The sequence below is a fragment of the Asticcacaulis solisilvae genome (assembly GCF_052327315.1).
Lineage (GTDB): Bacteria > Pseudomonadota > Alphaproteobacteria > Caulobacterales > Caulobacteraceae > Asticcacaulis > Asticcacaulis solisilvae_B.
Map to the genome: position 1 here is coordinate 2,840,757 of NZ_CP166196.1, position 56,056 is coordinate 2,896,812.

Annotated in this window: 55 protein-coding genes and 1 tRNA gene (2 of these 56 only partly in view); 30 read left to right on the forward strand and 26 right to left on the reverse strand. The window is 64.2% G+C overall.

What is annotated here, in order from left to right; genetic code table 11:
* Positions 1–272, reverse strand: partial view of a 16S rRNA (uracil(1498)-N(3))-methyltransferase gene (locus AB8717_RS13465; protein WP_443747842.1) — the start only. 469 nt of this gene lie to the left of the window's left edge; 272 of the gene's 741 nt are visible here — the first part of the coding sequence; the start codon lies at positions 270–272; its stop codon lies off the left edge, out of view.
* Positions 273–360: 88 nt separating this feature from the next.
* Here AB8717_RS13465 and AB8717_RS13470 point away from each other — a divergent pair, with 88 nt between their 5' ends.
* Positions 361–1,002 carry a TMEM175 family protein gene (locus AB8717_RS13470; protein ID WP_443747843.1) on the forward strand — a complete coding sequence of 214 codons (642 nt, stop codon included), beginning with the start codon at positions 361–363 and terminating at the stop codon, positions 1,000–1,002.
* 110 nt (positions 1,003–1,112) lie between these two features.
* Positions 1,113–3,827, forward strand: a complete 2,715-nt coding sequence (locus AB8717_RS13475) for a beta-mannosidase (protein WP_443747844.1) — start codon at positions 1,113–1,115, stop codon at positions 3,825–3,827.
* Here AB8717_RS13475 and AB8717_RS13480 read toward each other — a convergent pair.
* Complete coding sequence (locus AB8717_RS13480; RefSeq protein ID WP_443747845.1) at positions 3,820–5,184, reverse strand: M28 family metallopeptidase; 1,365 nt, start codon at positions 5,182–5,184, stop codon at positions 3,820–3,822. The two genes, AB8717_RS13475 and AB8717_RS13480, sit on opposite strands and share 8 nt — an antisense overlap.
* 64 nt (positions 5,185–5,248) lie before the next feature.
* Entirely contained in the window at positions 5,249–6,763 is a 1,515-nt protein-coding gene (locus tag AB8717_RS13485) for a carboxylesterase/lipase family protein (RefSeq protein WP_443747846.1), read from the reverse strand.
* Between the two features lie 126 nt (positions 6,764–6,889).
* Here AB8717_RS13485 and AB8717_RS13490 point away from each other — a divergent pair, with 126 nt between their 5' ends.
* Entirely contained in the window at positions 6,890–7,531 is a 642-nt protein-coding gene (locus AB8717_RS13490; protein WP_443747847.1) for a hypothetical protein, read from the forward strand.
* A gap of 3 nt (positions 7,532–7,534) precedes the next feature.
* Here AB8717_RS13490 and AB8717_RS13495 read toward each other — a convergent pair whose 3' ends face one another.
* Complete coding sequence (locus AB8717_RS13495) at positions 7,535–9,463, reverse strand: M61 family metallopeptidase (RefSeq protein WP_443747848.1); 1,929 nt, start codon at positions 9,461–9,463, stop codon at positions 7,535–7,537.
* A 121-nt stretch (positions 9,464–9,584) separates the two neighbouring features.
* Entirely contained in the window at positions 9,585–9,920 is a 336-nt protein-coding gene (locus AB8717_RS13500; RefSeq protein WP_443747849.1) for a hypothetical protein, read from the reverse strand.
* 234 nt (positions 9,921–10,154) lie between these two features.
* Between AB8717_RS13500 and AB8717_RS13505 the strand changes: the two genes are divergently transcribed.
* The 9 genes from AB8717_RS13505 to AB8717_RS13545 all read left to right on the forward strand — a co-directional run bounded on the left by AB8717_RS13505 (position 10,155) and on the right by AB8717_RS13545 (position 19,927).
* Entirely contained in the window at positions 10,155–12,116 is a 1,962-nt protein-coding gene (locus AB8717_RS13505; protein WP_443747850.1) for a sialate O-acetylesterase, read from the forward strand.
* Between the two features lie 49 nt (positions 12,117–12,165).
* Positions 12,166–12,780, forward strand: a complete 615-nt coding sequence (locus AB8717_RS13510) for an HAD family hydrolase (protein ID WP_443747851.1) — start codon at positions 12,166–12,168, stop codon at positions 12,778–12,780.
* 99 nt (positions 12,781–12,879) lie between these two features.
* The gene (locus tag AB8717_RS13515) at positions 12,880–13,884 is read left to right on the forward strand and encodes a 3-oxoacyl-[acyl-carrier-protein] synthase III C-terminal domain-containing protein (RefSeq protein ID WP_443747852.1); all 1,005 of its coding nucleotides are present in this window, start codon (positions 12,880–12,882) and stop codon (positions 13,882–13,884) included.
* The gene (locus tag AB8717_RS13520; protein ID WP_443747853.1) at positions 13,881–14,852 is read left to right on the forward strand and encodes an NAD-dependent epimerase/dehydratase family protein; all 972 of its coding nucleotides are present in this window, start codon (positions 13,881–13,883) and stop codon (positions 14,850–14,852) included. Before AB8717_RS13515 ends, AB8717_RS13520 begins: the two co-directional genes overlap by 4 nt.
* Positions 14,845–15,672, forward strand: a complete 828-nt coding sequence (locus tag AB8717_RS13525; RefSeq protein ID WP_443747854.1) for an MBL fold metallo-hydrolase — start codon at positions 14,845–14,847, stop codon at positions 15,670–15,672. The genes AB8717_RS13520 and AB8717_RS13525 overlap by 8 nt, the downstream gene beginning before the upstream one ends.
* Positions 15,669–16,865: a cell division protein FtsA gene (locus AB8717_RS13530; RefSeq protein WP_443747855.1), complete on the forward strand. Its 1,197-nt coding sequence runs from the start codon at positions 15,669–15,671 to the stop codon at positions 16,863–16,865. Before AB8717_RS13525 ends, AB8717_RS13530 begins: the two co-directional genes overlap by 4 nt.
* Entirely contained in the window at positions 16,862–17,971 is a 1,110-nt protein-coding gene (locus tag AB8717_RS13535) for an ATP-grasp domain-containing protein (protein ID WP_443747856.1), read from the forward strand. Before AB8717_RS13530 ends, AB8717_RS13535 begins: the two co-directional genes overlap by 4 nt.
* Positions 17,961–18,923, forward strand: a complete 963-nt coding sequence (locus AB8717_RS13540) for a GNAT family N-acetyltransferase (RefSeq protein WP_443747857.1) — start codon at positions 17,961–17,963, stop codon at positions 18,921–18,923. Before AB8717_RS13535 ends, AB8717_RS13540 begins: the two co-directional genes overlap by 11 nt.
* Entirely contained in the window at positions 18,920–19,927 is a 1,008-nt protein-coding gene (locus tag AB8717_RS13545; RefSeq protein ID WP_443747858.1) for a Rieske 2Fe-2S domain-containing protein, read from the forward strand. Before AB8717_RS13540 ends, AB8717_RS13545 begins: the two co-directional genes overlap by 4 nt.
* A gap of 1 nt (position 19,928) precedes the next feature.
* Here the strand turns inward: AB8717_RS13545 and AB8717_RS13550 are convergent, their stop codons facing one another.
* Positions 19,929–21,869 (reverse strand): M61 family metallopeptidase, encoded by a 1,941-nt coding sequence (locus tag AB8717_RS13550; protein ID WP_443747859.1) that lies wholly within the window; start codon positions 21,867–21,869, stop codon positions 19,929–19,931.
* Positions 21,870–22,038: 169 nt separating this feature from the next.
* On the opposite strand from AB8717_RS13550, the gene AB8717_RS13555 reads away from it, so the two are divergent.
* Positions 22,039–22,818 (forward strand): hypothetical protein, encoded by a 780-nt coding sequence (locus tag AB8717_RS13555; RefSeq protein ID WP_443747860.1) that lies wholly within the window; start codon positions 22,039–22,041, stop codon positions 22,816–22,818.
* A gap of 3 nt (positions 22,819–22,821) precedes the next feature.
* On the opposite strand, the gene AB8717_RS13560 is transcribed toward AB8717_RS13555, so the two are convergent.
* The 5 genes from AB8717_RS13560 to AB8717_RS13580 form a co-directional block, all read right to left on the reverse strand.
* Complete coding sequence (locus tag AB8717_RS13560; RefSeq protein ID WP_443747861.1) at positions 22,822–23,706, reverse strand: pirin family protein; 885 nt, start codon at positions 23,704–23,706, stop codon at positions 22,822–22,824.
* A 12-nt stretch (positions 23,707–23,718) separates the two neighbouring features.
* A complete protein-coding gene (locus AB8717_RS13565; protein ID WP_443747862.1) occupies positions 23,719–24,453 on the reverse strand; it encodes a hypothetical protein in 735 nt (244 codons plus the stop codon).
* Positions 24,454–24,528: 75 nt separating this feature from the next.
* A complete protein-coding gene (locus AB8717_RS13570; RefSeq protein WP_443747863.1) occupies positions 24,529–25,320 on the reverse strand; it encodes a hypothetical protein in 792 nt (263 codons plus the stop codon).
* Between the two features lie 11 nt (positions 25,321–25,331).
* Positions 25,332–26,840, reverse strand: a complete 1,509-nt coding sequence (locus AB8717_RS13575; RefSeq protein ID WP_443747864.1) for a tryptophan halogenase family protein — start codon at positions 26,838–26,840, stop codon at positions 25,332–25,334.
* 193 nt (positions 26,841–27,033) lie between these two features.
* The gene (locus tag AB8717_RS13580; protein ID WP_443747865.1) at positions 27,034–28,419 is read right to left on the reverse strand and encodes a cation:proton antiporter; all 1,386 of its coding nucleotides are present in this window, start codon (positions 28,417–28,419) and stop codon (positions 27,034–27,036) included.
* Between the two features lie 231 nt (positions 28,420–28,650).
* On the opposite strand from AB8717_RS13580, the gene AB8717_RS13585 reads away from it, so the two are divergent.
* A complete protein-coding gene (locus tag AB8717_RS13585; RefSeq protein ID WP_443747866.1) occupies positions 28,651–28,893 on the forward strand; it encodes a type II toxin-antitoxin system Phd/YefM family antitoxin in 243 nt (80 codons plus the stop codon).
* Positions 28,894–28,896: 3 nt separating this feature from the next.
* Complete coding sequence (locus AB8717_RS13590) at positions 28,897–29,403, forward strand: VapC toxin family PIN domain ribonuclease (protein ID WP_443747867.1); 507 nt, start codon at positions 28,897–28,899, stop codon at positions 29,401–29,403.
* Here the strand turns inward: AB8717_RS13590 and AB8717_RS13595 are convergent.
* From AB8717_RS13595 to AB8717_RS13625, 7 genes are all read right to left on the reverse strand, one after another.
* Positions 29,400–29,897 carry a DNA-deoxyinosine glycosylase gene (locus AB8717_RS13595; RefSeq protein ID WP_443747868.1) on the reverse strand — a complete coding sequence of 166 codons (498 nt, stop codon included), beginning with the start codon at positions 29,895–29,897 and terminating at the stop codon, positions 29,400–29,402. The genes AB8717_RS13590 and AB8717_RS13595 overlap by 4 nt on opposite strands.
* A gap of 7 nt (positions 29,898–29,904) precedes the next feature.
* Positions 29,905–30,354: a hypothetical protein gene (locus AB8717_RS13600; RefSeq protein ID WP_443747869.1), complete on the reverse strand. Its 450-nt coding sequence runs from the start codon at positions 30,352–30,354 to the stop codon at positions 29,905–29,907.
* 175 nt (positions 30,355–30,529) lie between these two features.
* Positions 30,530–30,883, reverse strand: coding sequence for a hypothetical protein (locus AB8717_RS13605; protein WP_443747870.1), 354 nt, complete (start codon positions 30,881–30,883; stop codon positions 30,530–30,532).
* A 51-nt stretch (positions 30,884–30,934) separates the two neighbouring features.
* Entirely contained in the window at positions 30,935–31,600 is a 666-nt protein-coding gene (locus AB8717_RS13610; protein WP_443747871.1) for a response regulator transcription factor, read from the reverse strand.
* Between the two features lie 118 nt (positions 31,601–31,718).
* Positions 31,719–32,006 (reverse strand): hypothetical protein, encoded by a 288-nt coding sequence (locus AB8717_RS13615; protein ID WP_443747872.1) that lies wholly within the window; start codon positions 32,004–32,006, stop codon positions 31,719–31,721.
* A 26-nt stretch (positions 32,007–32,032) separates the two neighbouring features.
* On the reverse strand, positions 32,033–32,485 hold the full coding sequence (locus AB8717_RS13620) for a hypothetical protein (protein ID WP_443747873.1): 453 nt from the start codon (positions 32,483–32,485) through the stop codon (positions 32,033–32,035).
* Positions 32,486–32,868: 383 nt separating this feature from the next.
* A tRNA-Ser gene (locus tag AB8717_RS13625) sits at positions 32,869–32,960 on the reverse strand.
* Between the two features lie 119 nt (positions 32,961–33,079).
* Here AB8717_RS13625 and AB8717_RS13630 point away from each other — a divergent pair.
* Positions 33,080–33,496: a hypothetical protein gene (locus tag AB8717_RS13630; RefSeq protein WP_443747874.1), complete on the forward strand. Its 417-nt coding sequence runs from the start codon at positions 33,080–33,082 to the stop codon at positions 33,494–33,496.
* Between the two features lie 11 nt (positions 33,497–33,507).
* Positions 33,508–33,969, forward strand: coding sequence for a hypothetical protein (locus tag AB8717_RS13635; protein ID WP_443747875.1), 462 nt, complete (start codon positions 33,508–33,510; stop codon positions 33,967–33,969).
* On the opposite strand, the gene AB8717_RS13640 is transcribed toward AB8717_RS13635, so the two are convergent.
* Entirely contained in the window at positions 33,962–36,094 is a 2,133-nt protein-coding gene (locus AB8717_RS13640; protein WP_443747876.1) for a hypothetical protein, read from the reverse strand. The genes AB8717_RS13635 and AB8717_RS13640 overlap by 8 nt on opposite strands.
* Positions 36,095–36,271: 177 nt before the next feature.
* Between AB8717_RS13640 and AB8717_RS13645 the strand changes: the two genes are divergently transcribed.
* Entirely contained in the window at positions 36,272–36,796 is a 525-nt protein-coding gene (locus AB8717_RS13645; RefSeq protein ID WP_443747877.1) for an NUDIX hydrolase, read from the forward strand.
* Between the two features lie 97 nt (positions 36,797–36,893).
* Positions 36,894–37,133: a hypothetical protein gene (locus AB8717_RS13650; RefSeq protein WP_443747878.1), complete on the forward strand. Its 240-nt coding sequence runs from the start codon at positions 36,894–36,896 to the stop codon at positions 37,131–37,133.
* A gap of 53 nt (positions 37,134–37,186) precedes the next feature.
* Here AB8717_RS13650 and AB8717_RS13655 read toward each other — a convergent pair whose 3' ends face one another.
* The gene (locus AB8717_RS13655) at positions 37,187–37,501 is read right to left on the reverse strand and encodes a hypothetical protein (protein WP_443747879.1); all 315 of its coding nucleotides are present in this window, start codon (positions 37,499–37,501) and stop codon (positions 37,187–37,189) included.
* 209 nt (positions 37,502–37,710) lie between these two features.
* Here AB8717_RS13655 and AB8717_RS13660 point away from each other — a divergent pair, with 209 nt between their 5' ends.
* The 5 genes from AB8717_RS13660 to AB8717_RS13680 all read left to right on the forward strand — a co-directional run bounded on the left by AB8717_RS13660 (position 37,711) and on the right by AB8717_RS13680 (position 43,322).
* A complete protein-coding gene (locus AB8717_RS13660) occupies positions 37,711–39,219 on the forward strand; it encodes an undecaprenyl-phosphate glucose phosphotransferase (protein ID WP_443747880.1) in 1,509 nt (502 codons plus the stop codon).
* Positions 39,219–40,682, forward strand: coding sequence for an oligosaccharide flippase family protein (locus AB8717_RS13665; protein ID WP_443747881.1), 1,464 nt, complete (start codon positions 39,219–39,221; stop codon positions 40,680–40,682). The genes AB8717_RS13660 and AB8717_RS13665 overlap by 1 nt, the downstream gene beginning before the upstream one ends.
* Complete coding sequence (locus tag AB8717_RS13670; protein WP_443747882.1) at positions 40,682–41,602, forward strand: glycosyltransferase family 2 protein; 921 nt, start codon at positions 40,682–40,684, stop codon at positions 41,600–41,602. The genes AB8717_RS13665 and AB8717_RS13670 overlap by 1 nt, the downstream gene beginning before the upstream one ends.
* On the forward strand, positions 41,602–42,381 hold the full coding sequence (locus AB8717_RS13675) for a polysaccharide deacetylase family protein (protein WP_443747883.1): 780 nt from the start codon (positions 41,602–41,604) through the stop codon (positions 42,379–42,381). The genes AB8717_RS13670 and AB8717_RS13675 overlap by 1 nt, the downstream gene beginning before the upstream one ends.
* Before the next feature lie 68 nt (positions 42,382–42,449).
* Complete coding sequence (locus tag AB8717_RS13680) at positions 42,450–43,322, forward strand: TIGR01459 family HAD-type hydrolase (protein ID WP_443747884.1); 873 nt, start codon at positions 42,450–42,452, stop codon at positions 43,320–43,322.
* Here AB8717_RS13680 and AB8717_RS13685 read toward each other — a convergent pair whose 3' ends face one another.
* The 3 genes from AB8717_RS13685 to AB8717_RS13695 form a co-directional block, all read right to left on the reverse strand.
* A complete protein-coding gene (locus AB8717_RS13685) occupies positions 43,323–43,778 on the reverse strand; it encodes a GNAT family N-acetyltransferase (protein ID WP_443747885.1) in 456 nt (151 codons plus the stop codon).
* Positions 43,779–43,929: 151 nt separating this feature from the next.
* A complete protein-coding gene (locus tag AB8717_RS13690; RefSeq protein ID WP_443747886.1) occupies positions 43,930–44,907 on the reverse strand; it encodes a protein phosphatase CheZ in 978 nt (325 codons plus the stop codon).
* Positions 44,908–44,931: 24 nt separating this feature from the next.
* Entirely contained in the window at positions 44,932–45,318 is a 387-nt protein-coding gene (locus AB8717_RS13695) for a response regulator (RefSeq protein WP_443747887.1), read from the reverse strand.
* 305 nt (positions 45,319–45,623) lie between these two features.
* Here AB8717_RS13695 and AB8717_RS13700 point away from each other — a divergent pair, with 305 nt between their 5' ends.
* Positions 45,624–46,049, forward strand: coding sequence for a MaoC family dehydratase (locus AB8717_RS13700; protein ID WP_443747888.1), 426 nt, complete (start codon positions 45,624–45,626; stop codon positions 46,047–46,049).
* Between the two features lie 10 nt (positions 46,050–46,059).
* The gene (gene ribF, locus AB8717_RS13705) at positions 46,060–47,067 is read left to right on the forward strand and encodes a riboflavin biosynthesis protein RibF (protein WP_443747889.1); all 1,008 of its coding nucleotides are present in this window, start codon (positions 46,060–46,062) and stop codon (positions 47,065–47,067) included.
* A gap of 125 nt (positions 47,068–47,192) precedes the next feature.
* Here the strand turns inward: ribF and AB8717_RS13710 are convergent, their stop codons facing one another.
* From AB8717_RS13710 to AB8717_RS13720, 3 genes are all read right to left on the reverse strand, one after another.
* Entirely contained in the window at positions 47,193–47,822 is a 630-nt protein-coding gene (locus tag AB8717_RS13710; protein ID WP_443747890.1) for a hypothetical protein, read from the reverse strand.
* 27 nt (positions 47,823–47,849) lie between these two features.
* Positions 47,850–50,177, reverse strand: a complete 2,328-nt coding sequence (locus AB8717_RS13715; protein WP_443747891.1) for a glycosyl hydrolase 115 family protein — start codon at positions 50,175–50,177, stop codon at positions 47,850–47,852.
* Positions 50,178–50,478: 301 nt separating this feature from the next.
* Positions 50,479–51,096 (reverse strand): GyrI-like domain-containing protein, encoded by a 618-nt coding sequence (locus AB8717_RS13720; RefSeq protein ID WP_443747892.1) that lies wholly within the window; start codon positions 51,094–51,096, stop codon positions 50,479–50,481.
* 451 nt (positions 51,097–51,547) lie between these two features.
* Here AB8717_RS13720 and ileS point away from each other — a divergent pair, with 451 nt between their 5' ends.
* The 4 genes from ileS to AB8717_RS13740 all read left to right on the forward strand — a co-directional run.
* A complete protein-coding gene (gene ileS, locus AB8717_RS13725) occupies positions 51,548–54,556 on the forward strand; it encodes an isoleucine--tRNA ligase (protein WP_443747893.1) in 3,009 nt (1,002 codons plus the stop codon).
* Complete coding sequence (gene lspA / locus AB8717_RS13730; protein WP_443747894.1) at positions 54,549–55,079, forward strand: signal peptidase II; 531 nt, start codon at positions 54,549–54,551, stop codon at positions 55,077–55,079. Before ileS ends, lspA begins: the two co-directional genes overlap by 8 nt.
* A 64-nt stretch (positions 55,080–55,143) precedes the next feature.
* Complete coding sequence (locus tag AB8717_RS13735; RefSeq protein WP_443750893.1) at positions 55,144–55,701, forward strand: DUF3035 domain-containing protein; 558 nt, start codon at positions 55,144–55,146, stop codon at positions 55,699–55,701.
* Positions 55,702–55,771: 70 nt separating this feature from the next.
* Positions 55,772–56,056: the 5' portion of a methyltransferase domain-containing protein gene (locus AB8717_RS13740; protein WP_443747895.1), read on the forward strand. The gene runs 480 nt beyond the window's last position; 285 of the gene's 765 nt are visible here — the first part of the coding sequence; it begins with the start codon at positions 55,772–55,774; its stop codon lies off the right edge, out of view.

The following is a 56,056-nucleotide window of genomic DNA, read 5'->3' on the forward strand; positions in this document are numbered from 1 at the left end:
AGCCGCGCGCGCTTGATCAGCGCCACCAGCAGGACCGGCCCCTGCCCTTGCGGCTGCGGACGCGTCCGGCGGTCGGCGATCAGGGTCACGCTCTTCTTGCCCACGGCGTCGATGCGCGCCAGCCATTCGCCGTCGCGGCCATTGAACACGAGGATTTCGTCGCCCGGTCCCTTGCGCATCACGGCCCCCAGGTACCGCGACGGATCGGGCGGCAGGACAATGGAAACGCCTTTGGCAAGGTCGGGGCTGTCGGGAAGAAAGAGACGGATCATAAGCCGCGTTTTAGGCCGCGCCCGCGCCCAACTCAAGCTTGACATAAAGACAGCCTGCGACAGATTACAGTCCCGACTGGAGGGGCTGATGAAAACGCACGACACGCCGGAAAAGACCTACGACCTGGAGCGGCTGATCTTCTTTTCCGACGGCGTCTTCGCCATCGCCATCACCATTCTCGTCATCGAACTGCATCCACCCGAAGGCTGGGACGGATCATGGGGCTCGCTACTGCATACGCTGTTTGGGCGGGTAATCTGCTACGTCATCAGCTTCTCGGCCCTGGCCTGCTTCTGGACCGCGCACCGCTTCATCTTCCGCCACGTGCAGAAGTTCAGCGAGCCCGCCTCGCTGCTCAACTTGGCCTTCCTGCTGGCGATTTCGCTGATGCCCTTCGCCAACGCCATGCTGCTCGAGCATGTCACGCAGCCTGTCGCTGTGCAGGCCTATATCGGCCTGATCTCGATCGCCGGCACGATCATGGCGCTGTTGTGGGCCTATCTCGCCCTGATCGCGCGTCACATCGATTCGCGTATCGGCCTGGGCTTCCGCTGGCTGGTCTTCTTCCGTCTGCTGTTGATGCCACCGCTGCTCAGCTTCTCTTCGGTGTGGGTCGGCCAGCACTTCGGCGTCCTGCCGTCCATTATTTTTACGACGGTGATCGCCGCCGTGGCCGGCCGCTTCGGCTTCAAGCCGATGCCATCGGAGCCGAGCGTCAAGGAGCTCTGACGCCCCGCTACGGACGCTTGCAATCGGTTACGAAGCTATTTATTAAAAACGAAATAATAAATACGAGTCGCCCTGATATGGACGGCCGGTAACAGATGGAGAGGACGACCATGGCCCGTTTCGACAAGCGTACCTTGCTCAAGGCATCCGGCGCAGGCCTGGGCCTGGCCCTGACGCTGGCCCCGACCCTTGAGGCACAAGGCAAGACCGCCCGCAAGCCGGCCGCCGGCAACGGTCCCTTCGAACGTCCGCTTACCGCGCCGTGGCAGTTCCGCCAGGCCGACACGAACGACTGGCTGGCAGCCACCGTGCCGGGAACCGTCCATACCGACCTGCTGGCCAATAAAAAGATCGCCGATCCCTTCTACCGCACCAATGAGCGCGACCAGCAATGGATCGACAAGAAGGATTGGGAATACCGCACCACCGTCACGATCGACGCGGCGACTCTGAAGCGCGACCATGTCGAACTGGTCTTTGCCGGCCTCGATACCTATGCCGACGTTTATCTCAACGACGTCAAGGTTTTGTCCGCCGATAACATGTTCCGCGAATGGACCGCCGATATCAAGGCCCATGCCAAGCCGGGCGCCAACGCGCTCCGCGTCTATTTCCATTCGCCGATCGCGCTGGGCCTCAAGGCGCTCGACGCCTTCGGCTTCATTCCGCCGGCCAGCAACGACCAGAGCGAAAACGGCGGACTTGGCGACAAGAAGGTCAGCGTCTTTACGCGCAAGGCCGGTTACCACTACGGCTGGGACTGGGGCCCGCGGTTTGTCACCTCGGGCCTGTGGCGCCCGGTGACGCTGCGCGCGTGGAACGCAGCACGCATCAGCGACCTCAATATCGTTCAGGACAGCGTGTCGAAGGACGTGGCGCACCTGACTGCCGTCTTCGAAATCCAGGCCGATGCGGCAGGCCAGGCAACGATCCACCTGCAAAGCCCGACCGACGCGTCGATCAAGGGCCAGGCGACGGTCGATCTCAAGCCCGGCCTCAACACGGCCAGCGTCAGCGTCACGGTCAACAAACCGAAACTGTGGTGGTCGAACGGCCTCGGCGACGCCTTCCTCTATACGCTGAAGGGCCAACTGGTCACCGCCGGCACCAGCGACAGCCGCACCGTCAGGACCGGCCTGCGCACGCTGAAGATCGTGCAAAAGCCCGACGCTGACGGCAAGAGCTTCTATGTCGAGCTCAACGGCGTTCCCGTCTTCATGAAGGGCGCCAATTACATCCCCAACGACAACTTCCTGACGCGCGTGACACCGGCCGTCTATGACCGCGTCGTTAAATCGGCCGTCGACACGCATATGAACATGCTGCGCGTATGGGGCGGCGGCGTCTACGAAGACGACTACTTCTACGACCAGTGCGACAGAAACGGCATACTGATCTGGCACGACTTCATGTTTGCCTGCTCGATGTATCCCGACGACCAGGCCTTCCTCGACAATGTGCGGGCCGAAGCCGTCTACAACGTCAAGCGCCTGCGCCACCACGCTTCGATCGCCATCTGGATCGGCAATAACGAGATCGATTCCGCCTGGGAAAACGACGTACCGAACGGCGGCTGGGGCTGGAAGCAGAATTACACCGAGGCCCAGCGAGCCCAGCTGTGGCGCGGTTACGAAGCCATCTTCCACAAGATCCTGCCCGAGACGATCGCGCAATACGACCCGCAACGGACCTACCGCCCGTCATCGCCCCTGGCGGATTGGGACGGCACCAACGTCAAGCATGCCGACCTGAATACGCCGACGCAGTCGGGCGATATCCATTACTGGGACGTGTGGTGGGGCCAGAAGCCCTTCGCCGAATACCGCACGCACATCGGCCGTTTCATGAGCGAGTACGGCTTCCAGTCCTTCCCGGAATTCAGGACGGTCAAGGCTTATGCCGAGCCGCAGGACTACGACATCTTTTCCGAGGTCATGAAGGCGCACCAGCGCTCGTCGATCGGCAACGGCACGATCAAGAACTACATGCAGCGCGACTATAAGGTGCCGGCCGACTTCCGCCAGTTCCTCTATGTCGGCCAGGTCCTGCAGGCCGAGGGCATCAAGGTCGCCATGGAGGCGCACCGCGCGCGCATGCCCTATTGCATGGGCTCGCTGTTCTGGCAGATCAACGACTGCTGGCCGGTCGCCTCGTGGTCCAGCATCGACTATTACGGCCGCTGGAAGGCGCAGCAATATTTCGCGGTCAAGGCCTTCGATGCCGTGCTGGTCTCGCCGGTCATCGATGGCGACAAGCTGACCATCACCGCGATCAGCGACCTGCTCGACGACCGCCGCGCCTTGCTGGTGCTGCGCGTCATGGATTTCAACGGCAATATCCGCTCGCTGAACAGCCAGCATATCGACCTTAAGGCCAATAGCAGCGCCGTGGTCTATGGCGGGACCGTAAAGGATATCCTGAACGGCGCGGCGCCGACGGATGTCCTGTTATCGGTCCAGCTTTACGACCTGACGCGCGGCAAGGTGCCGGCCCTGTCGGCCGTGCGCGGAAAGCCCACCATCGGCGGCACGCTGCTCAACAGCAACATCGTCTATTTCGCGCCCATCAAGGACGTGAAGCTGCCGAACCCCGCCCTCAAGACGACGGTCAAGGCGGTCGGCGGCGACATCGCCATCGGCCTGACCTCGGCGACGCTGGTCAAGAATCTTTGTCTCAGCCACGACGCCGAGGGCCGCTTCAGCGACAACTATTTCGACGTCCTGCCGGGTGAGCCGGTCATCGTCCGCTTTACGCCGGCCAAACCCATGACGGTTAAGGCCTTCGAAGCGGGCCTGTCGACGATGCACATGGCCGAAATCACCTGACGGGCTTGCCGCCGGGCTTCCATTGCGGCGTAAAGTCGCTGTCGGCCAGCCATTTGGCCGGGCCGATCAGCGACTGAATGGCCGCCTTCATGAACGGCAGGTTCAGGTGCGCAAGATCGTCAGTCGGACTGTGATAGGTCGGCGTTGTCGCCCAGCCCGATACGGTGTGCGCAACAATGCCCTGTAACGCCAGCTGATAATTGTCCGAGCGCTCGAAGAAGTGCTCGTCCGGATAGGGATCGCCGGTCACCAGGGCGCCGTGCGCCTTCAGCGCCTCGCCGAGGTCCGAGCGCTCGAACCCCGTCATCATCAGCGTATTCTGCGGCAGCTTCGGATCCTGGGCGCCGATCATCTCGAACTCGATATTGGCGACGATATCGGTCAGCGGCACCGGCGGGTGCTTGCCGAAATAGTTCGAGCCGAACTCGCCGATCTCCTCGGAACCGTAAGCGACGAACAGGATCGAACGGCGCGGCGTGTGACCGGTCGCCAGGGCATGGGCGATTTCCAGCACCGCCGTCGTGCCCGACGCGTCGTCATTCGCCCCGTGCATGATGACGCCGTCGGGACGCACGCCCAAATGATCGAGGTGCGCCGTATATAGGATGACCCCGGCCTTGGGGTCGCTGCCCGGCAAGAAGCCGATGGCATTGGTCGTGGTGCTGCGATCCTCAACGACCGGCGGCAGATTAAGCGCGACATTGACGCCCGGCTGCGCCTTCAGCGCATCAAAGACGGCAGCGGACAGCACGACGATATTGATGCGCGGGCGCTCCGGTGCGTCACCGTCGAGATGCGGCGTCATCGAGGTCTTGTTGCCGAAGACGCCCCAGATCTTTTTGGCCTCCTCGCTTTCGCGCACGATCAGCAGCTTGATGTTTTTGCCCGGCGCCGCGCGCATATAGCCGGTCAGCGCCGCCTGGCTCGACGGCGCCAGCAGCACGACATCGGTCGACGGCAGGGTCTTGGGGTCGTCACCGGTAAAGACGGTCAGTGCACCCGCCGTCGCTTGCCCCGACGAGGTCAGCAGCGTCAACCCGTCCGTTGTCGTGGCCGTGCCGGCCGTCAGGTTGACCGGCCCGTCCAGACGCGGCCGCACGATGACGGCGGACTGCAGATAGCCGGTCATGCCCGGCGCGGTCTTCAGCCCGTAGCCCTGGAACTGCGAGGCGACGTAAGACGCGGCAATGGCTTCGTCGCGCGTCGCGCTGCCGCGGCCGTTCAGGGCATCGGACGCCAGGAAGGCTTCATGCGCCGCCACCCATTCCGGCCGGACGATCCACGGGTCTTCCGCATGGGCCGACGCGGCAAACGACAGAGCCATCACAGCAAGGCCGAGCATAGAACGGATTTTCACTGGAGGCGCCCCCGAAATGGTTACACACCATACTTGTTGCCGGAGCGGACGCCGGTGTCAACGGTCAGGGCTGTGCATCGATCAGATGATAATCCGGCAGGGCCGGCGCCGCCTTGACCTCGGCGTCGCTGCCCAGGCGGATCACCGACGCCTTACCGTCGAAAGCCGGCCATGCGGGCACGCCCGTGCCGTTGGGATTGCCGGTTTTGGCGAAGTTTGTCCAGTAGGTGGCCATGCGGTCGGCCAGTTGGCGATCGTCCGCCGTCCACTGCCGCCGATCTTGCGCCAACTGGTCGAAGGCGTACTGGATTTCGGCGCCGTGCCCTGCTCCGCAGCCATAGCCGCACGGCGTAGCCGGTTCGGCCGGCACATGTACGAATTCGTAGACATAGGCGGGACCGCTTTTCGACGCGCGATGAAGCTTCGCCCACTGCCACATCCGCCAGCCCCAGTAGTCGGTCGTCAGGCGGTTGACCTCAGCCTTCGCCTCGGTGTCGCTCTTCGCCGGATAGGCATCGAGCAGACCTGGCAGCGGCGTGTGCCCCAGCAGGGTTTCGACCAGCGCGGGATAGCGCGCCAGGGTAAAATCGCTGGTGCCGAGGATTTCCGGCGCCAGGTCCTTGCCCTCGTCGGCATTCCAGCCGACCAATAGCGGCACACGGGCCGGCAGCCCCTTGCCATAGGCCGCCGTCATGTCGGCCGGGATCAGATAGTTGTCGACCACCGGACGCGGCGACCAGGCCTGCGCGATGACCGTTTCGGTATCGAGCTTGCGCAGGTCGGCCAGATGCGGCGCGCCCAGCGCCTTGCCCGCCGCCAGTCCGTCGGCTTCGGCCTTCGCCCTGTCGAACCAATGGTATTCGCGGGCGTCGATCGGCATGGCCATGTTGCCGCTTTCGGCGATGGCGCGCTGGAAAAGGCCGCGGGCCAGCGGCGATGTCGTCAATACGGCGACCGATTCCCCACCGGCGGATTCGCCGAAAATGGTGACGCGGGAGGGATCGCCGCCAAAGGCCGCGATATTCTTCTTCACCCATTTCAACGCCGAGACCTGGTCAAGCAGGCCCTGGTTGCCGTCCACCTTGCCTTCGGCGGCCAGCTCGGGATGCGAGAAGAACCCGAAGATGCCGAGGCGGTAATTGATCGTCACGACGATGACGCCCCGGCGCGTCAGGCTTGCGCCATCATAACCGGCTTGCGAGCCCGTGCCGCCGTAATAGCCGCCGCCATGGATCCACACCATGACCGGCAGCCTTTGGCCCTTCGCCGCTTTCGGCGCCCATATGTTGAGATAGAGGCAGTCTTCGCTCTGCGGCTTGGGGATCCAGGTCGCCGTCTGGCGGCAGGCAGGCGAGAACGCTGTCGTGTCCTTCACACCCGCCCAGGCGACGACGGGCTGCGGCGCGCGCCAGCGGTTCTGCCCCACCGGCGGCGCGGCATAGGGCACGCCGAACCAGGTCTTCACCCCGTCCTTTTCGGCGCCGTTGATCAGGCCGCCTTCAACGCGGATCGGTGCGGCGGTAGCCGACGCAGCGGCCAGGGCCAGCGTCGCCAGCAGAGGCATGATGATCTTTTTCATAACGTCCTTCCCCTTCGTTTTCACGGTTGAAGCATTCTTCATGCGCGAAAGGAAGCGCCAAATGCCGCACACTTGACAGGCTGCCCAAACGTGTCAGCCTGATTGGAAATATCGAGGGGGAAGATTATGAAGCGCGCGATTATACACGGCCTGACATCCCTGGCCTTGCTGGCGATGGCTGCGGCGTTCGGCTATTTTTTCTACGTGGAGGTAACCTCCCCGCCGTGGAAGGATCTGGGACTGCCGGCAAGCGTCGTTGCCCTTATCGTCGGCGGCCTCGTCTATCATTTTGCATTCAAAGATTACTATAATCGCGGCGCGACGGACGTTCAGTTCCAGGTGCGCCCGCCGAAACCGGCAGCCCCCTCGACGCCGGCCGTATTTATGGTCGGCGCCACGATATTCATGGTTCTCTTCGGCCTCTACTGGCGCCACACCTTCCATCCGTTGGAAAGGACACTGCTTGTCGACACCTGGTGGCCGGTCGTCCTGCCGGTGGCGACTGGATTGACGGCCACTGCTTGGCTAACAGACACGCTCTTCCTGAAGATCATCAATGGCGCGCACAGCGGCCGGTCACCGGCCGCCCTGCGTTCTGCCCTTGTCGCCAAACGCCTCGCAGTCGCCGCTTTGGCCTTTGCGACCGTCTACGGGCTTGGCATATGGCACCTGGCCGACGCGCAGGACGCCTATAGGTCGCCGCTGGCACAGGCGTGGCTGGCCAGCGCGCCGGCGCTGATGGCCAGCCTGGTCGTTATCCGGCGCTAATCTCTATTTCTTCTCCGCCAGGATATCCGCCCACAGGTCGGGCGTGCCGTCGATGCGCACCAGGTTGGGATAGCGCAGCCCGCCGTGGTAATCGAAGCTGACCGTGCGGAAATGGCCGTCCTTCTTGACCAGCAGTTCGATCGGCGCCTTTGTGCCCTTGGCCGCCTTGATCGCGTCCTTGAGGCTGTCGGCATCGTATTCGTCGCCGTTGACCGCCACGATCGTCGTACCGATGGTCAGGCCGGCCTTGAAGGCCAGGCTGTCCCACAGGACGTTGCGCAGATTGCCGTCCTTGCCGACGGCAAAGCCCAGCGAATAGCTGAAGTCGGTGAATTTCCGCAGGGTTTCGCGGCCTTTGAAATAGTCGTTCGGCGTATCGGTATAGACCAGCTTGTAGCCGGCGCGGGTGATGCCGTCGAAAGGCGGCTTCTGCCCATGGTCCTTCAGGCGCGTTTCCAGGAAGGTTTTCCAGTCGTAGGGATAGATGGCGTTCAGCGTCCTGACGACATCGTCGAACGTATAGGTGACCGTACCCCAATCGCCATTCTTCACGCCGAAGAAGGCCTTGGCGAAATCGTCGAGCGACTTGCTTCCGCCTGTCTTCTGGCGGATCAGCGTATCGGCGTCGAGCCAGATGAAGGCGCCCTGGTCGTAATATTCCTCGGACGCCTGCCAGTTCGGCCACGACTGCGCCGCGCGCTGGGCGATGATCGGATCGTTGGTCGTGTCCTGAAGGTCGCGCCACTGGCGCGCCGCCAGGTTGTCGTAATAGCCGGCCAGCACGGCCAGGCGGCCGAGATACTGGTCCTTGTCGAACAGGCCGGAGCGCGCCGCCAGCACATTGCCCCAGTATTCGGTCTGGCCTTCGTAGACCCACAGCAGCGAGTCGCGCATGGGCATCTGGTAATCCGGCGTCCACAGGTCGTAGGGCCGGCGGAACTTGCCGTTCCACGAATGGGTGAACTCATGCGCCAGCAGGTCGCGGCCGACAAAGGCCGTCTTCCATTCGGTGAAATAGTTGGTCTCGACGCTGTTTTCCGAGCTGCGGTGGTGCTCAAGCCCGATGCCGCCGAGAGAGTCGGTCGCCGCCACCAGGAAGTCGTAGTGGTCGTAGTGGTGCGCGCCATAAAGCTTGTAGGCCTGCTGCACCAGCTTGCGGTGGATGGCCACGACGTCTTCCGGCACCTCCAGGCTCGACGCCTTGTCGGCGACGATATCGAGATGCACCGGCACCGCCGCGCCCGGATCGAGGTCGATGCGCTTGAAATTCCTGCCGGCGAACAAAGGCGAATCGATCAGGGTCTCGAAGCTGACCTGTTTGAAGCTGACCACGTTGTCGGCCGAGGTCGCCGCGACATCCAGGCCCGAACCCTGGCTCCAGCCCGCCGGAAGCCTGACGCTGGCCGTCACCGGAATGCGGCTGACATAATAGCCGGCCGGATAGAGCGTGGCGAACGTCCATTGCAGGTTCAGCATGTCGGGCGTCACCACGACGCGACCAACATCGCCGGTCACCGGCGCCAGGTACTGGAAGTCGGCGGTGATCTCGGTGACGCCGGCGGGAACCGTCAAATGGAAGGCATTGACCTCGACCGTGTCGCGCGTCCAGGCAATGGGGCTGCCATTGCCGGCGAAGGTGAAACCGGCCATCTTGACGACCTCGCCGTCCGGCTCATGGTCGCCCGGCAGCCATTTCGGCGCCAGCAGGACCAGTTCGCCCGGTTTTACCGGGATGGTTTCGTGGATGCGGAAGATGCGGCGCTGGATGTCGGTGGCGTCGACCGCGACCGTCATGACGCCGGGATAGTCGATGTCGCGGGCCGCAGGAACGGCCGGCGGCATGGGGGCCGGCTTCGGGGCGTCCTGGGCCACGGCCTGGACGGCCACCAGCGCAAAAAGGGACGAGGTCAGGACAAGCGCGCGCTTCAGCATGCCGGATGGCTCCGATGAAATAACGTTACATCGTTAACCAACATCACAATTGGCGTTTTGTAAACGGCAAAGCCCGCGAACAGTGTTCGCGGGCCTTCCGATCGGTCTCGCAGCCGGAAACCTAGCGGCCGATTTGGCGGCTGACCCGGTTTTCCTGATGGTTCAGGCGATGCTGTTCGGCGCGCGTCAGGTGGCCGTGATGCCTGGCGGCATCGAAGCGTTCCTCGGCGCGGATGCCGTGCTCTTCCGCGCGGATTTCATGCGCCTGGCGGCGGGTCAGTTCGCCTTCGCGGCGTTGCTCGGCGATGCGGTGATGCTGGTACGCAAGGCGCGCATTGACCTCGACGCGGCGCGGATGTTCGCCTTGCCAGTGCGTCATGGCGGAGGCCGAACCGGCGACAGCGGCCGACGTCAGGGCGGCGGCCAGGGACAGGGTGATCAGGATTTGCTTTTTCATGGCTTGGACCTTTCGAAATCCGCTTCTCATGCGGTGAATGGACCTTAGGACTCAGCACCTGAACGAAACCGGAGGCCTTATATTATTTTGGGTTCATTCGGCCGCCGCCTTCGTGTCCGTAACATTTCAGGCACGACACAATACGATGCTTGGCAAATCGCCGCGGCTGAGGCACCTATTTAATCTGACATAAATAGATAATCCGGCAAACCGGATGCCAAAAGGGAGACCGCCATGACCAAACGCCACCTCTGCGCCGCCATTTCCGTTCTCGCGCTCGCCGCCGCCGGCGCCCATGCTGAGGATTCAGCCCCCAAATTTGCGCGCATCTTCGGCGACCACGCCGTCCTGCAGCGCGGGATGCCGGCCAATGTCTGGGGCACGGCCGCGCCGTCGCAGGCCGTGACGGTCTCGCTCAACGGCCAGTCGGTCACCGCGACCGCCGACGCCAAGGGCAAGTGGCGCGCCGCCCTGCCCGCCCTCAAGCCCGGCGGCCCCTACACCCTGACCGCGACAGCAGGCAATGCGACGACGACGCTCAATGACGTCATGGTCGGCGACGTCTACCTGTGCAGCGGCCAGTCGAACATGCAGTTCCCGGCCCGCCTCTCCACCGGAGCCTGGGGCGAAATCGGCGGCTCCGCCAACAGCAATATCCGTTTCATCAAGATCGAGAACGACAGCGAACCGGCGCCGCTCGACGACCTGAAGACAGCCGCCGCCTGGAAGGTGGCCGGCCCCGACACCACCGGCGATATCTCGGCCGTCTGCTACTACATGTCGAAGACGCTGCAGAAAGAGCAGAACGTCCCCGTAGGATTCATCGACAGCGACTGGGGCGGCACGACCATCCAGGGCTGGATCAGCGCGGGGGCCCTGCGCACCCTTCCCACCTATACCAAGGGCGTCGACATGGTCACGGCCTATGGGGCGTCACCCGAAAAGGCGATGGCGCAACAAGGCGAAGCCGAGGAAGCCTGGTGGGACGCCCACGACGCCACCATGAAGGCGCAGCGCGCCTATATCTCCCCCAAGTTCAATGACACCGCCTGGCCGGGCCTGACCCCAGCCTCGTCGTGGAAAGACACCGGCATTGCCGACTTCAAGGACTTCGACGGCGTCGCCTGGTTCCGCACGACGGTGACGCTCACCGACGCCCAGGCGAAGACCGCCAATGAGTTGACGCTCGGGGCGATCGACACCTACGACACCACCTGGGTCAACGGCGTGCGCGTCGGCGGCGGCGCCATGTCGTGGCTGTGGCGCGACTACAAGGTGCCGGCCGGCGCCTTCAAGCCCGGCGCCAACGTCATTGTCGTGCGCGTCCTGTCGGGCGGCGGCGGCAATGGCGGCCTAACCGGCCAGGTGCAGAACCGCGCCGTAAAGACGAGCGACGGCCAGTACATTCCGCTCAACGCACCGTGGAAGTACAAGGTCACCACCCGCCTGAAGGGCCTGTCGATCCCGCCGGCGCCGTGGGATATCCCGACCAGCTTCACCACCCTCTACAACGGCATGATCGCGCCCCTGGCCGGCTATTCGGTCAAGCTGGCCGCCTGGTACCAGGGCGAGGCCAATACCGGCGCCGGCAAGGAATACCAGACCCTGCTGCCGCTGATGATGAACGACTGGCGCAAGGCCTGGGGCCAGCCCGACATGCCGTTCCTGGTGGCGCAGCTGTCGTCCTACGGCTCGGTGTCGACGCAACCCGGCCCATCCGGCTGGGCGGAACTGCGCGAAGCCCAGGCCCTGGCCGTCAAGGGCGATCCGCACGCCGCGCTGGCCGTCACCATCGATGTCGGCGACCGCAGCGACATCCACCCGACGCAGAAGAATATCGTGGCCCAGCGCCTGGCGCGCGGCGCGCGCGCCGTCGCCTATGGCGAGGCCGTGACGCCGGGCGGGCCGGAGGCCACGGGCGTGACCCGTTCCGGCAGCGACCTGGTCGTCAGCTTCAAGGACACCAATGGCGGCCTGCGCAGCTACAGCTCCGATACCGCCATCGGCTTCGAGGTCTGTGCCGGCGACGCGTGCAAGTTCGCGGTGGCCTGGCCGTCAGGCGATACGGTCGTGCTGAAGGGCGCCAATGCGCCCGAGGTCACGAGCGTGCGCTATGCCTGGTCGGACGCGCCCTATGTCAACCTCTACAGCGCCGACGACCTGCCGGCGGTGCCGTTCCGTCTCGACGTAAAATAACAGCCGCATCACCTTGACGGTGGGGAGCGGGCGGTCCATTGCCACGGCCATGGATACCCCTCCCCTTATCGACATCGCGCCCGATGCCGAAGCCCTGGTCTTCGACTGCGACGGGACGCTGGCCGACACCTTCGCCGCCCATTTCCGCTGTTTTCGCGATGTCATGCGCGCCTTCGATTACGAATTCGAAGCCGAATTCTATGCCGCGCGGCTGGGCCTGTCGCGGACGCTCCTGCTGAAATCCATCCAGGAAACGCATGGCGTCACGCTGGACGACGCCGAAATCGCCCGCCTGACCATCGAAGCCTTCCCCGGCTATGTCAGCGCCGTTACGCCTATCGCCCTCACCTGTGATCTCGCGCGCCGGCACCATGGCAGGCTGAAGATGGCCGTGGCCTCGGCCGGCACGGGCAGGATCGTCCGCGCCATCCTCGACTCCATCGGCGTGTTGCCCCTGTTCGACGCCGTCGTCACCATCGAGGACGTGAACCGCGGCAAGCCGCATCCGGATATATACCTGGCCGCCGCCGACCGGCTGAAGGTCGCCCCTGCCCGCGCCCATGCTTTCGAGGACAGCGACGAAGGCGTGGAAGCGGCCCGGTCAGCGGGTATGCCTGTAACGGATATCCGCCCCTATTACCGCACCGATCCCACCCTCTGGTAGACCACGCAATATTTTTGAACATTGTTCAAAAAATTGTAGCCAGACCATTTCGGCGCTGTTATAGTCGCTTCAGGAAACGCTTTTACCCCCTGGCGCCCTATGACCTATCCCATTGCAGTCGCTATCCGGGGCTGCGGCCACTACCGTCCGGCCCTTATCCAGCCCTCGTCGGCGCTCGACGCCGTCTATGGACAACCGGACGGATGGACCGAAACCCAGTTCGCCATTTCCTCGCGCCGCATCGCCGACCGTGGCGAAACCACCTCCTTCATGGCGGCGCGGGCCTGTGAGGAAGCCCTCAACGAAGCCGGCTGGGCGGCCGATGAGGTCGACGTGCTGGTCGGCGCCTGCGGCGTGATGGAACAGCCCATTCCCGGCACTTCGGTGCTGATCCAGCACGAGCTGGGCCTGACGAAGTCGGGCATTCCCTGTTTCGACGTCAACATGACCTGCCTGTCGTTCCTGAACGCGCTCGACCTGGTCAGCATGGCGATGAAGGCCGGCCGCTTCCGCCGGGCGCTGATCGCGTCGAGCGATATCGCCTCGGCCGGACTCGACTACGGTCACCCCAAGGCGTCGGCCATCTTCGGCGACGGCGCCGCCGCGGTGTGCCTGGAGGCGCACGACGACGCGGACGGCCCGGCGGTGCTGTCGACCGTCTTCCAGACCTTCAGCGCGGGCAAGGACACGGCGCACCTGCGGTCGGGCGGCACCAGGATCCGCGTCGAGGACGGCTTCGACGCCATCGCCGACGGCGCCAAGTTCCACATGGACCCATTCGCCATCTTCAAGGCCGCCGGACGCCACCTGCCGGGCGTGATCGATCGCGCCCTGGCCCAGGCCGGCATCGTGCGCGACCAGGTCGACGCCTTTATCTGCCACCAGGCCAGCGCGCCCGGCCTCGAATATATGCGCCATCTGGTGGGCGAGCGGCCCGACCGCGTCGTCGATATCTTCGCCGATCACGGCAACCAGATCGCGGCCTCGCTGCCCAACGCGCTCTACGCCGCCCGCAAGGATGGCATGCTGGGCGAAGGCCGCCACGCCATGCTGCTCGGAACGTCCGCCGGAATCAGCCTCGGCGCCATGGTAATCCGCACATGAGACGCGTCCTGGTGACGGGAGCCACGGGCGGACTGGGACTGGCGACCGTCGCGGCCTTCCGGGCGCAGGGCTACGCCGTCCGCGCTACGGGCCGCAATCCGGCGGCGGTAGGCCGGCTGGCCGCCATGGGCGCAGAGTTCGCGCCGGCCGAGTTGACCGATCTTTCCGGCTTGCCCGCCCTGTGCCAGGGCATGGACAGCGTCGTCCACGCCGCTGCCCTGTCGAGCCCGTGGGGCACGAAGGCGGACTTCCACCGCATCAATGTCGAGGCGACCCTGGCTTTGCATGAGGCCGCCCAGGCGCAGGGCGCGCGCTTCGTCTTCGTGTCGTCGCCGTCGGTCTATGCCCAGGCCAGGGACCAGATCGGGCTGACCGAGGACAGCCCCCTGCCCCGTCGTTTTCTCAATGCTTACGCCGCCAGCAAGGCCGAGGCCGAGGGCCGGGTGATGGCGAAAGGCGGCGTCGCCATCCGTCCGCGCGCCATTGTCGGTCCGGACGACACCGTCTTGCTGCCGCGGTTCTTGCGCCTGATCGACAAGGGCCGCTTTCCCTTGATCCGCGACGGCCGGGCCCTGGTCGAACTGACCGACGCGCGCGATGTCGCCCATGCATTGCTGCTGGCCGAACAGAAGGCCCCGGAGTTGGCCGGCCAGGTGTTCAACATATCGGGAGGCCGCGCCCTGCCCCTGCGCGATACCGTGTCGGCCATCGCCGGGGCCATGAACAGGCCGGTGCAGTTCCGCAGCCTGCCCTTTACTCCGGTGCGCGCCCTGACCACCCTGGCTGAAGGCATCGCCGCCGCCCTGCCCGGCCGGCCCGAGCCGCCGCTGACCGTCTACGGCCTCTGCGCCATGGCGTTTTCGCAGACCTTTGACCTGACAAGGGCGCGCACCAGCCTGGGCTATGCCCCGCGCCACGATGCGCTCGAAACCGCAATGTCGGTGGCCAGGAGCGCCATCAATGATTGATAGCTGGCAAATCCTGCGCGTCGGCGCCTGCCGCCACCCGGAAGCCATGACGCTGAAGGGCGGGCACTGGTGCCCAGTATCCTTCCCGGCCCTGGTCGGATTGATCCGGCACCGGACGTTCGGCCCCATCCTGTTCGACACCGGCTATGACGATCGCTTCTTCGCCGCTACCGAACCGTTGCCCGAACGTCTCTACCGTCTGGCAACGCCCGTTCAGTTCGACAGCGCCGACAGCCTGCCGGTGCAACTCGCACGCCTCGGTCTGACACCCGACGACATCGCCGGCGTCTTCGTGTCGCACTTCCATGGCGACCATGTGGCCGGGCTGTCGAACTTTCCGAAGGCGCGTATTGTCTGCGCCGGCGAAGGCTTGAAACGGATCCGCGCCGGCAGCCGTTTCGGCCGCGTGCGCAAGGGCCTGCTGAGCGCATTGCTGCCCGGCGATATCGACGGCCGCGCCGCTTTTTTCGAGGCCATGCCGCGGGTGCGCCTTAACAATGACATGGGGCCCTTTACCCATGGGGCCGACGTGCTGGGCGACGGATCGCTGATCGCCGTCGAACTGCCCGGCCATTGCCCGGGGCACTGGGGGTTGCTGATCCGGCCGGAAGGCGGCAAGCCTGTCTTCTTTATCGGCGACGCCGCCTGGTCGATCGCCGCCGTGGCCGACAATCGCCCACCGCCCGCCATTACCACCGCACTTCTGGGCGAAACCGCCACCTACCGCAGGACCCTGTCCGCGCTCAACACCGTGTCGCAAACCGGCGCGGTCGAACTGATCCCGTCGCATTGCGAAGTCACGGCAGCAAAATGGCTGTGACATCCGTTCTTTCGGCCTATGCCACGGCCCGAAGCAGCCGGTCATGGCCGCGCGACCGCATCGAACGCCATCAACAGACCCTGTGGCGCCAAATGCCGCTGGACGACTATCCCGCTCTGAAGGCCTTTGCGGGACAGAAGCTGTCCGACCTGCCGATCGTCGACGTGGCGGACTACCGCGCGCGATTTGCCGCGTTCAACCGCCATGGCCTCACCCAAGCAGCCGCGACAGCCGCCGCCCAGGCTGCGGAAGCCGGGCATCCCGGCGAGTTGCCCGATGGTCTGCGCGCCGGCTTTTCCACGGGAACCTCGGGGACGCAGCGCGGTGTCTTCGTGACCTCGCCGCAGGAACGGAGCACCTATATGGGCAGCCTGCTGGGCAAGCTGATGTCGCCCGCCGACCTTCTGACGACGCAACGCGTGGCGCTATGCCTGCGCGCCGGAAACGATCTCTATCGTCCGGCCATCGGCCCGCGCGTCGGCTTCTTTCCTTTGACGCCCGACCATGGCCCGCTGGTCGAAGCCATCGCCGATTTCAAGCCGCAGGTGCTGATCGCGCCGCCGCAAGTGCTGCTCAGCCTGGCCGAGGCCGGAAAGCCGGCTGGCTGCCGGCGCATCTTCTACGGCGCCGAGGCTCTGAACGACACCGAGCGCGCCTTCATAACCGAACGGCTGGGCGCACGGCCCGATCCGATCTACCAGGCGACCGAAGGCTTCCTGGGCGCACCCTGCCGGCTGGGCACGCTGCACCTCAACGAAGACAGCCTGATCATCGAGCGTGACGACCTGGGCGGCGGCACGTTCCGCCCGATCGTTACCGATCTTAAGCGCCGGACGCAGGCCGTGGTGCGCCTGCGTCTCGATGATGTGCTGTGGGAGATGCGGTGCGCCTGCGGTTCCAGACACGCGGCCGTCAAACCTGTGTGCGGGCGCGTTCAGGACGCCTGGACCGTCGATGGCCGCACGACCGTCTGGCCCGACGGGATCGAGAACGAGGTCGCGCCGCATATCGCCCCGTCCCGGCGCTGGATCGCCACGCAATATCATGACCGGGTGACCGTCGCCTGCCCCGACGCGGGCGACGCCGCCACCATCCACGAGCGCCTGAACTATTTCGGCGTACGGACTGTCGAAGTGCCCTACGATCCGGCGCTGGACTTTCCCAAGCGCCGCCATGTCCGGCGCGTGTCATGAGCCGCATCGTGATCACCGGCGCCCGCGCGCCTGTCACGCGCGACGTGGCCCACGCGCTGGCGGACGCCGGGCACAAGGTCCACCTGGCCGACGTCTTCCGCACGCGTACCGCCGGACGCTTTTCCTGGCACGCCTACGCAGCCCCGGTTCAGGAACCGGCCAGGTTCGCCAGCGATGTCGCCGGATTGAACGCCAGCCTGCAACCCGACCTCATCATTCCCCTGTGCGAGGAGGTCTTCCATCTGGCAAGCCTGCCCGGCCTGCCCCTGTTCGCGCCGGATATCAAAACCTTGCTGCGGCTCCATTCCAAAATGGACTTCATCCAGTGGGCGCAAAGCCTCGGGCTCGATGCACCGCACACCCGCCCAGCCGGCCCCGGGGGCGCGGATAACGCGGCAAGCTCGGTCTTCAAGCCCGAATTCTCGCGCTTCGGCGCGCATTGCCTCATTCGGCCCACGCCGGAAGCCGTGAGAAAGCTCGTCCACGCCCCATCCAATCCGTGGCTGCGGCAGGATTTTATCGCGGGCGACGACCTGTGCTTCCACGCCATCGCCCGTCAGGGCCGGGTGCGCGCCTTTGCCGCCTATCGCTCGGACTGGCGCACATCCGGCGGCGCCAGCTACTATTTCGAGCCCCTGCCAGATCCCCTGTCGCAGCGCCTGCTTGCCATCGCCGAAACCCTGGCCGAAGCCGGGCGTATCACCGGCCAGATCGCCTGCGATGTCCGCCACGACGCCGATGACAGGCTATGGCTGATCGAATGCAATCCGCGCGGCACCAGCGGCCTGCACCTGCTGGCGCACAACCCGGCAGCGCTGGCGAAAGCCTTCCTGAGCGACGGCGACACCGTTCTGACCGGCGTCGATCGGCCCGTTTGCCTCGGCCCCGCCATGCGGCTGTTCGGCTGGCCCAAGGCGCTGGGCAGTGGGCGAATACCTCAGTGGCAACGCGATTTTGGCCGCGCTCGCGACGCTCTGTCGGGCTGTGCCTGGGGCGCGACGATGGACAGCCTGCTCCATGGACTGCGCGCCGCCGCCAGGGGGAAGACCCTGCCGCAAGTCCTGACTGAGGACATAGAATATAACGGGCACGCGCATGTTGGCTAATGCTGACGTCACCTTTCCGATCCCGGGACTTGCGGCTCCGTCGCGCGCCCACAACGAATGCTGGGTCACGTCGCTGACGACCCTGCTGGGGCCGGTGGCGCGTGAGGAAATCCGGCGTGAGATGACAGGACCGGCCGCCGTCGCCGCGCGGATCCTCAGCCATGCCGTCGAAGGATTTGCCCGCCTGACCGGGCTCGACGACGCCGTCTATGCCGGGCACGACCTGCTGACCACCAGCCTCCATGACGATGTCGCCGCGCGACTGGCCGGGCCGCCGCCCGACGGCAAGGCCCTGATCGTGCGATCGCTGACGCGGCATCGCCACGCGGACATCCTGTCAGGCACGCTCTGGCCGGTCCGCGTCGTGTGGATCATCGACGATCCGGCGCGCGACTGGCTTCCGCGCCGCGACGTGCGCCGCGACCGGCAACGGCTGGCCGCCAGCGGTCTCACACGCGGGCACTATACCACCCTGACCGCGCCTCAGCTCGATCGCGTCATGACGCTCTACCGCCGGCTCTACATAACGCGCTACAGCCGCCATAACCCCGACTATCGGCCCGGCTATGTCCGGACCCTGCTGGCCGACGGCCGGCTCGAAATCCTGACGCTGGAACGGGCCGGCGAAATCGTTGCCTTCTGCGCCATCCACTGCAAGGCCAGCACACTCAGCATTCCCATGCTCGGTTATGACGACGCCCAGCCGGACGCAGATGCGCTTTATCGCATGATCATGGTGCCGCCGATCGACGCCGCCCTCGCCCGGGGTCTGAACGTCAATCTCTCGGCTGGCGCCGCGCGCTTCAAGCGCAACCGCGGCGCCAAACCCCACGTCGAATACCTGCTGATCCGCGATGAGCACCTGCCCGCCTGGCGCCGCTTCGGCTACCGCGCCACGGGCTGGCTTCTCCGCCTGCTGGAACCCAAATTGATAAAGGTCGCAACGCAATGACCCTGCCCGCCGGGATCGAGACGACATGGCTGCCGGTGGCGCTCAGCCGCCAGGTTCAGATGAAGCCGCTGAAACGCCGCGTCGCCGGCGAAGCCATCGTGCTGTGGCGGTCGAAGGACGGCATCCGCGCCCTTCGCGACCGCTGCCCGCACCGCAACTATCCCCTGTCGGCCGGCCGAGTCGAGAATGGCAAGCTGACCTGCCCTTATCACGGCTGGCGGTTCGATGGCGACGGCCGCTGCGTCGAAGTGCCGGGCTGTACACTGGACACCCATTCACGGCTCAAGGCCGAAACCATCGCCGTAGCCGAGCTTGACGGCGCGGTCTTTGTCCGCCTGCAGGGCGGCGCGGACGATGGCTGGATCGGCACCCTGCCGCCCATGCCGGACACCCCGGACTTCGATCATTTCTGGTGGGCAATGCGGCCCGAGACGGCACGCGTTTTCGACGCGCTCGACAATGTGCTCGATCCCTTCCACACCAACTTCATCCACGACGGCATCATCCGCGTGAAGCATCGCCGCCAGAGGGTCGAACAGACCATCCGCACGCATGAGCGCAGTTTCGAGGTCACCTACGTCCAGGACACCGACCACGGCTGGATGTCGCGCGCGCTGGAAGGCCCGCGCGCGCAAAGCCGCGGCCACTACTATCCGCCGGTCGCGTTTCAGGGCCGCTGGGAAGGACCGAAGGCGCTGACCCTGTGCGTCACCATCTGGTTCGTGCCCGAGGACGAGCACGCCATCCGGCCCGTCGCGCGCTTTTCAACACCGAAATCGAAGGGGCCGGCCTGGCTGAAGGAGGCGATGATCCGGCTTTTCCTGTTCCAGGTCATAGGCCAGGACGCCGACGCGCTGAAAAGGCTGCACGACAATATCGCGGCCTTCGGCGGGCCGCGCTTTTCCGCCGGCCCGGGCGACCGCCTTGGCGACAAGCTGATGACGCTCTACCAGGGCGGCCGGCTGGTTCCGGGCGAATTCGGCCCGTTCACCATGGACCTCTAACCTATTTTTTCTCAGCGAGAATGTCATCGAGCAGGGCCGGCGTGCCGTCGATCCGCTCCAGGCGCGGATAGCGCAGGCCGTCGTGATAGTCGATCTTGATCGTCTTGACGTAGTCGTCGACCTTGACCACCAGCTCGATCGGATCCTTGCTCGTCTTGGCGTCGGCAATGGCCGCCTTAAGCGTGTCGGCATCGGCGGTACGGCCATTGACGGCGATCAGCGTGCCGCCCGGCGCCATGCCCGCCTTGAAGGCCGGGCTATCCCACAGGACGCTTGAGATCGTCATGTCCTTGGCGACCGAAATCCCGATCGAATAGGCAAAGCTGTTGGCCTTGCGGCGGGCTTCCAGCGCCTTGTAGAAGTCGGTCGGCGTATCGGTATAGGCCAGCCGGTACCCCCCGCGCCTGAAGCCGTCCAGCGGCGCGCCATGCGTATCGTCCGGCCCATGGCCTTCCAGCCGCGTATGCAGGAAGCTGGCCCAGTCGTAGGGATAGACGCTGTTCAGCGTCTTCACGACCTCGTCGAAATTGTAGGTCGTGACGCCCCAGTCGCCGTTCCGGATGCCGAAGAAGGCCTGGGCGAAATCGTCGAGCGATTTCTTGCCGCCGGTCTTTTCACGGATCAGCGTATCGGCGTCGAGCCAGATCAGCAGGCCTTCGTTGTAATAGTCTTCCGAACGCTGGTTGGTCGGCCACGGCAGGGTGGCGCGCTGCGCGATGATCGGGTCGTTGGTGGTATCCTGCAACGGCCGCCACTTGCGCGCCGGCAGGTTGTCGTAGGACGCCGCGATGATCGCCAGGTATTGCAGCGCCTGGTCCTTGGAATAGAGCCCCGAACGCGCCGCCAGCACATTGCCCCAGTACTGGGTCTGGCCTTCGTAGACCCACAGGAGCGAGTCGCGCATCGGCACCTGGAAGTTCGGCGTCCACAGGTCCCAGCCGCGGCGGAACTTGCCGTTCCACGAGTGCGTCATCTCGTGTGCAAGCAGGTCGCGGCCGACATAGGCCGTCTTCCAGTCGGTGAAATAGTTGGTCTGGATGCCGTCTTCCGACGAGCGGTGGTGCTCGAGCCCGATGCCGCCCAGCTTGTCCGACGCCGAAACCAGGAAGTCGTAGTGGTCGTAGTGGTGCGCGCCGTAGAGCTTGTAGGCCTGCTGGATCAGCTTGCGGTGGACGGCCAGCGCCTCGTCGCTGGCCACGATCTGGTCGGGCTTGTCGCCCATGACGTTGAGGCGCACCGGCGCCGGCCCGCCCGGGTCGAGGTCATAGGTCTTGAAATACTTGCCGATATAGACGGGCGAATCGACCAGGGTGTCGTAATCGGTGGTCTTGAAGGTGACCGTACCGTCGCCCCTGGTGGCCGTGTCGAGGGCCGAGGCATAACCCCAGCCCGCCGGGAACCTGATGGTGGCGTTGACCGGGATGCGGCTGGCGTAATAGCCCGCCGGGTACATGGACGCGAAGTTCCATTGCAGGTCGATCATTTCCTGCGTCATGACCACACGCGCCACGGCCGAGGTCGCCGGCGCCAGATAGGTAAAGTCGACGGTGATCGATTTGGCGCCCTGCGGCACATCGACGTGCCAGGCATACATGTCGACCGGATCGCGCATCCATTCCAGGCGCGTGGTCCCGGCCTGGACATAGAGGTCCGCGATACGCTGCAGCTCGGTGCCGGGCGAATGGTGCCCGGGCAGCCACTTCGGCAACATGAAGACGAAGTCGCCGGCCCTGTCGACCGGGATGACCTCATGAACCTTGAACAGGCGGTGATCCAGGTCGGTCATGTCGACCGTGACGTTCAGCGGCGCGACGTAAGGCACGTCCTTCGGCCCGGCGATAGCGGGTGAAGGCGGCGCCATCACCTGCGCCATGGCATGGGACGAAACCAGTCCGGCCATAAGGGCCAGGGTGCTGACGAAAGCCGTGAACTGCCGGGACATGTACGCTCCTGAAACCGTTAAGGGCGGCAGCCAAGCGCAGATCGTTGCAGATGTAAAGATGACGGCGATCACATTACATATCGGTAACATAACGACCCATCGCGACGCCTTTGGACAGGGGGACGGTTTTTCGGTACCATGCCTATGATGCTGCAAGTGGGGGAAGTACATGTGGCCTTTCAAACCAAAGCCCATTCTGGAGCCTGAAACGGCCCAATGGCACGTGCGCAATTTCTGTTGGCTGCTGCGTAATCTTCGCCACACGCCGATGTTCGAGAACACACAGCTGATTCTGCCCCGGCCGGGCTTTTTCACGGCTGATGATGCGGAAGGCCATGCCCGAGGCCAGGCCATTTTCGCCCAGGTCAAGGCCCATGCCGGCATGGCCGAGTGGCCCGTCAGGCTGGTCAGCGACGTCAAGGTCTATGAACCGCACGGCGATCTGGTCCAGGCCACGACACGCAACACGCCGCTGGGCCTGTTCATGCGGGACCACGCTGGGGGCGTTGAGATCGCCTATGCGCCCCGCCTGCTGAAGGATTTCCCCGGCCTCATTTCGACCTTCGCCCACGAACTGGCGCACTATGTCGTGCACTCGATCGAAGACACCCTGCCCTGCGATCCCGCCGAGGAAGAGTTCCTGACCGATCAGACGGCATGCTTCCTTGGCTTCGGCGTATTCCTGGCCAACGGTGCGTTTCAATTCGAGCAATGGCGCGATTCCGGCGCGGGCACGCAAGGATGGCAAACCCGCCGCAGCGGCTACCTGTCGGAACGCGATCTGGTTTTCGACCTTGCCCTTTTCCTGGCGGCCAAGGGACTGCCGGCATCGGAGGCCGCACAATGCCTGAAACCTCATCTCGCCGATCTTCTGAAAGTGGCGATGAAGGATGTCGAAGCCTATCGCATCGAATGGGAAGAGGCCATCCGCACGGCCTATACCGACTAATCCTTATTCCGGCAGCGGAATGAATTCCTGGTCGTCACCCGGCACCTTGGGGAAGCGGCCGTCGCGCCAGTCGGCCTTCGCCTGCTCGATGCGTTCGGGCCGCGACGACACGAAGTTCCAGTAGATGTGGCGCTCGCCGAGATGTTCGCCGCCAATGACGACGAAGTGGGCGCGCGTCGTGGCGTGAATCTGCACGAAGGCGCCCGGCGCCAGCACCGCCATGGTGCCCTTTTCGACCGCCAGCCCGTCGATATCGAGTTCGCCGTCGCAGACATAAATGGCGCGTTCCTCGACGCCCATCGGAACCTGAAGCTGGGCTCCGGCCTTGAGGCGCGCCTCGATATAGAGCGTCCTGGCATAGGTCCTGACCGGCGACGTCAGCCCGAAGGCCTCGCCCATCATGACGCGGACCGTCGCCTGGCCGTCGTCATATTCCGGAATGGCCGACGCTTCGTAATGGAAGAAGGCCGGGTCTGTCTCCTCGTCGGCTTCCGGCAGGGCCAGCCACAGCTGCAGGCCGTCGAGGCGGCGCGGCTGCTGGAAGGTCTCGGGGTTCTCGCGCTCGGAATGGACGATGCCACGGCCCGCCACCATCAGGTTGATGTCACCCGGTGAAATGACGCAGTCCGAACCCAGCGAATCCCGGTGCAGGATATGGCCTTCGAACAGGTAGGTAACGGTCGCCAGGTTGATATGCGGGTGCGGCCGGACGTCGACGCCGTGGCCCGGATCGAAGCTGGCCGGCCCCATATGGTCGAAGAATATCCACGGCCCGACCATGCGGTGCCTGGCAAACGGCAGGACACGGCGGACATGGAAGCCGCCCAGGTCCTTTTCCCGCGCCGGAATGGTTAGGGTGACGCTTTCGGGGAGTACGATATCGCTCATGGATTTGCCTTGTCAGTGCCGGTGGCGCCGGCGGTGTTTTGTCTTGGCCGCAGGCTTCGGGGTATCGGCGGCGGGACTTGCGCTGCTGCTGTCGGCCGACGCCGCCGCCGGCCTGGCGATCAGGTCGATACTGGTCGTCAGCGCCAGGTCGCGCTTGCCCACGGCGTCATGCAGGGTAGCCTTGATCGTATAGGTGCCCGACGGATCGCCCGGATCGAAGCTCATCAGCACGACCTTGGTGCGGTTGTCGAAGACGCCGCCCGCCGGAACCTTGCCATGGACGGCTTCCAGCCCGCGATAGTCGCTGTCGCCGTATGGTTTGCCGTCGGGACGAACAACCTGAAGATCGTAGGTGACGTCGGCGGCGCCCGCCGGATCGGTTTCAGCGCCCGTGAAGACCAGCTTCAGCGCCAGGTCGGCGCCGGGCTCGGCGCGCGCCACGCGGTCGAGATGCCGCGTCCCGGGCTGGCCGAAGTTCGCCATCTCGGACTTGGGAATGACGATCAGCATGCCCGACAACGGCCCGTTACGATCGGGAAAACCGGCCGCCGGATCGTAGGTCGTCGTCCTGGGCGCGTCCGGCGCCGTTTCCGCGGAGGCTGAAGCTGCGGCCGCCGGCGCGGCGGGGACCTGGGTGACGGTCGTCGTCTTCTTCTTGTGATGATGGTGGGTGCGGGCTTCGGCCACACCGGCCAAGGCCATGACGGCCGCCAGACCAAGACATCCGATCAAGACTTGCCGACGCATGCATCACTCCCTCGGTTCGGCGGGACTATGTCACGCGGACCTGGGCCGGACAAGACGGCGAAACAAAAACTCCTGTCAGAACAAGGCCTGCCTGTATCGGCCGTCCTCGAACGCGGCGCCGATCCACTCAGGCCCCAATACCGCCCCCAAGGCCCGTTCCACGGCTTCCCCCATGGCGCGGCTGCCGCAGGTCATTACCGTCCCCGTCCCGCCGAGAAAGGCCTTGAGGTCGCCGGCATAGCGGGCGACGATGTCCTGGACATAGGTGCCCTGACCGGGTTCGGTGCGCGACAGGGCCAGATTGAACCGGTAGAGCGTCCCGTCCCGATGCCACGCGTTGAGCTCACGGCACAGCCGGTTGTCGCCGTCCGAATGCCGTTCGCCGTAGATAAGCCAGACCGGCCGACGGCCCTCGGCGGCTTCGAGGATATGCGGCCGAAGCCCGGCAAGCCCGGACCCCGCACCGATCAGCAGGACCGGCCCTTCGGATGCCGGCGCCCGAAAGGGTTCATGCGACCGGATACGAAGCGATATGTCATGGCCGGGCTGCAACGCGTGCAGGAGCCAGGCCGCCCCTTGCCCCAGCGTGCCGTCCGGCGTCTTCATCTCACGCACCAGGAGGTCGAGACGGCCTTCCGACGGCATCGAAGAGATCGAATAGCTGCGGGGCTGGCCGTTCGGCAATTCCAGTTCCGCTATATCGCCGGCGCGCCAGACGATGGCGCCGGGCCGGGTGGAGGCAAGGCCGACCCGGAAGAGGCGTTCGCCGCCCGCCGGGTTCAGATGATCCCGCAGGACCAGCCGCCAGGACGGCGGTCCGGCGGCTGGTTCCATGAAGACCGGATGGAGTCGGCTGTCGGTCGGCATGGTATTCGCCGCTAAGCCACGGGCGCGGGTGCGGCTGCAGGCGCGCCACCGTACTCGCGGATATAGGTTTCGTAGTCCGGCAGCCGTGAAAACGAGTCCGCCACCTGGGCACGAAGACTGTCGAGCATGCCGCGCAATTGCGGCTCCTCCACCAGGCGCGCCAGGTGGTGATAGCCTTGCGGCTCGACGCGCTGCCCCGGCAGCACCTGTATCCACGAGTCGAGACGGAAGATTTCGTCTTCCTCCTTGAACGCCTCCCCGGTATCGCGGAACAGCTGGATGCGATGCGCCAGGTCGTCCGGTATGGCCATGTCGCGGCGATCGCGCCAGTATTGCGTGTCGTCACGCTCCGTCAACTTGTAGTGCATGATGACGAAGTTGCGGATTTTCTCGACTTCACGGGTTGTTATCTGGTTGAAATTGGCGACCTGCGACTCGTGGATGCCGCCGAACGGGAACATCTGGACCAGCCGTATCGCGCAGATCTGCATCAGGTGGATATTCGTCGATTCCAGCGGCTCTATGAAACCGCTCGACAAGCCGAAGGCGATGACATTCTTGTTCCATATCTTCTTGCGCCGCCCGGTGCGGAACTTGAGATGGAACGGCTCGTTGATCGGCGGAACCTTGAGCTGCGCCATGAAGGTGGCACGCGCCTCGTCATCGGACATATACTTGCTGCTGTAGACGAAGCCGTTGCCGATACGATGCTGCAACGGGATTTCCCATCGCCAGCCCGCCGTGTGGGCGATGGCGCTGGTATAGGGCGCCAGCGGCCCGTGCAGCCCGGTCTGGCACGCCCAGGCGCGGTCATTGGCCAGCCAGTGGTCCCAGTCTTCGTAACCGGTCTTCAGCGTCTCTTCGATCAGCAGGCCGCGGAAACCGGTGCAGTCGATGAACAGATCGCCTTCGATGCGCTGCCCCGAAGCCAGGGTGATCGCCGTGACATTGCCGGTCGCCGCATCCTGGTCGACGCCGGTGATCCTGCCCTCGATGCGCTTGACGCCTGCCGCCTCCGCATGTTTGCGCAGGTAGGGACCGTAAAGCGCGGTGTCGAAATGGTAGGCGTAGGACAGCGGCCCTTTGTCGCCCGCCTTGAACTTTCCCGCTTCCGCCGCCAGGAGCTCAAGGCAGTAGTCCTTCAGGTCGCCACCAAAGCCGAGCGTCCTGGCGTGCAGCCAGAAATGATGGAACGGCGCCATCCACGGCGACTTGCCGACGGTGCCGAACGAATGGAAGTAGTGGTCGCCCAGTTGCGCCCAGTTGTCGAAACTGATGCCAAGCTTGATCCCTGCCTGGCAGTTGCGCATGAAGTCCTGCTCGTCGATGCCGAGATAACGGTGAAAGGTCCGGATGGTCGGGATGGTCGCCTCGCCGACACCGACAATGCCGATCTCCGCCGACTCGACCAGGGTGATGTCGAGCAGCGGCCCCAGAAGCCTGCCGAGCGCCGTCGCGACGCACCAGCCGGCAGTCCCGCCACCGGCGACGACAACCTTCTTGATGACCTGGCCATCCATGATCGTTCTCCTTGAAGCTTGTATTGCAAGGCCACCCGTATCCTGGGCCGCGGCGCCGGAGGCGCCTTCCAGCCCGCATCCGGCCTGTTCGGCATCGCCGGCGGGCGCGGCGTCTGGCGCGGGGTTCAATGGTAAAAAAGGGGGCGGCGCTTCGGGATGAAAGCGCCGCCCGATCAGCAGTCAGGGGAAGACATTACGCTGCGGCGTTGTCGGGCACTTCGCCCAGTTCGCCGGTCTCGCGCGCCTTCTTGCCGTAGACCAGTTCGAACAGCGGCGAAGCCATGACCGTGGTGATAATGGCCATCATGACCAGCATGGCGAACAGGGGCAGGCCGATTATGCCCTTCTGCAAGCCGATATTGATGATGATCAGCTCCATCAGGCCCCGCGAGTTCATCAGGGCTCCGATGCCGAGCGCGGTGCGGTTGTCTTCGCCGGTCAGGCGTGCGGCCGTGTAGCACGCGCCGAACTTGGCCAGAACCGAGGCCGCGAGAATGGCGCCGGCAACCATGAGCATCGAGGCGGAATTGACCATGTCGAGACGGGTGTTGAGGCCCGAATAGGTGAAGAACATCGGCAGCAGGACGATGACCGCGAACGGCTCGACCTTCTTCTTCAGCTCTTCCACGAACTTGCCGCGCGGCATGGCCGTGCCCAGGATGAAGCCCCCGAAGATGGCGTGGATGCCGACCGCGTCCATGACGAAGGCCGCGATAAAGAAGCAGATCATGGTGATCGCCATGACCGTATATGTCATTTCGCCACGCGCCTCGACCATCTTGCCAAGCGGCGCCAGCAGGTGACGGCCGATGAAAATGCAGAAAAGCGCGAAGGCCAGGCCGCCGCCGATCGCCAGGACCGCGACGCCAGGACCGGCGCCGAAGGTCGCCAGCACGATCGCCAGCACACACCACGAAGCGGCGTCGTCGAAGGCGCCCGCCGTCAGCGAGAGCGTCCCCAGCGACGAATTCGACAGGCCGCGCTCGTTGATGATCCGCGCCAGCATCGGGAAAGCCGTCAGGGCGATACAGGCGCCCATGAACAGCGTCGCCTGCGGCTGAGTGATCTTGTCGCTGAACAGGCCCGGCACCTTCATCAGCCAGGGCGCGATCACGATGGCCAGGGCGAACGGCGTCGCGATGCCGGCCAGCGACACGGCCATGGCGCTCTTGCCCTTGGACTTGAAGTGGTCGCCGCGGAAGGACGTGCCGACCATGAACATGTAGAGGCCGACGCCGAACTGCGCGCCGGTATAGAGGACGTTACGCGTTTCCTTCGGGAACAGCGCCCCCTGGATTTCGGGGAAAAACAGGCCGAGCAGCGACGGCCCGAGCACGACGCCGGCGATCATCTCACCGACGACCTGGGGCTGCCCGAGGAACTTCTGGCCGAGCCAGCCGACGACGCGGCATGTGACGATGATTACGGCCAGTTGCAGGAAGAAGTGCACGGAAAAGTCGCCGGGCGCGTAGGTATGTGTCACGCCATCGGGGCCCAGCGGACCATGCGGTGACAGCACGTTCTGAATTTCGTGGACGGTTTTCGCCCAGGTGTCGGGCGGCAAAATATCGAGCAACACGGATATCTCCCTGTAAGAAACGATCGTTATATGGCGGCTCGGCTGGCAGCCTTGGCTACAGGAAACGTGAAAATCCGTGCCCTCGTCAAACGAAAAGGACAGCGTTACGCTTAAAACAAGCCATTTGTTTTATTGAAAAAAATTTTTGTTGCCGCGGGGCTACACTGTAGTAATGTAGGAACAATGATTTACGATAGATTTGAATCTACGTAGCAACAAATTGGAGGCCTCATGGCAACCATGTCCAGCCGTGAATTCAACCAGGATGTCGGCAAGGCCAAGCGCGTGGCCCGAATCGAGCCGGTCTTCATCACCGACCGTGGCCGCCCGACCCACGTGCTGATGAGCTTCGAGGCCTTCCGGCAGATCAGCGGCCAGACGGAGAGCATTATCGACCTCCTGGCCATGGAGGACGAGGTCGAGGTGGGCGCTGCCGGCGACGCCTGGGACAAGCCACGCCGTACGGGATTGTAAGCGATGTTTCTGCTCGATACACCCGTCATTGCCGAGCTGAGCAAGGCCAAGTCCGGCCGCGCCGACGAACATGTCACCCGCTGGGCGTCCGGCGTGGCCCGCCACCACCTTTTCGTTTCGGTCATGAGCATGATCGAACTCGACGCCGCCATTGCGGAACTGGAAAAAAGCGACCCGGCGCGCGGCGCGGCCGCCCGCACCTGGCTGGAGGAAGCCGTGCCCCATGCCTTCGAAGGCCGCATCCTCAGCGTCGACATGGAGGTGGTGCAGCGCCGCGCTGCGCTGCCCCACGACGGCAAGAGCGACCGCAACGCCGTGCTGGCGGCGACGGCCCTGGCCAACGGCCTGACCCTGGCGACGCGGACGCCGTCGGCCTATCGCTTCAGCCGCATCAAGCTGTTCAATCCCTGGGGCTATACGCCCGAGGATGCCGAGGATATGGGCGAAGACTGGCAGCAGGTCGCCCGGTCGGGTCCGATGTGGCTCAAGAACCTGTTCCTGCGGTTCTAGAGGAAGGGTTTCATCGCCAGCCATTCCGCCAGCTTGGCGTCGAATGGCCTGGTGTAGGCCGCGCTGCTCGACGGCAGGGCGATGAAAGCAAGACCCGTTTCGGCGCCCAGCTGCTTGCAGCCGATCGTCGCCGAGGTCGCGCCGTTGAAGGCGATCGCTTTCAAATCCGGCAGTCCGGCAACAAGGTCAACCAGGGCATTGGGGCTGTGGTCGCGGATATTGCCGTCCAGGCTGCCGGTACGCCGCGCCTGGCGGATGACATCCCACAGCCCGACATGATGCTCAAGCAAGGCCTTCAGCCGCGCCTCGTACGGCAGATGCACCAGATCGGCGCCCACCACCGCGCCGGTCAGGCGCCAGAACTGGTTGGTGGGATGGGCGTAATATTGCTGCCGTTCCAGCGAGACTTCGCCCGGCAGGCTGCCGAGGACCAGCACCCGCACCTGGGCGTCGGTCACCGGAGGAAAGGAGGATTTGAATGGTTCGGACGCCATGGCCTGATCACGGTTTCGCACCTTCCAGCCGGGCCCATCTCCGCCGTTCGGACCGGCGATGACTGATCGTGCCGGCGACGACGGCGATCAACACGCCCTCGCCTCCCCACAAACCCGCGGCAACCGCATAAGGATAAACCCCGAAACCGGCCAGGTGGGCGGCGGCATGGCCGACGACCGTATCGAGTTGCAGCGCGGCGAGGAATATCGACCAGACCTTCCGCGACCACAAGGACAGGCCTACAAACAGGCCCAGGGTAATCACGTCGATGATCTGAACCCAGATGCCGGGCCCCCTGCCGTCGTGGGACTGCACGACCATCGACAAGAGCCATTCCGTAAGCAGAATGATCGCGCCGAGGCGCTCCGCCCGTCCGCCCCACGAAATGCACCAGGCGCAAGCATATGTGGCAATGGCCGTCAAACCATACTGCCAGAAGAAGTTGATGAAATTCATGCGATCGAACAGTTCCGGAAGGGATTCGCGCCAGACGACGGACACTCTAAAGCATATGCGCTTTAAGAAAAGCGTGCGCGCGGCTTAACCAGCTTTTGCGGCCACCCCCAATGAAAACGGCCGCGCCCCTTTTCGGCGCGGCCGCTCAAATCCTTACCCTCGATCTGCTGCGGGATCAGGCCGCCGACCGGCTGTCGCCGACCACGTGGAAGCCTGTCGTTGTGGAGGGATCCGAACCCGTCTTGTCCCAGGTTCCGCCCGCCACGGCGCCGCATCCGATCTGCGTCTTCACGGTATCCAGCGCGCCATGGGCCTTGACCATGGCGCCCCTGGCATTCGACAGCATGGTGATGGTTTCGACCAGGGCGCCCATGGCCTCCTGTCCGATCACCATGGACAGGTTGGACTCGAGCCGCATCCGGCCGAGCGTGCTGGCCAGCGCTGTGACCTCGCACAAGGCGGCCTCGACCGCGTTTTCAGCCTGGATCAGTTGCTCGGCGCCCCGGCGCGCCATTTCTGCTCGCTTCATTCTACTCTCCAAAAGGCCGTCCCGCTGGCCATGAAAGGCCGGCGGCGATGGTCAGCCGGCCTGATGTCTCAACTCCTTGATCGCCTGCATGGTGCCGACGGCTGCTTCGATCATTCCCCCGGTTGCCAACATGATGAGGAAACCGGCGAGAAGGATCAGGCCCAGCCACTGGACCGTGCTGAGCGACTTCAGCCATCGCTCAAACCCGCCCCATCGTCCGTCAGCCAGGCTGTCGCCGCGACCATGGTAAAGATCGCCTTCTCGCTGCCAGCGCTCTTGTCCAGCGTCTGCAGCGTATGGAGCGTATCCTCGATCTGGGCCTGCTTGTCCGGCGTAGCCAGCATCCGCCAGGCGGTCTCGAGGTCGCTCCAGCGGACCAGGAAATATTGTTCGTTCGGGAGATAGGGCGTGTTCATGTCCCGACACTGTCACAGGTGCGGCGGGCTCCGCCATCGGCCTCGGAGACCATCCTCCTTCAGGGAGGATACCCCCCTCCGCCGCGCCCTTGGCCTCATACGCCACAAGGAGTTTCGCCGCATCGCGGCTCGACGCCACGCCCAGGCGCCGGCGGGCGGCATCGGTATGGGTCTTGACCGTACTCTCGCTGATGTCCAGCACGCGGGCCACCTCCTTGGCCTGCAGATGCTGCGCGATCAGCCGCAGGATTTCCTTTTGCCGCTCCGACAACGCCTCGACGCGTGATGCCTGCTCGTTCACTCTGAAACCCCCTGGGCTGGAATCGTCTGCACCGAGAATTGGAGCCCAACTTCCACTTGTAAATGATAATCAGAAAAGACGCCAAATTTCCAGCAGAACCGCAAGGTTCGCACAGCCGTCAGCGCCCGCCCCGCCCCAGGACGGCCAGGACGACCCATTGGGCGGGAGAGCGCCCGAACTGCCGGGCGCCGGGATGGCCGGCATGCGAGCGGCGGCAATCGAACCGCGCCTGGTCCACCTCGACGATCAGCCGCGACGCGCCGGCCTCGATGACGCGGCCGTTGCGGACCAGGCCGCTGTCCGATGTGAAGTCGATCTCGTCGCCCGCATGGACGGGCTCCGCCGGCAGGCTGAACTCGGCGCCGGCCGCCAGGCGTACCGAAAGGAGGGATGCGGCAATGGGCATTGGAACTGAAAGAATTGGGCGAATCGTCAGACTTCACTTGGAGGCCATGGCGGCCCGACTTTCAACTGCGGAAGCGGCTTAAGCGGCGGCAAGCGCCGTTTTGACGCTTCCTCGTTGAATCCGGCCTGGGAGACCGGCCCCAGACTCGCCAGTCCTCTGGGGTCCTCGACCATGTCGAAGATATAGTATTCGGCCGAGCCAGAGTACGCTTTCCGCTTCACCACGACAAGACGGCCGTCGAAACCCAGCTCCGTAACGCCTTCCGGAACGACGCCTATGCAATCTCCCTCGGGCGACTCCCGCAATATACACACAGCCACGCCGCCTTTTGGGCCGGACGGACGGTACAGATACATTTCCCGGGTAACCAGGGCGGACGGACCGGCATCGGGAGGCAGTTGCGGCTGATCATCGATGGCGACGTCGCAGGCGGCCAGTGCAAGCATAAATGAGAATGGCAGTATCGCCGCTAACTTCATCCGTCCCTCCCTGATGGTGCACCACAAATAGAACAAAAACAGAACAATTGCAATGGAAAACTGTGCGAAGGATACCAATTTTCGGCATAGACCATTGTGAATCGAGGGCTATCTGTCAGCTGAAAAACAGTACTCTTCCGTGTCGCTTGATGCGCCCGACGAGAAGCCGCTCCAAGTCGCAAACTCATAACTGAGTACGGAGTATCGTGACGGGCAGATTCGTCCTTAGTGGAAGAGACGATGGGATTGGCTGCGTTCGGCAAGCCTCACTCCGCCGAACTCGCGATTTGCGAGGCAAATCACTCGTTTCGAACCCGATGGGTTCTCAGCCTCATCCTTTCCGCCACAAAAAAGGGCAGGCCGTAAAGGCCTGCCCTTTTTTGTGGCGGAGACGATGGGATTCGAACCCATGGTACCCTTTTAGGGGTACGCTCATTTAGCAAACGAGTGCCTTCAGCCTCTCGGCCACGTCTCCTTCACAGACTGTGCTTAGCCAATTTGTTTTTGAAAGGCAATCCGGCAACGGAAAATGTTCACAGCCGTTGACGCTCCCTAAGGAACATGCGCTGATATTTCCGACCCGAGGGCGGCACCATGAGCGATTCCGATCCGGAAGACGACGAACCCATCGAAGCGGAAACCGTGGAAGCCTTCCATGGAACAGTGGCCACGGACGACGGCCACCACGTCCTTATCAGCATTACCGTCGGCGGCGAGGACAAGGTCCTGGCCTTCCCCGCGGACGAGGCCCTGCCCCTCGCCTTCAGCGTACTCGGCACCGAGGGCACCTGCCGCTCGGTCGCCCATCCCGACAATCGCGGCACGCCGCTGGTCCCGGTCCAGTCCTATCAGCTGGGCCTCGATGCCGACGGCGAGCCCGTGGTGACGTTCGAAGGCCCCAATGGCGGGCACATCTCGTTCCTGCTGCCGCTCGACGCCCTTTCGCGGCTGATCGGCGACCTCGCGACCCTGAAAACCCTGGCCGGAACCGAAGGCCAGACACGACAATAAGGAGATTGCCCGTGTCCGTATTGCGTCTCGCGCCCCTCGCCGGCCTTGTGACGATCCTTGTGGCCGGCCCGGCTTCCGCCCAGATCGAAAGCCCGGTGAAATGGACTTTCACGGCCAGGAAGGTCAATGCCGCAACCTACGAAGTCCATATGACGGCCACCGTCGACGGCGGCTGGCGCCTCTACGCCCAGCAGGCCGGCGAAGGGCCTACGCCGACACGCTTCACCCTCAAGACATCGCCCCAGGTCGCCCTCAAAGGGAGCGTCATGGAGGTCGGCAGACCCATCGTTGCGCAGGACACGGCCTTCAATACCAGGCTGAAATATTATCAGAACCAGGTCGATTTCGTGCAAAAGGTCACGGTCAAGGGCAAGGCGCCCGCCGCACTGAAAGGCAGCGTCGAATTCATGGTCGCCGACGACCATCAGGCCCTGCCGCCCAAGGCCCTCGATTTCAAGGTTGCGCTCAAATAACCGGCCCGTCCACAAAGTCGCGAACAACGCCTTCGATATCGGCAACGCCATATACATGATCGGCGCCGGACGGACACTCGACCACCTTCCCGCGCGCCTGGGCATGCGCCAGAACGACGTCGTACAGGGTCGGTTTACGCTCCCCAAGGCTGAGGACGCTTTGCAGCAGCGTCCTGTGCTTGTCGACCTCGCCGATGACTGCGCCATGGCTGCGGTTGCCGGCCGAGATATCGGAAAAGATCACCTTGCGCTCGATGAGATCGAAGACCAGGGGCATATGCGTTGTGTTCGGCGCTGTCAGATCGAATTTCAGCGCCACCGACTGCGGCTCGTATACCGAGCCGCTTCGTAACGCGTCGCGCTGCATGAAGCCGGCGAAGCACGGAAATTGCGCAAATTTCTGACCGCGGAAGGAGTGCACCGTCGCCGCCACGTAGCGGATATCCTGCGCCACCAGCGATGTAATGTCGAAATCGACGAATTCGGAAGCGCCTTCCGGCGCATCCTGGATGTCGCCGGAATGCACGCAGCCCGGAAACTGGGTGTTGGTAAAGGCGACGTGTCCCTTCTCGGAAAGGCTTTCATCATACATGAGGATCGACAAGTCGACGTCGACATGGCCGACCCAGTAGACGAACAGACGGATGACATCGCCCGCGAACGGATAACGGCTTCCCTTGGTCACGGGGCTCAGGGTCGTGGAATCGCCGCGGCGATTGAAAGGGACCAAATGGTCCTTTAGCCGCGGGTCGATATAGGTTGCGCCCAGTGGTGGCAGGGCGCGCAGCCGCTCCGTCAGCTCGGCCTGCAACATGGCCCTGGCTGCGTCGATCACGCGCCGGTCGATCGCCGGACGCCGGTCGCGCTCGACCTGCATGCGGTTCTCGTTGCCCTTCGGCAGGAAGACCCGCAACGCCTGCTGGTCGCGTGCCCCGAAATATTTATACAGCTCGAACAGACGGGGCGTCGGAATGTCCGGCAGAACCCTGCGCGCCGCCGCCAATACCGTGTCCGGTTCCGGGGCGGACCGGAGCAGTTGATCCAGGCGCCTCATCAGCTCGCCCGGCCGGCGGCTGAGGGTCGTCAGCACCTCCGGCGAAAATGCCTTGGCACGAAGGCCGCGCTCCACGGTCCTGTTGAAGGTTGCAATCGTCTTCGGCGCGTTGCGCAAGGCGTCGAACGCCGCCGCGGCGTTGGGAAACCGGCCTCGGTTGCGCGCCGCCCCCACATGAAACTGTTCCGCCAATCTCAACCACCGCTCGCGATGGCGCAGCAGATCCTCCTGCAGATTTCCCACCGTCTCCAGCATTCCGAGAAGCCTTGCCGTGTGCGCGGTACTCAGCTTGAATTTCACAGACGTCTTCAGCGACAGGTCGGCGTCGGGCGCGCTGACCAAAGCCGCGATACGCAGGATGTCCGTGGCGCTGTTCAGATGCGGACGGACGGCTTCGACGCCGCCCAGCAGATAGACAAAAGGTACGGTTTCGCGAAAACATGAAGCCGGCACGCGCAGAGCAGCGCCCTCACCTATCATTTCCAGCAACCACGCCTTCTCATCCGCCGAAAGCGATGACGGCCGTGCCAGCAGGGCTTCCCCCTTGGCAACGGCGTCCGCAGGCGACAGGTAACCCAATGGCTTAAGTGGCGTCAGTTGCCGGTAATTATAGTGTTGTCCTGACGGTGAGCGCAGTTCGGCGACGCTGAACTGGCAGATGGGACATGCCCCGAAGGCGTCGAGATCGAACTGCTGCAGGTCGATGACATGGCCGCACGACAAGGTGGTGAAGGCTTTCGATCTGACACCCAGCACGGATTTGATCGCACCCACGATGCGATTCACGAAATAATCGTGCTGATCCGGCACATCGTAGGGAAAGCCGCTGAACAGACGGGTATAGTCCACCGTCTTACCCGACAATTTTGCCAGAACATTCAGCAGACGCTTTCGCTCCGCCTGAAAGGCGTCTGTGTCGAGACCAGTAAGCGCCGCCATCAGGTCTCCCGACAGGGTGAACCCCATTGTGGCGATCTCGACGTTCAGTATCTCAACAAGTCTGACCGGCGTCTCGCCGGCTTTACCGTTGATCCGGACTTTCGAAAAAAGCCGGATTTCATTGGCCGTCATAAATCCCCCCGGATGGAAAACAAATCGGGCAGCTAGTTGCGAAAATAGAAGGAAGCGCACCCATGGGTTTTCCACCACCGACGGTATCGGGTGGCGATGCGCGCGTCAACGGGACTACTCTCGCGATTTTTCCACCGGCGTCTTTCCGGCCTGGAGCGACTCATGGTCGGATGGGGCATGGCTTACGACCTCGATACGTTCGGCGACACTTACCTGGCGCGACATCCGTCCGAGCGCGAGACGATCGCACGCAGCCTGGAACAGCTGGGCCGGGTCTCCGACCATTTCGCCCGGTCGAGCTTTCCGGCACACATCACCGCCTCGGTCATCATCCCGCAGGGCCTGGGCCTTTTGACCATATGGCATCCGCTGCTCAAGGCCTGGATCCAGCCCGGCGGCCACGTCGATCCGGGCGAAACCCCGCTCGAAGCCGCGCTGCGCGAGGCGCGCGAGGAGACGGGCTTCGTGTGCGAACTGATGCAGGACGACGCCGTCCCCTACGATATCGACTGCCTGTTCGTACCGCCCAACCCGAAGAAGGGCGAGCCCGAACACTGGCACATCGATTTCCGTTACCTGATGCGCCCCGTCGCGCCCGCCGGCGAACCGGAACTGCCGACGGCATGCATTCCGCTTGAGCATCTCGGCGCCATGAGTCCCTCCCTGGCAAGGCTGGCCGACAAGATGATGGCAGCTGTCTGACCGATGCTGCGTTTACAGCGGGGGCAACAGTCCCGTCCGGCGTTTTTGCAGACCCTTTGCTAATCTGGCTCCATCGCAAACTGCCGAGGAGCCTCCCATGGCCACCGTAGCCACCCAGGGCGGAAACAATACCGCCGTCGTCATCCTGACCATACTGATCGTCGCCATCCTGGCCATCGGCGCCGTCTATCTGATGCAGGACCACCGCACCGGCAGCGAACGCGTCGGCGACGCGGTCGCGGCCCTGCCCCACGGCGTCGGCAAGGCCGCCGACAAGCTGGGCGACCAGGCGCCGGCCCAGAACGTCAAGCGCAACCTGAACGACGCCACGCACTAAGGTCCTTTCAGGTCCATAAAAAAGGCCGCCCCTCCGGGCGGCCTTTTGCGCATTCAGATCTTCGATAGTCTTCGAACGGCCTCGCGGTTGCCTTCGGCCGCGGCCGACATCAGGCCCACCGCCTCGCGCGTCGCATCCTTTATGTCCTGGCCGTCGCGCACGGCGTCGAGACGGTCTTCGAACCAGGCGTCGAGGTGCGGTATCTCGTCTTCCTGAAACAGGGATTCCGGCGCCAGGGCCAGGGTTACGGCCGTCAGCGCGCGGACAGCGTTCGCCTTCTCCACTGCCTTGCCGCGATAGCGATTGAGAATGCTTTCGACGGTGGCGGCAAAAGCCGGAAGGTCGCTGTTGTCGGTCGGCAATGTCATACGCAGCCCTTTATGTTGACGTTGAGGTCAACGTAGCGCGTCCGGCGTAAGAACGGTGTTGGGAAGGGTTGCAGTTTCACAAAGATCGCTGCCGGGGCGCGTCTTTAGGCCGCCTTGTCGAAAAAGCGGCGGACGTTAACCGGCCCCTAAGCGGACCCTGGTAAGCTGTGCCCGTGGCAAAATGCCCGAAAGCCGCCTTGCGAAGGGTCATGAACATCTCCGTCAACGCGCGCGCCGTAAAAACGGCCGCCGAAGCCATCGCACAGAATACCGATCGCCGTGGGCCGTTCCGCCCCAGCCGGCTGGTGTCGGCGCGCGAGCGCAAGAGCGGTGACATGTTCGTGCGCCTGTTCCGCACCATCGACCGCGCGGCCCTGTTCGGCTTCGCCCTGTTCGCCGCGGGCCCCGCCCTGCCCGCCGGCATTTTCCGGAGCCCGCTCGGCGATATCCTGCCCTTTATCGCCGCGACGATCACGGTCTACGTCCTGCTCGACGCCGGCGCCATGTACCGTTTCGGCCGCAAGGCGCGCCTGTCGCGCCACCTGGCCAAGCTGATGTGCATCTTCGCCTTCGCCTTCGTCGTCACGGCCTTCGTCAAGCACTTTTCGCCCAATCACGACGTGGTGGTCGAACGCCTGAAATTCTGGATGATCGCCGCCACCAGCTACTTCATGCTGCAACACCTCTTGTGGTGGCTGATCGTCAGCCGCTGGCGCAGCGAAGGCAAGCTGACCCCGTCGATCGTCATCGTCGGCGCCACGCGCCACGCCGAAAAGCTGATCAAGGCGGCGATCGCCGAGCGCAATGTCAATGTGCTGGGCATTTTCGACGACCGCCTGGCCCGCGCGCCGGAGTCCGTCGCCGGCGTCCCGGTCCTCGGCGACGTTCAGGGCCTGCTGGCCCACAAGATCACGCCCTATGTCGACCAGGTCGTCGTGGCGCTCGATACGTCCGCCAAGGCGCGCGTCAAGACGATCGTCGAAAAGCTGCGCGTCCTGCCGAACGAAGTCTCACTGTTCATCGACGTCGACAACGAAGCCGACGGCCGCACCGCCTGGTCGCGCGTCGCCGACATGCCGCTGGCGCGCGTCTCGGGCATTTCCGACGACGAGCGCAAGGCGCTGGTCAAGCGCGTCCAGGACCTGGTCATCGGCCTTACCGCCCTGGCCGTGTTCACCCCGCTGATGCTGGCGGTCGCCCTGTGGATCAAGCTCGACAGCCCGGGGCCCGTCTTCTTCCGCCAGCGCCGCCACGGCTTCAACAACGAAGCCATCCGCGTATGGAAGTTCCGCTCGATGTACACCCATATGACCGACCACACGGCGGCCCAGCAGGTGACCAAGGGGGATCCGCGCGTCACGCGGGTCGGCCGCTTCATCCGCAAGACCAGCATCGACGAGTTGCCGCAGCTGTTCAACGTCATCAAGGGCGAGATGTCGCTGGTCGGGCCGCGCCCGCACGCCATCGGCATGAAGACCGGCCCCGATGAGTCGGCGCGCCTGGTCGCCGAATACGCCTGGCGACACCGCATGAAGCCGGGCGTCACCGGCTGGGCGGCCATCAAGGGCTCACGCGGGCCCCTCGACCACGCCGACGACGTGCGCCGCCGCATCGCGCTCGATGTCGAATATATCGAGCGCCAGTCCCTGTGGCTCGACCTGTATATTCTGGCCATGACCATTCCGTGCCTGCTGGGCGACGCCGAGACGGTGCGGTGATGTTCTTCAAGGGCCTCTGGGGCTATCTTCCCGCCAATATTCTGCAGGGCATCATCGGCTTCGCGACGCTGATGGTGTTTACGCGCGTTCTGACGCCCGAAGCCTACGGGCAGTACGCGCTCGCCTTCGGCCTGTCGTCGCTGGTCTACACGCTTGTCTTCACCTGGCTTGAAGCCGCCATGGCGCGCTTCTTCATCGCCGAGTCGCGCGATGAGGCCGAAGCCCCGGCCCTCTATGGCACCGTCTATCGCAGTTTCACCGTCGTCGCCGTGGTCTTCGCCGTCGTCGCGACCATCGTCCTTCTGGCCTGGCCATCCAGCGGCAGCCTGAAGACCGCGATCGCCCTGGCGCTGATGACGCTGATCCCGCGCTCGCTGATCCGCCTCGTCCAGGAACAGCGCCGCGCCGAAGGCCGCGTCGGCGCCGCCTCGATCGTCGACATGATCCAGACCGCCGGCGGCTTCGGCATCGGCGTCTGCTGCGCCCTTATCGGCGTCGGCGGCGCGTCGCCCGTCGTCGGTACAGGCCTGATCGCCGCGCTCACCCTGCCCTTCGTCGTGCGCCAGGACTGGGGCCGCGCGGTGCGGGGCCGCTTCGACGGCCTGCGCGCGCAAGCCTATGCCCGCTATGGCTTTCCGCTGGCCGCAAGCCTGGTCCTGACGCTCGCACTCTATACGGCGGATCGCTTCCTGATCGCGGCCTTCCTCAACGAAGCCCAGGCCGGCGCCTATCACGCCGGCTACAGCCTGGCCTCGCGCATCCTCGACGTGCTGTTCATCTGGTTCGGCGCGGCGGGAACCCCCGCCATGGTCCAGGCGCTTGAAACCGGCGGCGAAGGCGCGCTGAAAACCGCCGCGCGCCAGCAACTGACCACCATGGCCTTTATCCTCTTCCCTGCCGTTGGCGGCCTTGTCATGGTGGCGCCGGCGCTCGGCGGCATCGTTATCGGCGAGGGCCTGCGCGACAAGGCGCTGAGCGTCACGCCGCTGATCAGCCTGGGCGCGCTCTTCTCGGGACTCAACACCTATTACTTCCTCCAGGCCTTTACCCTGGCCAAGAAGACGCGGCTGCTGGTCGTCGCCATGGCCGTGCCCGCCGCCGCCAATATCGCACTCAACCTGGCCCTTATCCCGCCCTTCGGCCTGATGGGCGCGGCCTGGGCGACGGCGCTCAGCTTCGGTATCGGGCTTGTCGCGTCGTGGCTGCTGGGCCTTCGCGCCCTGCGCCTGCCGATCGCGGCCGGTGAACTGTTCCTGACCGCCGCCTCTGCCATCTTCATGATGGCCGTGGTGTCGCTGCTGCCGTCGTGCGGCGGCGTCGTCGAGCTGGTCGCCAAGGCCGGCACCGGCGGCATGGTCTATGCTGTATTGGCATGGATATTGAACCTCAACGGTATCCGCGCCGCCGCGGGCCCGCGTTTGGTACAGGTCTATCACCGCTTAAGAGCCAAGGTCTTCGCCTGATGAGCATCCCTTCGCCCCTGCGCAACGCCGCCTTCGAACTGGCGCGGCCGGACCTGTCGGTCCTGATCCCGTTCTACAAGGAATCGCCACTCGGCCTGCTGAAGGCCCTCGCGACGCGCGATCCGCACGCCATCGAGATCATCCTGCTCGACGACGGCTCGGCGCGCCCCGACATCACGGCCGAAGTCACGGCCTTTATCGAGGCCTCGCCGCTGGCCTGCGAACTGATCACCCTGCCGCACAACGAAGGCCGGTCACGCGGGCGCAACCGCCTGACGGCGGCGGCGCGCGGCGAAAGCTTCCTGTTCCTCGATTCCGACATGCTGCCGGACGATGGCGGCTTTCTCGACCGCTGGCTGGCGATGGCGCGCGAAAAGCACGCGGTCGTCTTCGGCGGCTTCTCGCTGCTTCAGGCGCCCCGCGACGCGAAATTCGCCGTCCACCGCCAGATGGCCGGGCACGGCGACTGCCTCCCGGCCGAGGAACGCCTGAAACAGCCCGAAAAATACGTCTTCACCTCCAACCTTCTGGTCCGGCGCGACGTCTTCGACTTCGAAGGCTTCGACCCGAACTTCACCGGCTGGGGCTGGGAAGACGTCGAGTGGGCGATGCGTGTCGCATCGCGCTACGGCGTCGGCCATATCGACAACACTGCCACCCATATGGGGCTGGACACCGCCGACACCCTGGCCCGCAAGTACGAACAGTCGGCCGCCAACTTCGCCCGTGTCATCGCCAAGCACCCGGACGTCGTGTCGCAATACCCCAGCTACAAGGTCGCCAAACTGCTGAAAAAGCTGCCCCTGCGCGGCCTGTTGCGCGGCCTCACCAGGCTGCTGGCCATGATGCCGCTGCCCACGGCGATGCGCGCCCGCCTGCTCAGGCTTTACCGCGCGGCGCTCTACGCCGAGGTCGTGTAATGACGCCCTATTCCGCCGACCGTTCGCTGTACGGCAAGCTGCGCCGCCGCATGGCGCGCCTGGTGACGCAAAAGCCCGCGACGCTGTCCGGCCTGCGCCGCCCGCTGCTGACGATCAGCTTCGACGATGCCCCGGTTTCCAGCGCCCGCGACGGCGCCGCCGTCCTGAAAAAGCACGGCGTCCACGGCACATACTTTATCTCGACCGGCCTGTCGGGCAAGGATAGTCACCTGGGCCAGTACACCACGGCCGACGATATCCGCGCCCTGCACGCGGCAGGACATGAGATCGCCTGCCATACCCATACGCATCTCGACTGCGGCCGCGCGTCATCGCGCGATATCGCCCAGGAACTGCAACGCAACCACGATGCCTTGCGACTTCTCGGCCTGCCGTCGCCGCGCACCTTCGCCTATCCTTACGGCGACGTTTCGCCGGCCGCCAAGGGGCTGCTCAACGACCGCTATCTGGCGGCGCGCGCCCTGCACCACGGCCTGATCACCGCAGGCAGCGACCTCAACCAGGCGCCCGCCGTCGGCATCGAAGGCCAGTGCGGCGAACAGACCGCCATGACCTGGCTCGACAAGGCGGCCAGGACCCGCGACGCCTGGCTGGTCCTTTATACGCACGACGTGCGCGACAATCCGTCGGACTGGGGATGTACTCCGGCCGCGCTCGACCGCATCCTCGACCAGGCGCGCACCATGGGTTTCGAGATCGTCACCTTCGAAGCCGGCGCCCGCCGCGCGCAAGGTTTGCCGCTGGCCCACGCCGCCTGATTTCGCGATTGCACACAAGGACGTGCCGCTCTAAACAGCGGCGACCTTGAACTTAACGCGCGTGTGTGATGAGCCATCCCGAACTGCTGTCCGGCCTGTCGGCCGTTTGCGGGCAATATGATGCCCTGTTCTGCGATATCTGGGGGGTGATCCATAACGGCCGCCAGCACTTTCCGCCCGCCTACGAGGCGCTGAAGCGCTTCAAGGCCGAGCGCGGCCCGGTTATCCTGATCTCGAACTCGCCGCGCCCGCGCGACAGCCTGATCGCGCAGCTGGAATCGCTGGGCATCATGGACGACGGTTTCTCGGCGGTGATTTCGTCGGGCGACGCCACGCGCGAATATCTGCGGGCCTATGCTCCACAGGGCAAGGCCTGGCGCATCGGCGATCCGCGCGAACAGACGCTGTATGACGGTATCGACATCGCGCTCGACGGCACGCCGGAAGACGCCGCCTTCATTTCGTGCACTTCGCCCTATGACGACGAGCACGATACGCTCGACCGCTACCGCGCCGATTTCAAGACGGCGGCGGCGCGCGGCATCCCGATGATCTGCGCCAATCCCGACAAGGTCGTGCAGCGCGGCGACAAGATCATCATGTGCGCCGGTTCGCTGGCCGACCTCTATATGGAGCTGGGCGGCGAATCCATCATGGCGGGCAAGCCCTACGCCCCGATCTATGAACTGTGCTACGGCGCGCTGAAAGGCCTGACGGGCAAGCCGCACGACAAATCGCGTATCCTGGCTATCGGCGATGGTCTGCCGACCGACGTGCTGGGCGCCAATGGCGAGGGGCTCGACCTGCTGTTCATCGCCGCCGGCATCCACGCCGAACAGGCGACCGACGCCGACGGCCGCCTGGATCCGCTGCTGCTGAAAAGCCTGCTCGATCACGAAGGCGCCGAAGCGCGCTACGTTTCCGAAGCGCTTCGTTGGTAGTTAGATTGTCTTGCGATAGACAATGAAGCCGGAGCGCTCGGCCACCGCTTCATAGACGCGGCGCGCCGTCGCATTGGTCTCGTGCGTATGCCAGTAGACGCGCGTGACGCCTTCGGCCTTGGCGGCGGCATAGACGGCCTCGATCAAAGCCTTGCCCCCACCCTGCCCGCGCGCCGTTTGCGTCGTGAAAAGGTCCTGCATGTAACAGGTCCGGTCGCTGGCCGACGTGCTGAGATGGTAGAGATAGTGGGCCATGCCGATCAACTGCCCGTCACGGAGCGCCACCAGGGCATGCACCGGAACAGCGGGATCGAGAAAACGCCGCCATGTCTCGTCCGTCACCGCGCGCGGCAAGGCGGTCCTGCCCTCGCGGCCATAAAAGGCGTTATAGCCGTCCCACAGGGTCAGCCACTGGGCGAAATCACCGGGTTCAACGGAGCGGGTCACAAGAGCCATGGACCGGCATAGCGCGCCACGCCCGGTTCTCAAAATGAACCTTGATTACCAAAAGCAAAAACGCGGCAGCCCTTCGGCCACCGCGCTTTCGTACCATCTTTTACCTGCGGCTCTTCTGGCCGTACGGTGTCTTTGCTTTTCCTGTCCGGGATTAATCGAACAGGGCGTCGATATCGTCCTGGCTGTTCGTCTTGCCCATGTCTTCGGGTGCAATGTCGAACAGGGCGTCGATATCGTCCTGGCTGTTGGCCTTGTCGGCGTCTTCGGGCGCGGGCTGCGGCGCGGGGGCAGGCGCTGCGGCGACGGGCTTCGGAGCCGCCGGCTCTGGGGCCGGAGCGGGTTTGGGTGCCGGCGCGGGCGCCGGTTGCGGGGCGGGTTTAGGCGCCTCGGCAGCGGGTTTCGGAGCCGGCGCGGGCGCAGGCGCCGGAGCCGGTTCAGGAGCCGGTACCGGAGCTTCGGCCGCCGGAGGGGCATTGGCCGGGTCGGCAGCCGGGAATGGCTCGTCGAACATGGCGTCAATGGCGTCCTGGCGCGTTTCCGGACCGCCGATGGCGGGACCGTTGAGCAGCAGGTCGCGGCGACGGATCTCTTCGGCGGACAGGTCGCTCGGCATCGAGTCTTCGACACCCAGCGTATTGGCCAGCCGGCCGACGCGTTCCTCGATCTGCTTCAGGACATTGACGACCTTCGACACGCGCTGGCCGGTGATGTCCTGGAAGCTGCACGCTTCGAAGATCTTCATGATCTCGTCATCGACAGCATTCTTGTACGCCGTATCCGCGCTTTGCATGCCCATGATGGCTTCCGCCGAGTTCATGATGGCGTGCGTGGCGTTTTCGGTGTCGCGGGTAATCGCCTCCAGTTCGGCGCCGGCGGTCGGGATCCGTTCATGCGAAATGTCGTGCGGACGCATTTCGCGAATTTCTTCCTTGGCCTTTGCGATATAGCCGGCGATGACCCGGAATTCATCCGAGCGGCGCTTGTCGAGCTGCTGGAAGAAACCACGCATCAGGGCGACCAGCGCTTCCGACTGCTGCATCAGGTTGATGAGCTTGGGCTCAAGCTCACCGACCATAGCAGGATCGAAATCCATGCCGTCGTCGGGCCTTTTTTCTGCGGGCTGGGCCATAGTAACTATTTCCGAAAAAGGAACTTAAAACTCGCCGAGAACAGCGGTGATCTTCTGCTTCAGAGTCGCCGCGTTGAAAGGCTTAACGATATAGTTGTTAACGCCGGCTTTCTTGGCCGCGATAACGTTCTCGGTCTTGCTTTCGGCGGTGACCATGATGAACGGCGTGCGCTTCAGCACGTCGTCCGCGCGGACCTTGAGCAGAAGCTCGTAGCCCGTCATCGGTTCCATGTTCCAATCCGAGATGACCAGGCCGTAAGAGCCCTTTTTCATCTTTTCCAACGCTTCGGTGCCGTCCGACGCTTCTTCGACGTTTTCGAAGCCAAGCTGCTTCAGAAGATTCGAGATGATGCGCAACATGGTCTTGTAGTCGTCGACCACCAGGACCGGCATGGACATATCAATGGCCATGTGAGTAATGCCCCACTTTTTCTAAGTGAACCTGCAACGTGCAGCTTCTTCGGTTAAGACGTGATCCAATATGAAGCAAACCCGATAAAATCAGGTTAAGACCGTTTTGGAATATTTTTCTTTAAATTCAATGATATAACCCCTATTAACCACGAATATGGTGAAATTTCCGGATCACCCGGACATCTATTTTAAAAACGAACGCCGTTCTTTGGTTAACACCCCGGCGAAGCGGCCGAAAAAAAGCGGTTTCCGTTTTGCATGGGTTTGGATTAGGGGAAAAGCAGCTTCAAATTGGACCGCCCATGCCCTCCGCCTACTATCTCGACGAACTGAGCCTGGAACAGACCGCCTCGCGCACCTTCCTGGTGGACGATGCGGCGATCAACGCCTTTGCCGACGTCTCGACCGACCATAATCCGGTGCACGTCGACGAAGCCTTTGCCCTGGCCTCGCCGTTCAAGGGCCGTATCGCCCACGGCATGCTCATGGGCGCCTATATCTCGGCGACGCTGGCCGGCGAGCTGCCGGGCCAGGGCGCGATCTACGTGTCGCAAAGCCTGAACTTCAAGCGTGCCGTCCGGCCGGGCGACGAAGCGACGGTCATCGTCACCATCACCGCCATCGACGCCAAGTCGGGACATGTGACGCTGTCGACCGTCGTCAAGGTGCGCAACAAGACCTTCGTCGACGGCAGCGCCGTGGTCATCGCCCCGAAGCGCCCTGCGTAAAGAATAGCCCGTGTTCCCTGCCCTCCCCGCAGTCTTTCAGCCGAAATCGATCCAGGTCCACCGCCTGAGCCTGGACGCCGAGCGCCACGTCCATGACGACGCCGAACCGCGCGCCCTGCCCCTGCCGGAAGGCGCCTCGGCGGCGATCGGCAGCTTCGACGGCGTGCATCTGGGGCACCGGCAGGTCATCGGGCTGGCGGTCGAGGCGGCGCGGCGCGACGGCAAGCCGGCTGCCGTCATCTGCTTCGATCCGCATCCGCAGACCTTCTTCCGGCCTGACGCCCCGCCCTTCCACCTGATGGACCTGTCGCAGCAGTTGCGCGCCTTCGAGGTATTGGGCGTCGACTATGCCTATGTGCTGGATTTCGACGCGCGCATGTCACAGATGACAGCCGGGGACTTCGCGCGGCTGGTCCTGCGCGACCAGCTGAAACTAAGCCATGTCTCGGCCGGGTCCGACTTCCATTTCGGGCGCAAGGGCGAAGGCAAGGCCGATGATCTGGTCGCCTTCGGGAAGGACCTCGGCTTTACCGCCGATATCCTGCCGCTGCAGACCGACGCCGCCGGCAACAAGCTGTCGTCCAGCCATGTCCGCCAGGCGCTGCTGGCCGGCGATGTCGTGCGCGCCAATGCCATCCTCGGCCATCCCCAGGCCTATCTCGGCACAGTCCAGCACGGCGCCAAGCTTGGCCGCACCATCGATTTCCCGACGCTGAATTTGACACTGAGCGACTATCAGCGTCCGCGCTACGGCATCTATGTCACCGAAACCGTGCTGGAAGACGGCCGCGTCGTGGCTGGCGTCAGCAATATCGGCGTGCGTCCGACGGTCGGCGGCGATATCGAGTTGCTTGAAACCTATCTCTTCGACTTCTCCGAAGAGGTCTACGGCCAGACGGTCGAAACCCGCCTGCTCGACTTTATCCGGCCTGAAGCCAGGTTCGACTCGTTCGAGGCGCTGAAGGTGGCGATCCAGGACGATGCGGCTAAAGCCCGCACGTGGTTCGCAGGCCGGTAAGAGAAGCGATCCACAGATTACACAGATTTCACAGATTATCCCGAGAGCGTAACGGATAGGTGTGCTGCGCCGCTTCGACCTTTACGCGCGCTCGAAATAATCTGTGTAATCTGTGGATCTCTTCCTTACTTCACTGACCGCAGGCTCGTGGCGTCGAACGGCTGAATTTCGCTGCCGTAGTCGATATAGGAAACCCGGGTCGGATCGTCGGCCATGACTTCGAACAGGCGCGATCCGTCCATGGCCACGCCGAGCGGGCCGCACGGCGGGGTCGCGTCGCCCTCCCCCGTCTTGACGGTCTTTTCCCACGCGGCCTTGGCCGCCCCTGTCGGCGCCAGCTCGAAGACCTTGCGCGGGTGATCGGGATCGAGCGGATCGCCGCCGGGCTGCAAGGTGCACGACGCGGTCGCCGGACCGGGCGACAGCTTGCGGATCTCGGGCAGGATGGCGTCCAGGCCTGCGTCCTTCGCCTTGGTGAAGATACGCACCACCGGCCGATAGGTCATGGCGTCACCGCTGCCTTCGATCAGCGCGAAGCCCGGCAGGGTCTCGTCGGCCACCAGGTGGACATTGCCGAAGTCGGGACCGCAGGCATAGCCGTTCATGGCCACGGTCTCGCCCTTCACTTGCATGTATTTACAGGCCTTGAAGGTGTCGTCCATGGCCTGGGGCGGCTTGGGAAGTTCCGTCGCCTTCGGCTGTGAACAGGCCGCAAGGGCAAACAGGGCCAGAAGACCCGCATTCCTGATGATCATGTGCCCTCTCCCGGCTATGGGCCAAGGTTAACGCACGAAGTCCAATCCCTCAAGAACCACGTCAGGGTCGAGCGCGACAATCCTCAGGCGCACATGGCCGCTGAGCCCGGCCGGCCCCGTGACGCTCAAGGCGTTGTCGAGCACGCCCGCCTGCCAGCCGGCATCGAGCTTCGAACGGTCGAACGTCACGACCATGGGCGTCGCGTCATTGACCTGAACGCCCAGCCGCCAGGCCCTGGCGCCAGTTGTCGGGAAGGTCGGCAGGACGGACAGGCGCAATGTGCCGAAACCTTGCGGGACGTCGGCTTCGACGGTCAGCGATGCGCCCGCCTTGCCCTGCAAGCCCAGTCCCGTCCCGGTCCAGCCGCCGGCGGGCTTGAGCGGAATGGAAACGGCATCGGCCACCGGCGTGGCCGCCATGGGCGGGCTGCCCGGCCATTGCGGTTTGGCGATTCGGAAGCTGGTCCACTGGGCGTCGGCCGGTTCCTCATTGATCAGGCCCGCCCATTTGCCGTGTTGCAGGGCGCCGAACTGCGCCGTCAGGCCTTTCAGCGCGTCGTCGGCCGCATGGGCGGTGCCGGCGCCGCCGAGGTCGCAGCCCTTGGACACGGCGGCGCATTCCAGCGCGAAATAGCGCTGGTTGGCCAGGGCCGAGGCTTCGGCCGGATATTGCACCAGTTCGAACAGGGCATCCTCCCGGCCCGGCGCCGCAAGACCGTCCGCCGCCTTGCGCAGATCGTCGAAGGCCGCCATACGCGCGTTGATCCGCGCCGCGGTCCATGGGCTGCTTTTCGGCGTCGAACCCTTGCCCCACCACCATTGCAGGTGCTCGGGCTTGCGCGCGAAATTCAGCCGGTAATATTGATCGAGCACGCCGCCGATGGCCTCCGCCTTGTCCGCACCGAAGGTCTCCTTCGCGAAGCGGTCGAGATACTGGCGTTGCGTAAGCTTACGCGTCGTCTTCACGTCCCACGCCAGATCGAAGACATAGCTCAGCGACACCTCCGCCGGCTTGATGTCGCCGGCATTGATCATCCACAACCGGTCGACGCCATTATCGTAGGCCCGCGTCAGTTCCTCCCTGATCAGGTCCGGCGGCGTGGTCGACAGCCAGATATAGGACAGCGGCGCGCCGAGATAGCTCAGGTGATAATAGACGCCGGAACCGCCCTTGCGCTGGCGTTCGGCCGCCGTCGGAAACTGGCGGATATAGCCGAAATTGTCATCGGGCCAGACCACTGTCACGTCGTCGGGCAGGTCGAGCCCCGTGCGGTAGATGTCGAGCACCTCCTTGTAGGGCACGAAAATCTGCGCCACGGCTTCGGGCGCGCCGATCTCGTCGCGGATCAGCTGGCGCTGGTCGGCCAGGACCTTGTTCAAAAGCTCTCGGCGTTCCTCGGGCGTCTTCGCCCCCATCATCGGCGAGTCGTGGATGCCGCGCATGCCGATCGTGTAGAGGTTCTCGTACCCCTTGTTGGTCTTCAGCCGTTCGCGCCAGTAGGCCTTCACGCCCTCGGGATTGGTGGCGTAGTTGTAGTCGTCCGCCGGCGCCTTCCATTCCCCGACATTGTTCCGCAGCATCGGCTCGGCGTGCGATGCGCCCATGACGATGGCGTATCTGTCGGCGAGCGCCGCATTGGCCGGATCGCCGTTAAACGGCCTGGTCACCGGGTGCATGGCCGGCCATAGCGTATTGGCCCTCAGCCGAAGCATCAGGTCGAAGACGCGTTCATAGGTCTTCGGGCCGATATTGCCATAGGCCGGATCGAAGGTCTTGGCCGCCCACGGTTCCAGCCCCCAGTCTTCGTCATTGATGAACAGGCCGCGATACTTGACGCTGGGCGGGCCGAAACGTTTGAGGCCGGCCGGGATGGTGAGGGTGTCCTGGTGCTCCGGCTTGACGTCGGCCCACCACACCCAGGGCGACACGCCGATCATGCGAGAGACTTCGTAGGCGCCGTAGGCCGCGCCGCGCCGGTCGGAACCCGCGATCACCAGAGCCTGGTCGACGCCGGGTGCGGGATGATCGACCGTCGTGATAACGAAGCATTCCCAGCAGGCTTTCAGCTTATCGGCGCCGATACGGGCGGCAAGGCTGTCGATCAGAGGGCTTTTGCCGATTGTGCCGATCCAGACCTGGCGTCGGGCGGTCGAGCTTTCGGTGATGGCTGGCGCCATGCCGGTGACGCTGGCGATATCGGCGGACAGGTCATGCGCGGCGATCCCGACCACCGGCGCGTCATCCCCGGAGATGACGATATCGGCGGCTGAATGCGTATCGGCCAGGACCATGGATTTCGGTTCCGCCGCCGCCGGCAGGGCGATCAGCAGGCAAAAGAGCGGCAGCAGTCTCATGGCGTTTCCTGATCGAATAAGATCGGAATTGATTATACCACTGCAAACGAATTGGCTAGACCTTAACGGCATATCGGCCCTCCCCGTTTACGGGGAGGGGGGACCACGCGAAGCGTGGTGGGCGGGGATTACGCAATATCAACAGGCTCGATACTCATCATAAAACATCGCTGAGAGTTCAGAACTCCACCGCCAACGCCCTTGGAAATATTGAAGAAGGCCCCCGCCCACCGCCTTCGGCGGTCCCCCCTCCCCGTAAACGGGGAGGGCCAAGAAACCCTTCGTTTCTTATGCTCGGGCTTTATGCCCGCTTCACCGGCTGGCGCAGCAGGGTCCTGAGCTTTTCCGGCACGGTCTTCCTGGGGTCGCTGAGATAGATTTCGTGGTGATGGCCGGTCTCTATCAGACCGTTGGCCGGCAGCCATTCCTCATGCAGCCGCTTCAGCACTGGCCCTTCGTCGTCGTACGATCCGACGTGCAGTATCTGCGCGCACAGGCCTTCCTCCAACGTCTCCAGCCGCGCCTTTTCGATGCCGGGCAGGCCCTTCTTCATCAGCACTTCCGACCGCGCGCCCTTGACCATCTCCTCGCAAATCCAGTCGGGCTGGAGAATCATCATGGTCCACGACCATTTGCTTTTCTGGCGCGAAACGAAGGTCGACAGATCGTCCGCGTACCACAGGCCTTCCAGCGGCCCGACGACATAGTCGCGGTCGAAGGCGCGCTTGCTGGTGAATTTCAGCGTATAGGACAGCGAATAGAGCGCTTCGATCGCCTGCTGGTATTCGGGCGCGGTATTGGGATCGCCCTTGCCGTCGAACATCAGGTATTTGAGCGCCGGGACCTCGATCAGCGAAAACTCGCGCGCGGACGCGGAATAGAGCGACTTGTATTCGGTCTTGAGGTCGATCTTGGACATGATGGTGACACTCCCTGATACCGTCACCATAACGCATACGCAGTCAATTGACGTCAGTAGTTGCACCTCCCCGTCGCATAGCGATGGGGAGGGGGACCGCACGAGCGAACCCTTGCAAAGCAAGGGTGAGTGAGATGTGGTGGTGGGGTTTCTTGCTTACTTCCGGACGCCTGTCGTCTTAAAGAAAGCAAGAAGCCCCACCACCACATCTCGTCGCTTCGCTCCTCGTGCGGTCCCCCTCCCCATGCTTCGCACGGGGAGATGCAAGATAGCTGGTGCCTTTTCACTTTCCTCCCCCTGCCCGCTCTGATAAAGCCTGCCCTATGTCACCAGCGGGCCTCTCCATACGAATTATGGCCCCGGCGCGGGTATAACCCCGTGCCGGGCAAAACCCGCCGTGCGCCCTCATAGCGCCTTGACCCCAGACCTTTTTTCTTCGACTGCGATAGCCATGTCCGAATCCGAATCCCATCACCATCTCACCGGCCGCGATTACCGCGAGACCGTCTTCCTGCCCGAGACCGACTTCCCCATGCGCGCCGGTCTGCCCAAGGCCGAGCCCGAAATGCTAAAGGCCTGGGACGAGGCCGATCTCTATCATTCCGTCCGCAAGGCGCGCCAGAACGCGGGCGCCCCGCTGTTCGTGCTGCACGACGGCCCGCCCTACGCCAACGGCAACATCCATATCGGCCACGCGCTCAACAAGATCCTCAAGGACTTCGTCGTGCGCTCTAAGTTCCTGATGGGCTACGACGTCGACTACGTCCCCGGTTGGGACTGCCACGGCCTGCCGATCGAGTGGAAGATCGAGGAAGAGTTCCGCGCCAAGGGCCGCAAGAAGGACGAGGTCCCCGCGGCCGAGTTCCGCAAGGCCTGCCGCGAATACGCCGCGAAGTGGATCGACAGCCAGCGCGAGGAATTCAAGCGCCTGGGCGTGCTGGGCGAATGGGACAAGCGCTACGCCACCATGGACTTCGATACCGAAGCCAGGGTGACGGCGGAATTCCACAAATTCCTGATGTCGGACCAGCTCTATCGCGGTTCCAAGCCCGTCATGTGGTCGCCGGTCGAGCGCACGGCGCTGGCCGACGCCGAGGTCGAATACCATCCGCATGTCAGCCCGACCATCTGGGTCAAGTTCCCGGTAAAGCATACGGCGTCCTCGTCCGTCCTGGGCGACAGCGCGGAAGAGTCCGATGAACTGAACGCCCAACTCGACGGCATGAACGTCGTCATCTGGACGACCACGCCGTGGACCATCCCCGCCAACCGCGCCGTATCGTTCAACCCCAAGATCCGCTATGCGCTCTATCAAGTGACTGCGGTGAAGTCCGAGGAAGAGCTGGGCTTCGCGCCGTGGGTCAAGCCGGGCGACAAGCTGATCCTGGCCGAAAAGCTGGCCGAACAGGTGCTGAGCGCCGCCAATGCCAAAAGCTGGGAAACCGTCATCGACCTGCCGGGTGAAGTCCTCGCCGGCCTGACGCTTTCGCACCCGCTGGCGGCGATCGACGAAGGCTATGGCTTCGACGTGCCGATGCTGGCCGGCGACCACGTCACCGACGACGCCGGTACGGGCTTCGTCCACACCGCGCCCGGCCACGGCGCCGACGACTATATCGTCTGGCTGTCGTCGGGCCGCAGCCTCGACACCATCCCCGACACGGTCGACCCCGACGGCGCCTATTACCCTCACGTGCCTTTGTTCGGTGGCCTCAAGGTGCTGGAAACCGAAGGCAAGAAGGCCGGCAAGTTCGGCCCGGCCAACGGCGCGGTCATGGACAAGCTGATCGAGGCCGGTAATTTGCTTTCGCGCGGCCGCGTCGAGCACTCCTATCCCCATTCGTGGCGCTCCAAGGCCCCGGTCATCTTCCGCAATACGCCGCAGTGGTTCATCCGCATGGACGGCAAGGGTGCGGGCAATACGCTGCGCGACACGGCGCTTGCCGCCATCGCCGCGACGACGTTCTACCCCGAACAGGGCCGCAACCGTATCGGCGCCATGGTCGAGACGCGCCCCGACTGGCTGATCAGCCGCCAGCGCAACTGGGGCACGCCGCTGGCCATGTTCGTCGACAAGAAGACCGGCCAGCCGCTGAAGGACGAAGCCGTCAACCAGCGCATCACGGATTACATCCGCGAGGGCGGCGCCGACGCGTGGTTCACGCGCCCCGACACCGACTTCCTCGGCAACGGCTATAATCCCGACGACTTCGAGAAGGTCACCGACATCCTCGACGTCTGGTTCGATTCGGGCTGCACCCACGCCTTCACGCTGGAAGGCCGCGCCGATTCGCGTTGGCCGGCCGACCTTTATCTCGAAGGCTCGGACCAGCACCGCGGCTGGTTCCAGTCGTCGCTACTGGAAAGCTGCGGCACGCGCGGCCGGGCGCCCTATGAGGCGGTCCTGACCCACGGCTTCGTGCTCGACGAGGCCGGCGAGAAGATGTCGAAGTCCAGGGGCAATGTCACCGCGCCCCAGGATATCGCCAAGGAATCGGGCGTCGAAATCCTGCGCCTGTGGGTCGCCCTGTCCGACTATTCGGAAGACCTGCGCATTGGCAAGCAGATCATCCAGACGACGGTCGACGCCTATCGCAAGCTGCGCAATTCGCTGCGCTACCTCCTGGGCGCGCTCAAGGGCTACGATGCCTCGGAAGCCGTCGACTATGCCGACATGCCGCCGCTGGAACGCTATATCCTGCACGAGGTCCAGCGCCTCGATATCGCCGTGCGCGAAGCCTATGCGGCTTATGACTTTTCCGGCGTCATCCGCCCGGTCAGCGAGTTCTGCTCGCAGACCCTGTCGGCGCTCTATTTCGACATCCGCAAGGACAGCCTGTACTGCGACCGCCCGGGCAGCGTCACGCGCCGCGCCTGCCGTACGGTGATGAACATCCTGTTCGACCGCCTGACCCTGTGGCTGGGCCCGATCATGACCTTCACCATGGAAGAGGCGTGGAAGAGCCGCAACCCGGACGCCGGGGCCAACCTGTTCCGTGTGCTGGCCCCCGCGCCGGAAGCCTGGATCAACAATGCCGAGGCCGACCGCTGGAGCAAGATCGAAACCGTCCTGTCGGTCGTCACCGCCGCCCTGGAAGAGAAACGCCGCGACAAGGTCATCGGTTCGGCGCTGGAAGCCGCGCCGGTGGTGTACCTGAGCGACAACGGCCTGTTCGAAGCCTTCGGCGACAGTCTCGGCCAGGCGGTCGACGCCGCCGAGGTCTTCCGCACCTCGCAGGCGACCATCTGCACCGACACGGCGCCGCACCATGTCTTCCGCCTGGACGGCGTCTCGACCGTGGCGGTCGAGTTCAAGCTGGCCGAGGGCAACAAGTGCCAGCGCTCGTGGCGCATCCTGCCCGAGGTCGGCAGCAATCAACGCTATCCCGACCTGAGCCTTCGCGACGCGGCGGCGGTATTGGAATGGGACGCCAACCACCAGGCGGCCGAACATGCTTGATATCGCCCAATCGACGCTCAAAGCCCCGGTGACCAAGCTCGGCCTGCGCTGCCTTATCGTCCTTGCGGTCATCATCCTGCTCGATCAAGCGTCGAAGGCGTGGGTGCTGTACGGCTTGCGTCTGCCGTCACACGGACCGGTCACGATTTTGCCCTTCTTTTCCTTCACCTATGTCCAGAACACGGGGATGAGCTTCGGGTTGCTCGGCGGCGGACTGTTCCGCTGGGGCCTGACGCTGTTCCAACTGGCGGCGGGCTGCGCGCTCGGCTACGGGGCGTCCAAGCAGACGAAACCCTTGGCCGGGATAGCTTTGGCCTTCATCGCCGGCGGGGCGATCGGCAATGCAATCGACCGCATCCGCTTCGGTTCGGTCGTCGACTTTATCGACTTTTCGGGGACGCATGTCTTCCCGTGGGTCTTCAATGTCGCCGACAGCGCCATTACAATCGGGGTCGCCCTGCTCGCCTGGTATTTCCTGAAGAGCGAAGGCGCCGCAAAGGACCAAGCGTCGCCGCAGGGTTAAGACTTGTGAGCGGACGATAAACCAAGTATCACTTTCGCCGCTGGCGGAGGGAACGGAGCAAATGATGAAGTCGGTTAAGATCGCGGGTCTGGTGGTTCTGGCGGGGTTGTCCCTGTCGGCGTGTGAATCGACCAAGAACGCGCTGGGTCTCAACAAGGTCGTTCCCGACGAATTCCGTGTCGTGACCAAGGCGCCGCTGGTGGTGCCGCCCGACTACGCCCTGCGTCCGCCCGCGCCCGGCGAACCGCGCCCGCAGGAACTGCAGCCGGAAAGCGCCGCCCGTCAGGCTCTGCTGGGTGAACGCGACGCCGTCACGCGCAGCCAGGGCGAGCAGCTTCTGGTCGCCAAGGCCGGCGGCGACAAGGCCGATCCGCTGGCGCGCTATGTCGTCGACGACGAATTCGGCGACCTGGCCTACAAGGAACCCTCTTTCGCCGACAAGGTCATGTTCTGGCACAAGAAGCAGGACAAGTCGGAAGTCAACGTCAACACCCAGATCGCCAACGAATCGACTCCGGTCGACGCCACGGCCGAAAAGACCCGCCTCGAAGCGCTGACCGGCAACCAGCCGATCATCATCGCCCAGAAGAAGGAACAAAAGTTCAAGCTGCCGGGCCTGTAAGGTTCGGGACATCATTGAATTCAGTAAGGCGTTCGGCAACGGACGCCTTTTTTCATATCAGGAGACGCCCATGAAGATGCTGGTTTTGCTGACCACAGCCGCCACCCTCGCCTTTTCCGCCCAGGCTTTTGCCGCGGCTCCTGAATGCGCGGCCAATGCCTCGCTGGATGCGCGCGTCGCGGCGGCCCTGGCCAAACCCGACCGCCCGGCCAGCGAGACGGCGATCGACGACGTTCGCAGGAGCGAGGTCCGCTTCCTGGTGGCGCACGTCAAGCCGGGCGACCATGTGCTCGACCTCGGCGCCGGGGCCGGTTATTCGACCATGATCCTGTCGGCGGCGGTGTGCGACGGCAGC

Excerpts from the sequence above, each read along its gene's own strand:
- AB8717_RS13470 (WP_443747843.1), top strand. The coding sequence starts at position 361 with ATGAAAACGCACGACACGCCGGAAAAGACCTACGACCTGGAGCGGCTG.
- AB8717_RS13475 (WP_443747844.1), top strand. The coding sequence starts at position 1,113 with ATGGCCCGTTTCGACAAGCGTACCTTGCTCAAGGCATCCGGCGCAGGC.
- AB8717_RS13485 (WP_443747846.1), bottom strand. The coding sequence starts at position 6,763 with ATGAAAAAGATCATCATGCCTCTGCTGGCGACGCTGGCCCTGGCCGCT.
- AB8717_RS13490 (WP_443747847.1), top strand. The coding sequence starts at position 6,890 with ATGAAGCGCGCGATTATACACGGCCTGACATCCCTGGCCTTGCTGGCG.
- AB8717_RS13495 (WP_443747848.1), bottom strand. The coding sequence starts at position 9,463 with ATGCTGAAGCGCGCGCTTGTCCTGACCTCGTCCCTTTTTGCGCTGGTG.
- AB8717_RS13500 (WP_443747849.1), bottom strand. The coding sequence starts at position 9,920 with ATGAAAAAGCAAATCCTGATCACCCTGTCCCTGGCCGCCGCCCTGACG.
- AB8717_RS13505 (WP_443747850.1), top strand. The coding sequence starts at position 10,155 with ATGACCAAACGCCACCTCTGCGCCGCCATTTCCGTTCTCGCGCTCGCC.
- AB8717_RS13510 (WP_443747851.1), top strand. The coding sequence starts at position 12,166 with ATGGATACCCCTCCCCTTATCGACATCGCGCCCGATGCCGAAGCCCTG.
- AB8717_RS13515 (WP_443747852.1), top strand. The coding sequence starts at position 12,880 with ATGACCTATCCCATTGCAGTCGCTATCCGGGGCTGCGGCCACTACCGT.
- AB8717_RS13520 (WP_443747853.1), top strand. The coding sequence starts at position 13,881 with ATGAGACGCGTCCTGGTGACGGGAGCCACGGGCGGACTGGGACTGGCG.
- AB8717_RS13525 (WP_443747854.1), top strand. The coding sequence starts at position 14,845 with ATGATTGATAGCTGGCAAATCCTGCGCGTCGGCGCCTGCCGCCACCCG.
- AB8717_RS13535 (WP_443747856.1), top strand. The coding sequence starts at position 16,862 with ATGAGCCGCATCGTGATCACCGGCGCCCGCGCGCCTGTCACGCGCGAC.
- AB8717_RS13540 (WP_443747857.1), top strand. The coding sequence starts at position 17,961 with ATGTTGGCTAATGCTGACGTCACCTTTCCGATCCCGGGACTTGCGGCT.
- AB8717_RS13545 (WP_443747858.1), top strand. The coding sequence starts at position 18,920 with ATGACCCTGCCCGCCGGGATCGAGACGACATGGCTGCCGGTGGCGCTC.
- AB8717_RS13550 (WP_443747859.1), bottom strand. The coding sequence starts at position 21,869 with ATGTCCCGGCAGTTCACGGCTTTCGTCAGCACCCTGGCCCTTATGGCC.
- AB8717_RS13555 (WP_443747860.1), top strand. The coding sequence starts at position 22,039 with ATGTGGCCTTTCAAACCAAAGCCCATTCTGGAGCCTGAAACGGCCCAA.
- AB8717_RS13560 (WP_443747861.1), bottom strand. The coding sequence starts at position 23,706 with ATGAGCGATATCGTACTCCCCGAAAGCGTCACCCTAACCATTCCGGCG.
- AB8717_RS13565 (WP_443747862.1), bottom strand. The coding sequence starts at position 24,453 with ATGCGTCGGCAAGTCTTGATCGGATGTCTTGGTCTGGCGGCCGTCATG.
- AB8717_RS13570 (WP_443747863.1), bottom strand. The coding sequence starts at position 25,320 with ATGCCGACCGACAGCCGACTCCATCCGGTCTTCATGGAACCAGCCGCC.
- AB8717_RS13575 (WP_443747864.1), bottom strand. The coding sequence starts at position 26,840 with ATGGATGGCCAGGTCATCAAGAAGGTTGTCGTCGCCGGTGGCGGGACT.
- AB8717_RS13585 (WP_443747866.1), top strand. The coding sequence starts at position 28,651 with ATGGCAACCATGTCCAGCCGTGAATTCAACCAGGATGTCGGCAAGGCC.
- AB8717_RS13590 (WP_443747867.1), top strand. The coding sequence starts at position 28,897 with ATGTTTCTGCTCGATACACCCGTCATTGCCGAGCTGAGCAAGGCCAAG.
- AB8717_RS13595 (WP_443747868.1), bottom strand. The coding sequence starts at position 29,897 with ATGGCGTCCGAACCATTCAAATCCTCCTTTCCTCCGGTGACCGACGCC.
- AB8717_RS13600 (WP_443747869.1), bottom strand. The coding sequence starts at position 30,354 with ATGAATTTCATCAACTTCTTCTGGCAGTATGGTTTGACGGCCATTGCC.
- AB8717_RS13605 (WP_443747870.1), bottom strand. The coding sequence starts at position 30,883 with ATGAAGCGAGCAGAAATGGCGCGCCGGGGCGCCGAGCAACTGATCCAG.
- AB8717_RS13615 (WP_443747872.1), bottom strand. The coding sequence starts at position 32,006 with ATGCCCATTGCCGCATCCCTCCTTTCGGTACGCCTGGCGGCCGGCGCC.
- AB8717_RS13620 (WP_443747873.1), bottom strand. The coding sequence starts at position 32,485 with ATGAAGTTAGCGGCGATACTGCCATTCTCATTTATGCTTGCACTGGCC.
- AB8717_RS13630 (WP_443747874.1), top strand. The coding sequence starts at position 33,080 with ATGAGCGATTCCGATCCGGAAGACGACGAACCCATCGAAGCGGAAACC.
- AB8717_RS13640 (WP_443747876.1), bottom strand. The coding sequence starts at position 36,094 with ATGACGGCCAATGAAATCCGGCTTTTTTCGAAAGTCCGGATCAACGGT.
- AB8717_RS13645 (WP_443747877.1), top strand. The coding sequence starts at position 36,272 with ATGGCTTACGACCTCGATACGTTCGGCGACACTTACCTGGCGCGACAT.
- AB8717_RS13650 (WP_443747878.1), top strand. The coding sequence starts at position 36,894 with ATGGCCACCGTAGCCACCCAGGGCGGAAACAATACCGCCGTCGTCATC.
- AB8717_RS13655 (WP_443747879.1), bottom strand. The coding sequence starts at position 37,501 with ATGACATTGCCGACCGACAACAGCGACCTTCCGGCTTTTGCCGCCACC.
- AB8717_RS13660 (WP_443747880.1), top strand. The coding sequence starts at position 37,711 with ATGAACATCTCCGTCAACGCGCGCGCCGTAAAAACGGCCGCCGAAGCC.
- AB8717_RS13665 (WP_443747881.1), top strand. The coding sequence starts at position 39,219 with ATGTTCTTCAAGGGCCTCTGGGGCTATCTTCCCGCCAATATTCTGCAG.
- AB8717_RS13670 (WP_443747882.1), top strand. The coding sequence starts at position 40,682 with ATGAGCATCCCTTCGCCCCTGCGCAACGCCGCCTTCGAACTGGCGCGG.
- AB8717_RS13675 (WP_443747883.1), top strand. The coding sequence starts at position 41,602 with ATGACGCCCTATTCCGCCGACCGTTCGCTGTACGGCAAGCTGCGCCGC.
- AB8717_RS13680 (WP_443747884.1), top strand. The coding sequence starts at position 42,450 with ATGAGCCATCCCGAACTGCTGTCCGGCCTGTCGGCCGTTTGCGGGCAA.
- AB8717_RS13685 (WP_443747885.1), bottom strand. The coding sequence starts at position 43,778 with ATGGCTCTTGTGACCCGCTCCGTTGAACCCGGTGATTTCGCCCAGTGG.
- AB8717_RS13690 (WP_443747886.1), bottom strand. The coding sequence starts at position 44,907 with ATGGCCCAGCCCGCAGAAAAAAGGCCCGACGACGGCATGGATTTCGAT.
- AB8717_RS13695 (WP_443747887.1), bottom strand. The coding sequence starts at position 45,318 with ATGGCCATTGATATGTCCATGCCGGTCCTGGTGGTCGACGACTACAAG.
- AB8717_RS13700 (WP_443747888.1), top strand. The coding sequence starts at position 45,624 with ATGCCCTCCGCCTACTATCTCGACGAACTGAGCCTGGAACAGACCGCC.
- AB8717_RS13710 (WP_443747890.1), bottom strand. The coding sequence starts at position 47,822 with ATGATCATCAGGAATGCGGGTCTTCTGGCCCTGTTTGCCCTTGCGGCC.
- AB8717_RS13715 (WP_443747891.1), bottom strand. The coding sequence starts at position 50,177 with ATGAGACTGCTGCCGCTCTTTTGCCTGCTGATCGCCCTGCCGGCGGCG.
- AB8717_RS13720 (WP_443747892.1), bottom strand. The coding sequence starts at position 51,096 with ATGTCCAAGATCGACCTCAAGACCGAATACAAGTCGCTCTATTCCGCG.
- ileS (WP_443747893.1), top strand. The coding sequence starts at position 51,548 with ATGTCCGAATCCGAATCCCATCACCATCTCACCGGCCGCGATTACCGC.
- lspA (WP_443747894.1), top strand. The coding sequence starts at position 54,549 with ATGCTTGATATCGCCCAATCGACGCTCAAAGCCCCGGTGACCAAGCTC.
- AB8717_RS13735 (WP_443750893.1), top strand. The coding sequence starts at position 55,144 with ATGAAGTCGGTTAAGATCGCGGGTCTGGTGGTTCTGGCGGGGTTGTCC.